Below are 55056 nucleotides of genomic sequence, written 5' to 3'. Positions count from 1 at the left end.
GTACTGGGCGCGCAGCTCGGCGAGCACGAGCTCGCGCTCGTCGTCGCCGATCCGGACGGAGGAGGCCGCCATGGCGCGCCAGCCGCTCACCCCTCCAGGGTACCGCCGGCCGGGAACGCGAACGGCCGCCCGGAGGCGGCCGTTCGGCGAGGCGGGTGCTCGGAGGCTCAGACGAGCTCGATGAGGACCATCTCGGTCGCGTCGCTCTTGCGCGGCCCGAGCTTCAGGATCCGGGTGTAGCCGCCCGGACGCTCCGCGTACCGCGGGGCGATGTCCTCGAAGAGCTTGTACGTGGCGAACTTGTCCTGGCCGAGGGCCGAGAGCGCCTGGCGCCGCGCGTGCAGGTCACCGCGCTTGGCGAGCGTGATGAGCTTCTCGATCTCCGGCTTCAGCGCCTTGGCCTTCGCCTCGGTCGTCGTGATCCGCTCGTGCTCGATGACCTCCTTGGAGAGGTTGCGGAGCAGCGCCTTGCGATGGGCGCTCGAGCGAGAGAGCTTGTGGCGGGTCTTCTGGTGACGCATCGTCAGTCCTTCTGGGCGGCAGGTTCCGGTGCCGGTCCTACTCGTCGCGGAGGCTGTAGCCCCGCGCGGCGAGGGTCTCGACGACCTCGTCGATCGACTTCTTGCCGAAGTTCGGGATGGCGGCGAGCTCGGCCTCGGTCTTCGAGGTGAGGTCGCCGACGGTCTGGATGCCGGCGCGCTTCAGGCAGTTGTACGAGCGGACGCCGAGCTCGAGCTCCTCGATCATCATCTCGTCGGTCGGGTCGCCGAAGGCGCCCTCGACCCCGAGGCCGTCCTCGAGCTCGCCACCGACGGAGGCGCGGAGCTCCTCGACCCGGTCCGGGTCGGTGAAGACGGCGAGCTGCTGGATGAGGATCTCGGCGGCCTCGCGGAGCGCCTCGCCCGGCTCGATCGAGCCGTCGGTCTCGATGTCGAGCTGCAGCTGGTCGAAGTCCGTGCGCTGACCGACGCGGGCCGGCTCGACCCGGTAGGCGACGCGACGGATCGGCGAGAAGATCGAGTCGATCGGGATGACGCCGATCGGCTGGTCCGCCGTCTTGTTGTCGTCGGCGGTGCGGTAGCCGCGACCCTGGCCGATCGTGAGGTAGACCTCGAGCTTCGTCCCGGCCTCGAGGGTCGCGATGTGCGCCTCGGGGTTGAGGATCTCCACGCCGGCGGGCAGGTCGATGTCCTTCGCGGTGACCTCGCCCGGGCCCTCGGCGACGAGCGGCGCCTCGACCTCGCTGGCGTCGGAGTGCATGCGGCAGACGAGCGCCTTGAGGTTCAGGACGATGTCCGTCACGTCCTCGGTGACGCCGTCGAGCGTCGTGAACTCGTGGGCGACGCCCTCGATCCGGACGTTCGTGACGGCGGCGCCGGAGAGGAAGCTCAGCAGGACGCGGCGCAGCGAGTTCCCGAACGTGTAGCCGAAGCCGCGCTCGAGGGGCTCGATCGTGAACGTGCCGCGGTTGTCCTCCACGGACTCGCTGGTGATCCGGGGGGTCTGGTAGTCGAGCATCAGGGTCCTTGCGTCGTCGAAAGACGGGTGGCCGCGGGTGGGCGCTGCGGCCAGGCGTGCGGACGAAGGGGAGCGCTGGTCCCCCCGCCGCCCGCGACGGGGGTCCTGGAAGCGCGGTGGCTCAGACGCGGCGCCGCTTCTTGGGGCGGCAGCCGTTGTGCGCCTGCGGCGTCACGTCGCGGACGGTCGTGACCTCGAGGCCGGCGGCCTGGAGGGAGCGGATCGCGGTGTCGCGCCCGGAGCCGGGGCCCTTGACGAAGACCTCGACCTTCTCGAGGCCCTGCTCGATGCCCTTGCGGGCGGCGGAGTCGGCCGTGACCTGCGCCGCGAACGGCGTCGACTTGCGGGAGCCCTTGAACCCGGCACCGCCGGCGGACTCCCAGGCGATCACGTTGCCCTCCTTGTCGGTGAGCGACACGATCGTGTTGTTGAAGCTCGTCTTGATGTGGGCCTGGCCGACGGGGATGTTCTTCTTCGGCTTGCGGCGGCCGCGAGCGGGGCGCTTCGGAGCGGGCATGTGGGTCCCTTACTTCTTGCCGGGCTTCTTCTTGCCCGCGGTGGGCATGCGCTTCGGGCCCTTGCGGGTGCGCGCGTTCGTCTTCGTCTTCTGACCGCGCACCGGGAGGTTCCGGCGATGACGGATCCCGCGGTAGCAGCCGATCTCCATCAGGCGCTTGACCGCCTGGTTGCGCTCGCGGCGCAGATCGCCCTCGACCACGACGTGGCGGTCGATGTGCTCGCGGAGGGCGGCGACCTGGTCCTCGGTCAGGTCACGGACCTTCGTGTCCTGATCGATGCCCGTCGCCTTCAGGATCTCGTTCGAGCCCGAGCGGCCGATCCCGTAGATGTAGGTGAGACCGATCTCGATCCGCTTGTTCAGCGGGATGTTGATGCCGGCGATACGTGCCATGAGGTCAGCCCTGCCGCTGCTTGTGCCGCGGGTTCTGACAGATCACCAGGACCGCACCGTTGCGGCGGATGACCTTGCACTTCTCGCACATCGGCTTGACCGACGGTCGTACCTTCATGGTTCCCTTCTCGGCTCGATGACCAGCAGCGTGGCTCTGACGGCGCGGAGGCCCGTCGCTACCAGCCGCTGAAGCGTGCGCGTCCAGGGGAGGACGTGACACGCGCAGATTCGGAACGGTACCAGACGGATCGGCGGTGACGCGTTGCGGCCCGCAGCGACCCTCGCGGGCCGCGTCGCGCGCCGTGCTGCGTCCCCGCCCCGCGGGGGACGGAGGACCCTAGCAACCGGCGTGCGCGGCGGAGCGCCGCCGGGCAAGTCCCTGCAAAGCGGCCGGTCGACCGCCCGCCGTCGCGCCGTCTCCGCCGGGTTCGGGGTCAGACGGCCCAGCGACCGTCGCCGCCCCACGGGGTCAGGACCCGCGCGCCGTCGTCGGTGATCGCCACGGTCACCTCGGCGTGGGTGGCGCGCGCGCCGTCGACGGTGAAGACCGACCAGCCGTCGTCCGCCATGCGGATGGCCGCGCGGCCGAGGGTCACCATCGGCTCGATCGCGATCACGAGCCCCGGCTCGAGCGGGCGGCCGGTGCCGGGCTTGCCGATGTTGGGCACCTGCGGGTCCTCGTGCAGGGCGAACCCCACCCCGTGCCCGATGAGCGTCGGGAAGACCTGCAGGCCGGCCGTGGCGCAGCGGCTCGCGACCGCGTGGCCGATGTCGCCGATCCGGTTCCCCGGCCGGCAGACGGACACGGCGTCGGCGAGCGCGGCCTCGGCGGTCTCCACGAGGTGGCCGTCGGCCGCCCCGAGCGCGCCGACCGGAACCGTGCGCGCGGCGTCGGCCACGAGCCCGTCGAGCGTCACGCCGACGTCGAGGGACAGCAGGTCCCCGTCGCGCAGGGGCGTCGCGTTCGGGATCCCGTGGACGACGAGGTCGTTCGGCGAGGCGCAGATCGCGCCCTTGAACCCGCGGTAGCCGAGGAACGACGGGCGGCCGCCCGCGGCCGCGATCCGCTCGCGGGCCACCGCGTCGAGGTCGGCGGTCGACGTCCCGGGGACGGCGAGCGTCGCCAGCTCGTCGAGGACGTCGGCGAGGATCCGCCCGGCGGCGGCGATGCCGTCGACCTGGGCGGGGCGCTTCAGGCGGATCCCCATGCCGCGTCCGGGTCGCTCAGACGGCGTCCTCGAGACGCAGCGTCGAGACGGTCTTGCGCAGGTGCGCTGCGACCTCGTCGACGCCCTGCGTCCCGTCGAAGCGGTGCAGCAGGCCCCGCTCCTCGTAGTACGAGACGAGCGGCTCGGTCTGCGCGTGGTACACGGACAGGCGCTTGCGGATCGTCTCCGGCTTGTCGTCGTCTCGCTGGATGAGGTCCGAGCCGTCGACGTCGTCCTTGCCCTCGACCTTCGGCGGGTCGAACTCGACGTGGTACACGCGGCCGGACTGCGACACGCGACGGCCCGAGAGCCGGCGGACGATCTCCTCGTCCGGCACGTCGATGAGCAGCGCGCCGTTGAGGTCGCGCCCGAGCTCCTTCAGCGCGGCGTCGAGCTCCTCGGCCTGGGCGATGTTCCGCGGGAACCCGTCCAGCACGAAGCCGTCGGAGGCCGCCTCCGAGCGCACGCGCTCGAGGATCAGGCCGATGACGAGCTCGTCGGGCACGAGCTCGCCGGCGTCCATGAAGCCCTTCGCCTTCAGCCCGAGCTCGGTGCCCTCGCGGACGGCCTCGCGCAGGATCTGGCCGGTGACGACGTACTCCAGCGGCTCGCTGGAGGTCAGCCGCTCGCCCTGGGTGCCCTTCCCGGCACCGGGCGGGCCCAGCAGGATCAGGTTCAACTCGCTCATCGATCGGTGCTCCGTCCGCGTCGGCTGCAGCGTGCGGGGCTCATCGCAGGAACCCCTCGTAGTTGCGCATCATCAGCTGGGCCTCGACCTGCTTGACGGTGTCGAGCGCGACGCCGACGACGATCAGCAGCGAGGTGCCGCCGAACGCGAAGCCCTGCGTGGTCTGGTTGAAGAGGAGGGTCGGCAGCGCGGCGACCGCGGCGAGGTACAGCGCGCCGGGGAAGGTCAGTCGCGCGAGGATGCGGTCGAGGAACTCGGCCGTGGGTCGTCCCGGTCGCACCCCGGGGATGAACCCGCCGTACTTCTTCAGGTTGTCCGCCTGCTCCACCGGGTTGAACGTCACCGCGGTGTAGAAGTAGGTGAACAGGATGATGAAGATCGTCTCGCCGGCGACGTAGGCCCAGCTGCCGTAGCGGAGGAACTCCTGGACGCCGTTGGCCGGATCGTGCGTGATGAACTGCGCGATCGTCGGCGGGATCGACATGATCGACGCGGCGAAGATCACCGGGATGACGTTCGCCATGTTGACCTTCAGCGGCAGGTAGGTCTGCCCGCCCCCGCTCATCCGCCGTCCGATGACGCGCTTGGCGTACTGGATGGGGATCCGGCGCTGGCCCTCCTGGATGAAGACCACCGCGGCGATGACCGCGAGGACGAGGAACGGCAGCAGGACCTTGAAGACCTGATCGCCGCTCTGCCACCAGTTGCTGACGCCGCCCGGGAGGCCCGAGACGATCGACGCGAAGATCATCAGCGACATGCCGTTGCCGACGCCGCGCTGCGTGATGAGCTCGCCCATCCACATGACGATCATCGCGCCCGCGGTGAGCGAGACGGCGATCATGAAGACCGTCCCGAAGTTGAACGGGTCGATCAGCGGCTCGCCGGCCTGGTCGGAGAAGGTCCGGAAGAGGAAGACGTAGGCGATCGACTGGCCGGCCGCCAGCGCCACCGTGAGGTAGCGGGTGTACTGCGTGATCCGCTGCTGGCCCTGCTCGCCCTCCTGCTTGAGCTTCTCGAGCGAGGGCACCACGACCTGCAGGAGCTGCAGGACGATCGACGCGGTGATGTACGGCATGATGCCGAGCGCGAAGATCGCGATCTGGCTCAGCGCGCCGCCCGAGAAGACGTTCAGCAGCTGGAGCGCCGAGCCGGAGCCGAAGCTCTCCTGGATGGCGCGGACGCCCTCCTCGGAGACCCCCGGGACGGGGATCTGCGCCCCGATGCGGTAGAGCGCGAGCAAGGCGAGCGTGAACCCGATCTTCTTGCGGATCTCGGGAACCGTGAGCGCGCCGGTGAGGATGCGGATCATCGTGCTGGCTCTGATGCGGGAACGGGACGGCCGGACGAGCCGGCGGAGGACCGGTGCGCGCCACGGGGCGAGCGACCGGGATCAGGCATGGTACGCGGACGCGGCCCCGGGCGCAGTCGCCCGGGGCCGCGGAGCCGCGAAGGGTGAGGCGGTGATCAGGCCTCGACGACGACGGCCGTGCCGCCGGCGGACTCGATCGCCTCGCGCGCCGAGCTGCTGAAGCGGTGCGCGTGCACCGTCAGCGGGCCCTGCAGCTCGCCGCGGCCCAGCACCTTGACCGGGACGCCGTTGTCGCGGACGAGGCCCTTGGCCTGCAGCGCCTCGAGCGTCACGTCGGCGCCGGACTCGAAGCGGTCCGCGAGCGTGTCGAGGTTCACGGCCTGGGTGGCCGTGCGGAAGCGCTCGAAGGGCATCGAGGTCTTCTTGTTCGGACCGCGCAGCTTGCGCATCCGGCTCTGGAGCGGGTTCTGGCCGCCCTCGAAACCGGTCCGGTCCTTGGCGCCCGAGCGCGAGCCCGCGCCCTTGTGCCCGCGACCGGAGGTCTTGCCGTGCCCGGAGCCGTGACCGCGGCCGACGCGCTTGCGCGACTTGCGGCTGCCCTCGGCCGGGCTCAGGCTGTGGAGCCCGATCTGGTCGAGCTGCTGCTCGTTGCTCATCACGCCTCCTCGACGCGGACCAGGTGCCGCACGGCGTGCAGCTGGCCCCGCTGCTGCGGGGTGTCCTGGACTTCGACGGTGTGGCCGATCCGACGCAGGCCCAGGGAGCGCAGCGTCTCGCGCTGCGCCTGGTTGCTGCCGATGGCCGACTTGAACTGGGTGGCCTTCAGCGTGCTCATGCCGTGACCTCCTCGGTCTCCTCGACGGCCTCGTCCTCGCGCTGCGAGAGGCCGAGCACGTCGGCGACGCTGATCCCGCGGAGGTCGGCGACCTCCTTCGGGGTGCGCAACGTCTGCAGACCGTCGACCGTCGCCTTCACGAGGTTGATCGGGTTCTGCGAGCCGAGGCTCTTGCTCAGGATGTCCTGGATGCCGGCGAGCTCGAGCACGGCGCGGACGCCGCCGCCGGCGATGACGCCGGTACCCGGCGAGGCCGGCTTGAGGAGGACCTGGCCGGACCCGAAGCGCCCGATCACCGGATGGGTGATCGTCGAGCCGTGACGCGGGACCTTGAACAGGTCCTTCTTCGCGCGCTCGACGGCCTTCTGGATGGCGGTCGGGACCTCGTTGGCCTTGCCGTAGCCGACGCCGACGACGGTGGACTCGTCGCCCACGACCACGAGGGCGGTGAACGAGAAGCGACGGCCGCCCTTGACGACCTTCGCGACGCGGTTGATCTCGACGACCCGCTCCTGCAGGTCGTACCCGACGGGACTGACGGTGCGATCGATAGCCATGGTTCAGCGGCCTCCTAGACCTGCAGCCCGCCCTCGCGGACGGCCTCGGCGAACGCCTGCACGCGCCCGTGGTACTGGTACCCGCCGCGGTCGAAGACCGCGACCTCGACCCCGGCGGCCTTCGCGCGCTCGGCCAGCAGCTGACCGGCCTTCGAGGCCTGCTCCTTCTTGGACAGCTCCCGCAGCTCGGGCTCGGTCCACTGCACCGAGGTGATCGTGTGACCGGCCTCGTCGTCGATGAGCTGGGCGAAGATGCCCCGGTTGCTGCGGAAGACCGCGATGCGCGGCCGCTCGGCGGTGCCGGTGACCTTCGCCCGCACGCGGCGGCGCCGCTTGAGACGGCGCGCTTCCTTGGTGACGATGCTCATGCGCGCTTGCCCACCTTCCGGGCGACGTACTCGCCCTCGTAGCGGACGCCCTTGCCCTTGTAGGGCTCCGGCGGACGCTTCTTGCGGATGTTCGCCGCGATCTCGCCGACGAGCTGCTTGTTGGAGCCCTTGACGATGACGCGGGTCGGCTGCGGCACCTCGAACTCGATGCCCTCGGGGGCCTCGACGACGACGGGGTGCGAGTAGCCGAGCGCGAGCTCGAGGTCCTTGCCCTTGAGCGCGGCGCGGTAGCCGACGCCCTGGATCTCGAGCGTCTTGGCGAAGCCGGCGGTGACGCCCTCGACCATGTTCGCGATGAGGCTGCGGCTCAGGCCGTGCAGCGCTCGGTGCGGACCGCGGTCGGTGGGACGCGTGACGACGATCTCCGCACCCTCCTGGGTGACGGTGATGTCGCGGTGGATCGCCTCCGACAGGGCGCCCTTGGGGCCCTTGACCGAGACGACGCCCGGCTCGATGGTGACGTCGACCCCGGTCGGGACCGGGATCGGCTTGCGACCGATGCGGCTCATGGGGTCACCAGACCTCGGCCCAGACCTCGCCGCCGACGCCCGCTGCGCGCGCGTCGTGGCCGGTCATGATGCCGCTCGAGGTGGACATGATCACGGTGCCCAGGCCGCCGAGCGACTTGGGGACCTCGCCGGCGCCGACGTAGAGGCGCTGGCCCGGACGCGACACGCGGCGCAGGCCGGTGATCGCGGAGCTCCGGTTCTTCGTGTACTTCAGCGTGATGTGGAGCAGCTCGCCGGGCGTGTCCGTGGACGGACGGACCTCGACGTCGGAGATGTAGCCCTGCTCCTTGAGGATGCGGGCGATCTCGACCTTCGCCTTGGAGGCGGGGACGTCGACGGTGCGGTGCGCGGCGGTGATCGCGTTGCGGATGCGGGTGAGCAGGTCCGCGATCGGGTCGGTCGTGGACATGCTTACCAGCTGCTCTTCGTCATGCCGGGGATGTAGCCCCGATGGGCGAGCTCGCGCAGGCAGATCCGGCAGACGCCGAACTTGCGGTAGACCGAGCGCGACCGGCCGCAGGAGCGGCAGCGCGTGTACTCGCGGGACTGGTACTTCGAGGGGCGCGCCTGGCGGACGCGCTGAGAGGTCTTCGCCATGGGTCAGCTCCCCTTGGTGGTCGTCGTCGGCTCCGGCGCACCGGCAGGACGCTTGCCCTCGCGCGAGAAGGGGAAGCCGAGCTCCTGCAGCAGCGAGAAGGCCTCGCCGTCGGTCTGGGCCGAGGTCGTGAAGATGATGTCGAGGCCACGCACCTGGTCGATGGCGTCGTAGTCGATCTCCGGGAAGATGATCTGCTCGCGCACGCCGATGGCGTAGTTGCCACGGCCGTCGAAGCTCGTCGTCTTCAGGCCGCGGAAGTCGCGCACCCGCGGGAGCGCGATCGACAGCAGCCGGTCCAGGAACTCGTACATCCGCTCGCCGCGCAGCGTCACCGCCGCGCCGACCGGCATGCCCTCGCGCAGCTTGAAGCCGGCGATCGACTTGCGGGCCCGGCGGACGTTCGGCTGCTGGCCGGCGATCGCGGCGAGCTGCTCGACGGCCTGGGCGAACGTCTTGTTGTCCTGCTTGGCCTCGCCGAGGCCCATGTTCAGCGTGATCTTCTCCAGGCGCGGGACCTGCATGATCGAGCTGTACCCGTGGCGCTCGAACAGGACCGGCCGGATCTCGTCGAGGTAGCGCGTCTTCAGTCGCGCGGTCGTGGTCGCACTCATCGCGGCTACCTCAGTCGATCTGCTGACCCGAGCGACGCGCGACGCGCACGCGGCGGCCGTCGTCGGTCCGGGTCACGCCCACGCGGGTGGGCTTGTTGGTCTTGGGATCTACGAGCATGACGTTCGAGACGTGGATCGCCCCCTCGCGCTCGATCACGCCGCCCTGGGCAGCCGGGCTGCCGGGCGCCGCCATCGGGTTCGGGCGCTGGTGACGCTTGACGAGGTTGACGCCCTGGACGGTGACGCGCTCCCCGGCGGGATCGACGTGGATGACCGTTCCGGTCTTGCCACGGTCCTTGCCGCTGATCACGACGACCTCGTCGTCGCGACGGATGCGAAGGCCCATTTTAGAGCACCTCCGGCGCCAGCGACACGATCTTCATGAACGACCGCTCGCGCAGCTCGCGAGCGACCGGCCCGAAGATGCGGGTGCCGCGCGGGTTGTTGTTCGCGTCGATGATGACGGCCGCGTTCTCGTCGAAGGCGATGTACGTGCCGTCCTCGCGCCCGAACTCCTTGCGGGTCCGGACGACGACGGCCTTCACGACCTCGCCCTTCTTGACCGAGCCGTTCGGCGTCGCCGACTTCACCGTCGCGGTGATGGTGTCCCCCACGCGGGCGTAGCGCCGGCGGGAACCGCCGTGCACCCGGATGGTCAGGATCTCGCGGGCGCCGGTGTTGTCGGCGACCTTCAGACGGGACTCGTTCTGGATCACTTCGCGCGCTCCACGATCTCGGCGAGCCGCCAGCGCTTCGTCTTCGAGAGCGGACGCGACGAGTTCACGCGGACGACGTCGCCGACGCCGGCCTCGTTGCTCTCGTCGTGCGCCTGCAGCTTCGAGGACGAGCGGACGATCTTCTTGTACTTGCGGTGGCGCTTCTGGGCGTCGATCCGCACGATGATCGTCTTGTCGCCGGTGGCGGACGTGACGATGCCCTGGCGGACCTGGACGCGGCCGGGCTCGCGCTCGGCGGGCGGGGTGCCCTGCTTGGGACCCTCCGCCTCGCGCTTGGCGACCTTGCGCTCGCGCTCCTGCAGCCGACGGCGGCGACGCGCCACGGCCTTCTTCTTGCGCTCCTCGGCGCGCTCGCGGGCGCGCTCCTCGGGCGTGCGCTGCGGCTTGGCGGTGGTGCCCTGCCGCTGGCGGTGCCAGGCGCGCTTCTGCACGGGCGACAGCGAGGGGTCGGGACCCTCCGGAGCCTGGGGCTCGGGGGTCGCCTCCTCCTCGGTGGTCGCAGCGGCGTCGACGGCCTCGGGGTTCTCGGTGTTCTCGGTGTTCTCGTCAGCCATCGGTTCAGCCGATCCGGTCGACATCGATGCCGCGCTGACGAGCGATCGTCAGCACGCGGGCCAGCTCGCGGCGGGCGGTGCGCAGCGCCGTGGTGTTCTCCAGCTCGCCGGTGGCCTGCTGGAAGCGGAGACCGAAGATCTCCTTGCGGGCGGTGGCGACCTGCTCGGCGAGCTTGGCGTCGTCGAGGTCGCGCAGCTCCTGGGGACGCGTCATGCCTCGTCCTCCGCGGTCACGAACTTGGTCTTCACGGGCAGCTTGTGGCCGGCGAGGCGGATCGCCTCGCGGGCCAGGGGCTCCGGCACGCCGGCGAGCTCGAACATCACGCGGCCCGGCTTCACGACGGCGACCCAGCCCTCGGGCGAGCCCTTGCCGGAGCCCATGCGGGTCTCGGCCGGCTTCTTCGTGTAGCTCTTGTCCGGGAAGACGTTGATCCAGACCTTGCCGCCGCGCTTGATCTTGCGGGTCATGGCGATACGCGCCGCCTCGATCTGGCGGTTCGTGATCCAGCCGGCCTCGAGCGACTTCAGGCCGTACTCACCGAACTGCACCGAGTTCTGGCCACGCGAGAGACCGCGCTTGCGGCCGCGGTGGACCTTGCGGTGCTTGACGCGCTTCGGGGACAGCATCAGCGCCCACCTCCCTGGGGTCCACGACCACCGCGGGGGCCACCCGGCCCACCGGGACCGCGGCCACCGGGCCCACCCGGGCCCCGGCCACCACGGTCGCCGCCGCGGCCGCCGCGATCGCCGCCGCGGAAGCCTCCGCGGTCGTCGCGCCGGCCACCGCCGCGACGACGGTCGCGATCGTTCGTGCTCGGGCCGTCGACGTCGGTCAGGTCGGAGGCGCCGTAGCCCTCCGGCATGATCTCGCCCTTGTTGACCCAGACCTTCACGCCGATCCGGCCGAAGGTCGTCTTGGCCTCGTAGAAGCCGTAGTCGATGTCTGCGCGCATCGTGTGCAGCGGCACGCGACCGTCCTGGTAGGACTCGGTGCGGGACATCTCGGCGCCGCCGAGGCGACCGCCGACCTGGATCCGGCAGCCCTTCGCCCCCGAGCGCATGGCGCTCGTCAGGGCGCGCTTCATCGCGCGGCGGAACGCCACGCGGTTCTGCAGCTGCTCGGCGACCGACTGCGCGACGAGCTTCGCGTCGAGCTCCGGACGGCGGACCTCGAGGATGTTCACCTTGACCTGCTTGCCGGTGATCCGGTGCAGGTCCTTGCGCAGCGCGTCGACCTCGACGCCGGACTTCCCGATCACGACGCCCGGGCGGGCGGTGCGGATCGAGACCTCGACCTCGTTCTTGTTCTTGCGGATCGCGATGTCCGACAGGCCGGCGTGCGCCAGCTTGTTCTGGATGTGCTCGCGGATCTGCCGATCCTCGTCGAGGAAGTCAGCGGTGTTCTGCGCGCTGAACCAATGGCTCTTCCAGTCGTGGATGTAGCCCACGCGCATCGACTCGGGATGGACCTTCTGTCCCATGTCAGACCTCGTCCTTCGGCGTCAGCTGGATGGCCAGGTGGCTCGTGCGCTTGTTGATGCGATACGCACGACCCTGGGCGCGGGGCTGGAAGCGCTTGAGCGTCGGGCCGTCGTCGGCCGTCACGCTCTTGACCTTCAGCTCGTCGCCGATCAGCTCGTGGTTGTTCTCGGCGTTCGCGACCGCGGACTCGAGCACCTTGCTCCAGTCCTGGGCGGCCGAGCGCGTGCTGTGGGCGAGGATGGCGCGGGCCTCCTCGACGTCCTTGCCGCGGATGAGGTCCGCGATCAGGCGCGCCTTGCGGGGCGTCGTGCGGACGTACTTCGCGGTCGCGCGGACGACCGGGACCTCACCGGCCGCCTGGCGGCGCCGGGCCCGGCGGGCGTCGGCGCGCGCGCCACCACGGACCTGCTGCACCGGAGCCGGCGCGTGGTCGTGATCGTGATCGTGGTCGTGCGCGTGATCGTGCGCATCGGCCTCGTCGGAGTCCGCAGCCTCCGCGACCGTCTCGGTCGCAGCAGCCTCCTCGACCTTCGGCTCCTCGGCGGGGCTCTCGGCCTCCGTCGGGGTCACCTCGGCCTGCGGCTCCTCCTGGACGTCGTCCTTGGGGGTCTCGTCAGCCATGGATCAGCGCCTCTTCGCGGTGTCGCCGTGGCCGCGGTAGGTCCGCGTGGGCGCGAACTCGCCCAGCTTGTGGCCGACCATCGACTCGGACACGAACACGGGGACGTGCTTGCGGCCGTCGTGGACGGCGATCGTGTGCCCGACCATCTCCGGGAAGATCGTCGAAGCGCGCGACCAGGTCTTGATCAGCTTCTTCTCGTTGGCGGAGTTCATGGACTCGATGCGCGACATCAGTCGCTCCTCGATCCACGGCCCCTTCTTGCTCGAACGGCTCATTGGGGCCTACTTCCTCTTGCCCTTGCCGCGGCGGCGACCGCGCACGATGTAGCGGTCGGACGGCTTGTTCTTCTTGCGGGTGCGGTACCCCAGCGTGGGCTTGCCCCACGGGGTGACCGGATGGCGGCCCGGCGTGGTGGAGCCCTCGCCGCCGCCGTGCGGGTGGTCGACCGGGTTCATCGCCGTGCCGCGCGTCTGCGGGCGGACGCCCATGTGACGCTTGCGGCCGGCGTTGCCGATCTTCACGTTCTGGTGGTCGGCGTTGCCGACGCTGCCGATGGTGGCGCGGCACGACTCGCGAACGAGGCGCATCTCGCCGGACGGCAGGCGCAGCGTCGCCATGCCCTGGTCCTTGGCCATCAGCTGGATCGACGACCCGGCGGACCGGCCGAGCTGGCCCCCCTTGCCGGGCTGCAGCTCGACGTTGTGCACGACCGTGCCGGCCGGGATGTCCTTCAGCTGCAGCGCGTTGCCGACCTTGATGTCGGCGTCGCTGCCGCTCTGCACGGTCGTGCCGACCTGCAGGTTGCGGGGAGCGATGATGTAGCGCTTCTCGCCGTCGGCGTAGTGCAGCAGCGCGATGTACGACGTCCGGTTGGGGTCGTACTCGATGGCGGCGACCTTCGCGGGCACGCCGTCCTTGTCGCGCTTGAAGTCGATCCGGCGGTACAGGCGCTTCGCGCCGCCGCCGCGATGGCGGGACGTCTTGCGCCCGTAGCTGTTGCGGCCACCGGACTTCGTGAGGCCCTCGACGAGCGAGCGCTCCGGCTCGGTCTTCGTGATCTCGGCGAAGTCCGCGTAGGTCGCGAACCGCTGGGCGGGGGTGGTGGGCTTCGGCTTGCGGATACCCATGGTTACTCCTGCGGGCTCGCGTCGAGCGACTGGAAGATCGGGATCTCCTCGCCCTCGCGCACCTGCACGATGGCCTTCTTCCAGGCGCGGGTGCGGCCACTGGTGGTGCCGCGCCGCTTCGGCTTGCTCTTCACGCTCGACGTGCGGACCTCCTCGACGTGGACGTCGAAGAGCGACTCCACCGCCTGGCGGATCTGCGTCTTGTGCGCGTCCGGGTGCACCCGGAACGTGTACTTGCCGACCGTCGAGAGGACGTAGCTCTTCTCGGAGACGACCGGGCGGATGATGACCTGCGTCGGATCCATGATCAGGCCTCCGCGGACGTGGTGGAGGTGGTCCCGTTGACGCGGGCCACGAGCTCGTCGACGGCCGCGGCCGAGACGAGCAGGCGACCGGCGCCGATGAGGTCGGCCACGCCGACCGCCTCGGCCGGCAGCACGGTGACCTTCTCGAGGTTCCGGAAGGACAGCGCGACCTGCGCCTCGCTCTCGGCGAGGACGAGCAGCGTCGTCCCGGACGCGGTCGTCCAGGTCTGCAGCAGGGCCGCGGCGGACTTCGTCGACGGCTCCGAGAAGCCGGTGGCGTCGACGCCCGCGACGGAGCCGCGCAGGCCGTGCAGCGACAGCGCGCTGCGCAGCGCGGCGCGCTTCTCCTTGCGGTTCACCTTGAAGGTGTAGCTGCGCGGGGACGGGCCGAAGATCGTGCCGCCGCCGGTCCAGATCGGGGACCGGGACGAGCCGGCGCGGGCGCGGCCGGTGCCCTTCTGGCGCCACGGCTTCGCGCCGCCGCCGGAGACCTCGCCGCGCGTCTTCGCCTTGGCGGTGCCCTGCCGGCGAGCGTTCAGCTCGTGACGGACGTTCTGGTGGACGAGCGGGCCGTTGAACGACGCGCCGAAGACGGCGTCGTCCAGCGAGATGGTCCCGCCGCCGAGGATCGGTGCCTCAGGCATCGGTGCGGACCTCCACGAGGCCGTTGCGCGGTCCCGGGACCGAGCCGCGCAGGATCAGCAGGTTCTCGTCGGCGTCGATGCGCACGATCTCCAGCCCGGGCTGGGTCACGCGCTCGCCGCCCATGCGGCCGGGGCCGCGCAGGCCCTTGAAGACGCGCGCCGGGTAGGCGGCGGCGCCGATCGAGCCCGGGGCGCGGGTGTTGTGCGAGCCGTGGGTCACCGGACCGCGGCCGAAGCCGTGGCGCTTGACGGTGCCCTGGAAGCCCTTGCCCTTCGAGGTGCCGGCGACCTTGACCTTCTGGCCGGCCTCGAACGCCTCGACGGTGACCGACTGGCCGACCTCGGCCTCGACGGCCACGTCGCGGAACTCCACGAGGTGGCGGTGGGGCCCGACGCCGGCCTTCTTCAGGTGACCGAGCTCCGGCTTGGAGAGGTGCTTCTCCTTCGTGGCACCGAACGCGAGCTGGACGGCGTCGTAGCCGTCGCGGTCGGCGGTGCGCTTGGCCGTGACCGGGCACGGGCCGGCCTCCAGCACGGTGACGCGCTCGACGCGGCCGTCCTCCAGGAACAGCTGGGTCATGCCGAGCTTCTTGGCGAGGATCGCGGCCATGGGTCAGCCCGCCAGCCGGATCTCGATGTCGACGCCCGCCGGGAGGTGGTCGAGCCGCTGGAGCGAGTCGACGGTCTTCGGCGTCGGCTGATGGATGTCGATCAGCCGCTTGTGGGTGCGGATCTCGAAGTGCTCGCGCGAGTCCTTGTCCTTGAACGGCGAGCGGATCACGCAGTAGACGTTCTTCTCCGTCGGCAGGGGCACGGGACCGGAGACGGTGGCGCCGGTGCGCTGCGCCGTCTCGACGATCTCCTTCGCCGCCGACTCGATGGCCGACGTGTCGTAGGCCTTGAGCCGGATGCGGATCTTGTTCTGTGTGGCTGCGGCCATCGGGGGCTCTCGTACTTCCGGTTCCGTCTGCTGTCTGGCAGAAACTCTGTGCTGGTGCTCTGCGCGCCGGTTCGCCGGTTCGCACCGGCCCGAGGCGTGAGGCGCGACGGGTCCGGACCAGCGGGGGCGTCCCGACGGGCCGCACGCGGCGACCCGGACCGGGACCGAGGGCCGGGCACCCGCCCGCCCCCGCGCCGACCGGCGCGGCCGGATCCCCGAGGGGACGGCGCGGTCGGCGGGCGGGGACGGGCGGGCGGGCCCGGATTCTCAGGTGATGCTTCGGGGTGCTACTCGATGATCTCCGCGACGACGCCGGAGCCGACCGTGCGGCCACCCTCGCGGATGGCGAAGCGCAGGCCCTGGTCCATGGCGATCGGCTGGATGAGCTCGATCTCCATCTGGACGTTGTCGCCCGGCATGACCATCTCCGTGCCCTCGGGCAGGTTGGCCACGCCCGTCACGTCCGTGGTGCGGAAGTAGAACTGCGGGCGGTACCCGGAGAAGAACGGCGTGTGACGGCCACCCTCCTCCTTCTTCAGGACGTAGACCTCGGCCTTGAACTTCGTGTGCGGGGTGATCGACCCCGGCTTGCACAGGACCTGGCCGCGCTCGATGTCCTCGCGCTTCGTGCCGCGGAGGAGGGCGCCGATGTTGTCGCCGGCCTCACCGCGGTCGAGCAGCTTGCGGAACATCTCGACGCCCGTGACGACCGTCTTCGAGGGCTCGCGGATGCCGACGATCTCGACCTCGTCGCCGACGTTGATGACGCCCTGCTCGACGCGGCCCGTCGCGACGGTGCCGCGACCCGTGATCGAGAAGACGTCCTCGACCGGCATGAGGAACGGCTTGTCCAGCGCGCGGACCGGCTCCGGGATGTAGGTGTCGAGCTGCTCGGCGAGCTCGAGGATCTTCGCCTCGTACTCCGCGTCGCCCTCGAGCGCCTTCAGCGCCGACCCGACGACGAACGGGATGTCGTCGCCCGGGAAGTCGTACTCGGACAGCAGGTCGCGGACCTCGACCTCGACGAGCTCGAGGAGCTCCTCGTCGTCGACCATGTCCGCCTTGTTCAGGAAGACGACGATGTACGGGACGCCGACCTGCTTGGCGAGCAGGATGTGCTCGCGCGTCTGCGGCATCGGGCCGTCGGCGGCCGACACGACCAGGATCGCGCCGTCCATCTGCGCGGCGCCCGTGATCATGTTCTTCACGTAGTCGGCGTGCCCCGGGCAGTCGACGTGCGCGTAGTGCCGGTTCTCGGTCTCGTACTCGACGTGCGAGGTGGAGATCGTGATGCCGCGCTCCTTCTCCTCCGGAGCGTTGTCGATCTCCGCGAACGACCGGGCCTCACCGCCGCCGGCCTTGGCCAGCACGGTGGTGATCGCCGCCGTCAGCGTCGTCTTGCCATGGTCGATGTGACCGATGGTGCCCACGTTGACGTGGGGCTTGCCGCGCTCGAACTTCTCCTTGGCCACTGCTCGCTCCTGAGTCTCTGCGTCTTGTGAAAGGTCGGTGCTGGGGGGTGTTCAGCTCCGGGAGTGGGCGAACCCGCGAAAGGTAGCCCAGCCCCGGCGCTTCGTGCGTTCCGGTTAGGCGGCCGCTCCGGTTCGAGCCGCGACGATCTCCTCGGACACGTTGCCCGGGACCTCGTCGTAGCGCTCGAACTGCATCGTGTAGGTCGCGCGGCCCTGCGTGGCCGAGCGGAGGTCGGTCGAATAGCCGAACATCTCGCTGAGCGGGACGAACGCGTTGACGACCTGCGCGTTGCCGCGCGCCTCCATGCCCTCGATCCGCCCGCGGCGCCGGTTGAGGTCGCCGATGACGTCGCCCATGAACTCCTCGGGCGTGACGACCTCGACCTTGAAGATCGGCTCCAGCAGCGTCGGCTTCGCGCGCTTGGCGGCCTCGGAGAACGCCATGTTCGCGGCGATCTTGAACGCGACCTCGGAGGAGTCGACCTCGTGGTACTTGCCGTCGATGACGGTGACCTTGACGTCGACCATCGGGTAGCCGGCCTTCGGGCCGTTGATCATGCCCTCCGACAGGCCCTGCTCGACCGCGCGGTGGTAGTCCACCGGGATCGCGCCGCCCTTGATCTGGTTCTCGAAGACGAAGCCCTCGCCGGGCGCCGGCTCCATGTTGATGACGACGACGCCGAACTGGCCCGAGCCGCCGGTCTGGCGGACGAACTTGCCCTCGACCTTCTCGACCTTCGAGCGGACGGTCTCGCGGTAGGAGACCTGCGGCGTGCCGACGTTCGCCTCGACGTTGAACTCGCGCCGCATGCGGTCGACGAGGATCTCGAGGTGGAGCTCGCCCATGCCGGAGATCTCGGTCTGACCGGTCTCCTCGTTCGTCTCGACCTGGAAGGTCGGGTCCTCCTCGGCCAGGCGCTGGAGGGCGACGCCCATCTTCTCCTGGTCGGCCTTCGTCTTCGGCTCGACGGCCACCTTGATGACCGGCTCCGGGAAGTCCATCGCCTCGAGGACGATCGGCCGGCTCGGGTCGCAGAGCGTGTCGCCCGTGTAGACCTGCTTGATGCCGACGGCCGCGGCGATGTCGCCGGAGTAGACCTTCTCGATGTCCTCGCGCGAGTTGGCGTGCATCTCGAGGATGCGGCCGATGCGCTCGGTCTTGCCGGTGTTCGTGTTGAGGACCTTCGAGCCCGCGTCGAGCGTGCCCGAGTAGACCCGGAAGAACGTGAGCTTGCCGACGTAGGGGTCGGTCGCGATCTTGAACGCGAGCGCGGCGAACGGCGCGGTGTCGTCCGACGGGCGCTCCTCCGTCGTCTCCTCGCCGTCCTTCGCGGTGACGACGCCGGTGATCTGCGGGACCTCGAGCGGCGAGGGCAGGTAGGCGACGACCGCGTCGAGCAGCGGCTGGACGCCCTTGTTCTTGAACGACGAGCCGCAGAGGACCGGGTTGATCGAGAGGTCGAGCGTCGCCTGGCGGATCGCGGCCTTCAGGCGCTCGACCGGGACCTCCTCGTCCTCGAGGACGAGCTCCATGAGCTCCTCGTCGTGGTCGGCGACCGCGTCGATGAGCTTCTCGCGCGCGGCGGCCGCGGCGTCGGCGTACTCGGCGGGGATGTCGATGACGTCGATCTCCTTGCCGATGTCGTCCTTGTAGAGCGTCGCCTGCATCTCGACGAGATCGATGATCCCGGCGAACTCGGCCTCGGCCCCGATCGGCAGCTGGATCGGGATCGCGTTGGCGCCGAGGCGATCGATCATCGTCTCGACGGCGCGGTCGAAGTTCGCCCCGATGCGGTCCATCTTGTTGACGTACGCGATCCGGGGGACGCGGTAGTCGTTCGCCTGACGCCAGACGGTCTCGGACTGCGGCTCGACGCCGGCGACCGAGTCGAAGACGGCGACGGAGCCGTCGAGGACGCGCAGGGAGCGCTGGACCTCGACGGTGAAGTCGACGTGGCCCGGCGTGTCGATGATGTTGATGCGGTGCCCGAGCCACTCGGCCGTCGTGGCGGCCGACGTGATCGTGATGCCGCGCTCCTGCTCCTGCTCCATCCAGTCCATCGTGGCGGCGCCGTCGTGGACCTCACCGATCTTGTACGTCCGGCCGGTGTAGAAGAGGATGCGCTCGGTCGTCGTCGTCTTGCCGGCGTCGACGTGCGCCATGATCCCGATGTTCCGGGTCTTCTCGAGCGAGTACTTGCGAGACATGAAGAGCTTTCGAGGTACGCAGACGACTTGGGAAGGCAAGGACCGACTCCCCCGGGCGCGGACAGCACGAGGCGAGCGACCTGCTCACCTCCCGCTCGTCCCCATCGGGGGCGCGACGAAGCGCGAGGAGCTTCCCGCCGGGGGGCGCGCATGAGCGGCAGCACCGGACGGGCAGCGGCGGAGGACTATAGCAGAGGTTCCCGGGGCGCCGAGGGTCGTTCGCGCGGCCCCGGATCGGGGTCCCGGAGCGGCATCGCGCTGGCGCTCCTGGGCGTGCTCGGCGCGCTCGCGCTCCTGGCCGCCACGGCCCTCCCCGTCGTCTCCTACGCGCTCCCGCCGGGGGTCGACGGGTTCGACGACGCGGTCAGCGGCTGGCAGCGCAGCGGACCGCTCTTGCCGGCCGCCGGCCTCGCCGCGCTGGTGCTCGCGCCGCGCGCCTGGCGCGGGCGCGACGTGCGTGCGGTCGCCGCCGGCTGGCTGCTGGCCGGCGTCGTCGTGCTCGCCGTCGCCCTGAGCCGCGACGCGGGACGGCTCGACGAGGTCGTCACGATCGGGATCGGCAGCACGGCGGGCGAGTCGAGCGCGGTCGCCGGGGCCGGTGCCGGCTGGTACGCCGAGACGGGCGGGGCGGTCGCGCTGCTGCTCGCCGGCGGCCTGCTCCTCATCCTCGCGCGCGGCCGACGCGGGCGGTCCGCGGCCGCGCCGGCGCGCGGGACGAGGGCGGGCGCGTGACCGGGTCCCGGGACCCGATCGTCGTCGTCGGCGCGGGGATCGCGGGCGCGGCCGCCGCCGCGGCGCTCCGCGCCGCCGGGGCCGACGCCGTCGTGCTCGAGCGCCGCCGGGAGCCCGGATCGGGCTCGGCCATCTCGCTCTGGCCGAACGCGCTCGCGGCGCTCGACCGGATCGGTCGGGGCGACGCCGTCCGCGCGGCGGGCCGGCCCTCCCCCACCGGCGGGACGCGGCGCGAGGACGGCCGCTGGCTCATGCGCCCCGGCGCAGCACGGGTGGACCGCGCGCTCGGCGAGCAGGCCCTCGGCATCCGCCGCGCCGATCTCGTCGCCGCGATCGCCGGGCCCGACGGCGCCGTCGCGACGCGGCACGGCGCGACGGTGGAGGCCGTCGCGCGCCGCGCCGGCGGTGCCGCCGTGCGCCTCGCCGACGGCGAGGAGCTCGCCGCGCGGGCCGTCGTGATCGCCGACGGCAGCGGGTCGACCACGATCTCGGGCATCGCGCCCGTGCCCGCCGCGCGCTACGCGGGCTACGTCGGCTGGCGGGGCATCGCGCGCCTGCGCGTCGACGAGCCGGCCACCCAGTTCTGGGGGCCGTCGATGGAGGCCGGGTTCCTCGCCCTCCCGGACGCGGAGACGTACTGGTTCCTCACGGAGCGGCTGCCCGAGGACGCCCCGGCACCGGCCGACGACGGCGCGCACGTCCGGCGCGTCCTGGCCGACTGGCCGGCGCCGATGGCCGCGCTCGCCGCCGCCACGCCCGCCGCCGAGCTCCTGCGCCACCCGGTCCGCGACCGGCGATCGCTGCGGCGCTGGTCCCGCGGCCCGGTCGTGGCGATCGGCGACGCGGCGCACCCGATGCGGCCCCATCTGGCCCAGGGCGGCTGCCAGGCGATCGAGGACGGCGTCCTGCTCGGCCTGCTGCTCGCGCGCGAGCCCGACGCGGCCGCCGCCGCGGCCCGCTTCGCCGCGGCCCGGCGGCGGCACGTCGCCGGGGTCGTGCGCAACGCCCGGCTCATCGGGACCGCGCTGCACGCGCCTCGCCCGGTGAACGCGGCGTTCCATGCGGGCAACGCCCTCGCGCCGAGCGTCGCGATGGTCGCGCAGCTGCGCGCGGTCGCGAGCCGCCGGGCGTTCGAGCGCCAGGCGCGGCGGCTCGGCCTCTGAGCCGCGCGCCGGGTCTCGGCGCCGCGGCGGCCAGGACGCAGAACGGCCACCCGGAGGTGGCCGTCGAACGTCGCCGCAGGTCCGGGGCGGCCGGTCCCGGCCGCCGGCGACTACCAGCGGTAGTGGGCGTAGGCCTTGTTGGCCTGCGCCATGCGGAAGATGTCGTCCTTCTTCTTGTACGCGCCACCCTGCTGCTTCTGGGCGTCGAGGAGCTCGTTGGCCAGGCGGGAGGCCATCGAGCGCTCGCGACGGTTGCGCGACGCCTCGACGAGCCAGCGCAGCGCGAGCGTGCGGGCGCGGCCGGCCGGGACCTCGACGGGCACCTGGTAGGTGGCGCCGCCGACGCGGCGGGAGCGGACCTCGAGCTGCGGCGTGAGCGCCTTGATCGAGAGCTCGAGCTGCTCGACGGCCTCGCCGCCGGTCTTCTCGGCGAGGATCGCGAGCGCGTCGTAGACGATCCCCTCGGCCGTCGACTTCTTGCCGTCGAGGAGGATCTTGTTGATGAGCTGGTGGACCAGACGCGAGCGGTGGACGGCGTCCGGCTCGAGCGTGCGGGTCTGCGCGGAGGCGCGGCGGGCCATGAGCGTTTACTTCCCCTTCTTGACGCCGTACCGCGAGCGGGCCTGCTTGCGGTCGCTGACGCCGGCGGCGTCGTGGGAGCCGCGGACGACCTTGTAGCGCACGCCCGGGAGGTCCTTCACGCGGCCACCACGGACCAGCACGACGGAGTGCTCCTGGAGGTTGTGCCCCTCGCCCGGGATGTAGGCCGTGACCTCGATGCCGGAGCTGATCCGGACGCGTGCGACCTTGCGCAGCGCCGAGTTCGGCTTCTTCGGCGTCGTGGTGTAGACGCGGGTGCAGACGCCGCGACGCTGGGGCGCGGCGACCTTCTTCTTGCGCCCCTTCCCGGACTTGAGACCCGGGGTGGAGAGCTTCTTCGCCTTGGCCTTACGGCCCTTGCGGACGAGCTGGCTGGTCGTGGGCATGCGACGGGCGATGCTAGCAGCGATCGCCGTGGGGGCGCGCTCCGCCGTCGCGGGCGCGAAGGCCCCTCCTCGGTGGCGCTCCCGGCCGGTGAGGATTTGCAGGGGGTTCGACGCGGTACGTGCCGTCCCGCGCGGGCGACGGAGGCCAGGAGGTAGGGTCGCCACATGCTGGCACACGACCAGGTCGGCTCCGGCCCGCCGCTCGTCCTGCTGCACTTCCTCGGCGGACATCGGCAGGTCTGGCGCCCGGTCCTGCCGCGCCTGAGCGCCGAGCGCACGGTGATCGCCGTCGACCTGCCCGGGTTCGGGGACAGCCGGCCGCTGCCCGGATCCCCGACCCTGCCGCGGCTCGCCGAGGCCGTGCGGCAGACGATCGAGGAGCTCGGGATCGAGCGCCCGGCGGTCGCGGGCATCGCGGTGGGCGGGGGGATCGCGGTGGAGCTCGCGCTCTCGCAGGCGGTGTCGGCGGCGGTGGCGATCAATCCGATCGGGTTCGCGTCGCGCGCGGAGGCCGCGTTCGCCAAGGCCTCCATGCGCGCGACCCACGCCGCGTGCCGCGCGCTCGGGGGCCAGGCCGACTTCCTCGCGAGCCCCAAGCCCCTGCGGGCCGCGCTCGGGGCCCAGATGTTCGCCAAGCCGTGGGACGTCCCCGCCGAGGATCTCGCCGGCCTCGCCCGCAGCGTCGCGCAGAGCCCCGGCACGGTCCCGGTCATGCGCGCGACGTTCGGCGCGGAGATCGCCGGCGGGGCCAGCGCGGCGCCGCTCACGGTGGCGTGGGGCCAGCGCGACGCGCTCCTGCTCCCCCGCCAGGGTCGCCGGGTCATCGAGCGCCTGCCGTTCGCCCGGCTCGTGCCGCTGCCGGGCTGCGGGCACGTCCCGCTGTGGGACGACCCCAACCGCGTCGCCGACGTGATGCTGGAGGGCACGCGGATCCCCTGACGTTGCACGAGGCCTTGCGGCCGCCACGAGGCGCGCCCGACCCTCCATCGTTCGTCCAGGCGGTGCCTCGTCGAACGATCGAGAGCTGGGGTCCCCCGCTCGGGTAGCCCGCAGCCATGCCGAGGACACGAAGGTCATCCGCCCCTACGCGTCCCGGATCCCCGTGCCTCACTCCCCGCTCCGCTCCGTCCGTCCGCGCCGCTCCCTCGGCGCGCTCACCCTGCTCGCCGTCGCCGCCATCGCCGTGCCGGCGTCCGCCTCCGCCGCCGACGACGGCGAGTGGCACGTCCTCGACCGCCCCGTCGCGCCCACGCAGCAGACCGCGCTGGCCTTCGGCGACCGCTCCCACTGGCTGCAGCCATGGCGGGCCTACCAGGACACGCGCCCGGCCTCCTCGCTGGCCGACGCGGCCGCGATCAACCTGAACGTCGCGCCGGCGGAGATCGCGCGCACCGCCGAGACGCTGGCCGCGGCGGGCGTGCGACGGGTGCGGGTCGAGATCGGCTGGGACCAGATGTCCTACGACGACCCGTCGACGCTCGCGACCTCCGCGCACGTGGAGGAGGGGCTCCAGGCGCTGAAGGACGCCGGCATCCGCCCGCTGATCCTCCTCAACGCCTCGGAGAGCGGCCCGACCGCCAACCGGCGCGGCCGCCTCACCGTCACGAAGGTCGCCTGGCTCGGCGCCCGCCAGGTGACCCTCGACGCGACCAGCGCGGCGAAGGTCGTCCCGGGCCGCACCGGGTTCGACGCCGGCACGCTCGCCGGCGGGCTCATCATCACGAAGCTCGACGGGACGACCGCGACGCTCTCCCAGCCGCTGCCGCTGGCCGTCATCCTCCCCGGCTCCTACGGGGCCTCGACGCTGCGCTACCGCCCGTTCGCCGCGCCGCGGACGACGTCCGGCGCACCGAACCCGCTCTTCGAGGAGACGATGGAGGGCTGGCTGCGGTACGTCCGCGCCGTCACGCGCACCGCCGCGAGCGTCCTCGGCGGCAGCGGCTTCGACGTCGAGGTGTGGAACGAGCTCTCGACCCGCTCGGGCTTCCTCGACGCCTCGCGGTACTTCAACCCGCTCCCGGCGGAGTGGCGCGGCACCGGCGACGTCCCCGAGCAGCTGCTCGCCCGGACGGCGGCGGCGATCCGCGATCCCGCCAACGGCACGCCCGGTGTCGGGATCGGGAACGGCTTCGCGAACCAGACGCCGTTCGCCTCGCCCGCGGACCTGCCGCCCGGGGTCACGGCGCTCGACAAGCACCCATACAAGGGCCTGCTGCGCTTCCCCGGCCAGCTGCCGACCACCGACCGCAACATCCGGACGCTCGGCGCGGACGGCTCGCCGCTCGGCAAGCGCGCCACCAACGGCCAGTGGCAGACGTCGTTCAACCCGACCTACGACGCGTTCCTGCCCGAGTACTACCTCACCGGGATCCAGACCGAGCACCTCGTCCGGGACCTCTCGCCGATCACCACGTCGATCAGCGGCCGGCCCCACGGGCGAACGGTCCGGACCCAGGACGGCCGCCTGCCGCAGGTCTGGATCACGGAGACCGGCATGGACCCGGCGGGGACCGGCCTGACCGGCGACGCGGTCACGCGCATGCAGGCGAAGGCGACCCTGCGGGGCCTCGTCGCCTACGTCGGCGCCGGTGCCGACCTCGTGTCGTTCTACACCGCGAAGGCCGACCGCACCTGGGGCCTCATCTCCGACGCGTTCTTCACCTCCGCGAGCCGCACCGGGCGGGCCGCCGCCGACGACCCGTCGCTCGTCGGCCCGATGCTGCCGGCGCTCGGGCGCCTCCTGCGGACGGTCGGCCGCGGTACGACGGCCGACCGGCGCCTCGAGCTGCGATCGATCGCCGACCAGCACGACCGGATCCAGTTCGCGGGCAACGGGACCCCGCAGGCGCCGGACCTCCACGATCGCGACGTGGTGACGTTCTTCCCCTTCCAGCAGAGCGCGCACCGGTTCTCGATCGCCACGTACGTCATGACGCGGAGCCTCGCCAAGGTCCAGCAGCCCGACCTGCCCGAGGACGACGCGCGCCGCTACGACCTCGCGCCGGAGACGTTCCGCCTGCGCATCGGCGGCGTCGACGCCGCCCGGACGCGGGTCTCGCTGTACGACCCGCTCACGGACGAGTCCGCCCCGGCGTCGATCGTCGAGCGCTCCGACGACGAGGTCGTCGTCGAGCTGTCCCTGACCGACGCTCCGCGCCTGCTCCAGGTCGACGACGGGCCGACGGGCGACTGAGCGACACGTCCGCGGCCGGTCCGCGGCGCGCCCTCAGCGGTGGCGTCGCCGCAGCGCCCCGCGCATCCAGCCGAAGACCTGGGGTCGGTGCGGCGCGGCGACCGTCGGGGACGGCGCGCGGATCTCGAGCAGGCGGGGCGTGTCGGTGAGCGCGAGCTCGACGACGATCTCCCCCGCGCTGCGCGAGACGATCCGGGCACCGACGCGGGCGTCGGTCACCGGGTCGTAGAGGCTCACCGACGCCGCGCTGCCCCGCAGGCCGCCGATCCGCAGGCGGAAGATCCCCTCCGGCGCCTCGTAGCGCCGGACGTCGTCGGCGGGCCGGTCGGGCTGCCGGACCCGCGCCACGTCCCGCGACATGACGTAGACCGGCACCGAGAAGCGGTCGCGGCCGGACTGGAACGGCAGGAACGCGACGACGTCGCGGTCGTGGAGGTCGGGGTACCGCGCCGTGCCGTTCCCGGCGAACTGGATCCGGTCGTGCTGGTCGGCGACCTCGCGCAGCTCGAGCTGGCGCGGGGCCGAGCGGTAGCGCGGGATCCGCTTCATGAGCCGCGAGACGAGGTCGAGCGTCGCCCCGCCGGCGGCGCGGTCCCCGTGGGGTCGCGACGCGCCGATGCTGCGGAAGAACGCCGGGTCCACGAGCCCCCAGGGCTGGTGGTCGCCGGCGCCGTAGAGCACGACGGTATCGGCGCCCTTGTTCGCGTAGGCGACGATCGAGCGCAGGGCCGCGCGCGCCTGGACGGGCCGCCGCGCCACGTCGTCGAGCCCCATCCCCGCGGTCCCCATCCCCGTCTCGGAGATCCAGACCCCGACGGGCGCGCCGCCGGGCGGGGCGGCCGACCGGCCGTGCCGCACGCCCGAGATCGTCGTGGTGATCGGCGAGAGGTCGCGCACGAGCGTCTCGGTCTGCAGGCCGCTCAGGTACCACTCGGGGAAGAAGCCCACGAACCGCGGGACGAACGCGTCGGCCCAGCGCCGGTCCGCCGCGCGGCTCCCGGCCGGCGCGCCGTCGGCGTCGAGCGCGCGCTGCTGCAGGTCGGTCGTCGGCCGGTCGCCGGGGAAGCGGGCCACGCCGCGGTAGGGGTGCTTGCTCAGGGCGGTCAGGCCCGGCGGCGACGTCGAGCCGGCCGGGAACGGCGACTGGTTGGCGAACCCGTCGCCGAGGCCCACGTGGCCGAGGCCCAGCGCCGGGCGCCGCAGGTCGGCGACGGTCCGGCGGAGGATCTCGTCCGTGACGCTGCCCGTGCCCGTGAGGGACCGCGGCACCGGGTCGAAGTAGTGCTTCGGATCGAGGAACTCGGATCCGAAGCTCAGCTCGTTCCAGATCTCGAGGTCGAAGCGGTCGCCGCCGGTCGCCTCGCGTGCCGCGTCGGCGACCGCCCGCGCGTAGGCGAGCCAGCCCTCGAGCGTCCGCTCGAACTGCGGATTGCGCCCCCCGCCCGCGCGGGGCGGCGCGAACGGCAGGTAGCGCAGCGTCGTCGAGCGGTGGGAGCCCGCGCCGACGAGCGTCGGCAGCGGCTGGGAGAGCGTCGCGGTCGTCCCGTCGAGCTTCGTGATGAGCAGCCGCGCGGCGACCGAGCCCGCGTTGAAGCCGGTGCGCCCCACGACGACCTTGCGTGCGCTCGCGACGTCGAGCTGGACCGTGCGGGCCCCGGGCAGCGCGGCCTGCGTGAGGCTGAGCTGCCCGGCCTGCAGCGGCCCCGGGGCGGTCGAGTTCGCGTTCAGGAGGATCAGCGGCCGCAGCCCGTTGGCGTGCAGCGCGCGGATCCGCTCGACGACCGCGCGCCGATCCCGCAGGCGCGTCGGATCGTCGTAGTCCATCTGGTCCCAGCCGATCTCGATCCGCCCGCGGGCGAAGCCGTGGTCGCCGAGGAGCTTCGCGGTGGCCGGCAGCTGGGCCGCGGGGACGTTGAGCGTCATCCCCGGCGCATCGCGCAGCACCGACGAGGGCCGCGTCTCGAGGTAGCCGCGCCACGGCTGCAGCCAGTACGAGCGATCGCCCCACTCCAGGGCCGTCTGCTGCCGCGGATCGATCGGGGTCGTCAGCGCGTGCCAGGGTGATTCGTCGGCCCGAGCGGCGGGCGCGAGGAGCGCCGCGACGAGGAGCGGCAGGAGGAGCGTCGTGACGACGGCGCGGGGCTGGGACATGCGACCGGGGGACGGGAGCGGCGAGCCGCGGACGCTAGCGCGCCCGCCGCGTCGTCGCCACCGGCATCCCCGCGGGCCGCCGCCGGAGCGGGCGGCGGCGCGGACCGGCGGCTTAGGCGGCGCCGGTGGCCGGCGCCCCGACCCCCGGGCCCGACGCGGTGCGCGGGGCCGGCAGGAGCGCGGCGGCGAGGACGACCATCGCGAAGGCGACGGTCTGCAGGATGATGCCGACGGTGTTCGTCGCGATCGGATCGCCGAACACGATCAGACCGCCGAGGATGCCGACGACGTTGGCGGCGGTCGCCGTGATCGCGATGACCTCGACCGCGCCGCCCTCCTGGAGCGAGCGGGCCGAGATGAAGTACGCGAGGACGGAGGCGCAGACCGCCAGCAGGACCCAGGGCGTGAGGATCGAGCCGCCCGCGTCCAGGACGCCGGTGGTCGCCTTCACCGCGACGTTGCAGACGCCGAAGAGCAGGCCCGCCGCCGCGCCGAGCAGCGGCCCGCGCAGGTGCGCGCCGCGCTCGTGCTGGCCGCCGAGGATGCAGAGGAGGCCGAGGGCGAGGAGGCCGCCCTCGAACGCCGCCAGCGCGGTGACGCGGAACGCCGAGTGGGCGCTCGTGGCCGCGGGCATCGCGACGACGAGCAGCGCCAGGCCGACGCCGGTGAGGATGAGGCCGGCCCACTGGCGACGCCCGACGGTGATCCCGAAGACGCGGTCGGCGAGCACCGCCACGAGGACGATCCCGCCGGCGAGCACGACCTGGACCACCGACATCGGGGCGATCCACATCGCGAGCGTGTGGAAGACCCACCCGAGCGCGCCGACGAGCATGCCCGCGGCGAACCACTTCGACTTCCAGAGGGCGAGGCCCGTCTGGATCGGGTGGCGGGCGTCCACGGTCGGCGCCTCGTTGGCGCCCCGGTGCTTGTAGAGGAAGCCGAGGTTGGCCGCGAGGGCGCTGAGGAGGGCGAAGGCGATGCCGAGCTGGATCATGGGTATGCGAGGTCGCCGGGCGGTACGGAGCGCTGTGACTCGTGCCGTCCGGTGGCCGGGTGCAGTCCCAGACGGTAGCGAGAATCGAGCCGTTGATGTTCCGGTCACACGGGTCTTCGGCCGGACCGGTGCAGATCCTGTACACACGTCCTCTGCCCGTGGACGGACGTTGGCCGTCCGTCGAAGGCCCGCAACCACGCTGCGCGACAGGATCCAGCGCGGATCGACGGGGGCCGGGACGGCCACCGCAGCGCCTCCGGCGATGCGACGGTCGTCCACGCGTGCCGGCGGGCCCTCCTCGGGGACCCGCCGGCACGTGGCCCATCTCCCGGGCCACGACGCCAGCGCGCACCCGAGCGGCCACGCGCCCCGGAACGCCGAACGGCCGGCACCGCGAGCGATGCCGGCCGTCGAGGACCGTCGGGGCGGGCCGCCGCGTGCGCGGCGGCCCGGTGGCGCTACCGGCCGTCGAGGTCCGTCGGCACGTCGAGCTCGATCAGCTCGTCGGCGAGGTCGCCCCCACCGAGCTGCTCGAGGTCGCGCAGGTCCTGGCTGAGGTGGTCGCCGTAGGGCTGACCCGCCTCGAGGTCCAGGTCGCCGAGGAGCTCGTCGCCCTCCAGCAGGGCCACGTCGCCGGCGTGCGGCAGCGGCTCCGTCGGCTCGATCTCGATCCGGCGGTAGTGCTTCAGCCCGGTGGCGGCCGGGATGAGCTTGCCGATGATGACGTTCTCCTTCAGCCCGAGGAGGTCGTCCCGCTTGCCCTCGAGGGCGGCGTCGGTGAGGACCTTCGTCGTCTCCTGGAAGGAGGCGGCCGAGAGGAACGAGTCCGTGTTCAGCGACGCCTTGGTGATGCCGAGGATGACCTCCTCGAACGTCGCCTTCTCGCCGCCGGCGGCCTCGATCTCGTCGTTCGCGCGCAGGAGCTCCTGGCGGTCCACGAACTGGCCGGGCAGGAAGTCCGTGTCGCCCTTCTGCTCCACGCGGACGCGCTTGAGCATCTGGCGCACGATCAGCTCGATGTGCTTGTCGTTGATGTCGACGCCCTGCGACTTGTAGACCGCCTGGACCTCCTTGACGAGGTACTGCTCGGTCGCGGTGCGACCGCGCAGCGCCAGGAGCTCGTGCGGGTACAGGGAGCCCTCGTTGAGCTGCTCGCCGGCCTTCACGCGCTGGCCCTCCTCGACGAAGAGGCGGGTGCGGCGCGGGAACGTGTAGCGGTGCTCGTCGCCGGCGGCGTCCGTGAGGACGACCGTCAGCGCCTTGTCGGTGGACTCGATCGCGACCGTGCCGTCGTGCTCGGCGATCTTCGCCAGGCCCTTCGGCTTGCGGGCCTCGAAGAGCTCCACGACGCGCGGGAGGCCGTGCGTGATGTCCGCGCCGGCGACGCCGCCGGTGTGGAACGTCCGCATGGTCAGCTGCGTGCCGGGCTCGCCGATCGACTGCGCGGCGATGATGCCGACCGCGTCACCGATCTCGGCGACCTTGCCGGACGCCATCGAGCGGCCGTAGCACGCCTGGCAGATGCCGACGAGCGACTGGCACTTGTGGACCGACCGCACGTGGACCGTGGGGCGCTCCGACTCGTCCAGGGCGCTGAGCGAGTCCGCGCTGGCGTTGTCGATCTCGACCCCGGCCTCGACGCGGACCTCGCCGTTCACGACGATGTCCTCGGCCGCGACGCGACCCGCGAGGTTCGGGTTGACCTCACCGGTCTCGGTGAAGACCGGCAGGTGGATGCCCTCCGTCACGCCGCAGTCGGGCTCGCGGATGATGACGTCCTGCGAGACGTCGACGAGACGCCGCGTCAGGTAGCCGGAGTCCGCGGTCCGCAGCGCCGTGTCGGCGAGGCCCTTGCGGGCGCCGTGGGTGGAGATGAAGTACTCGAGGACGTCGAGCCCCTCCATGAAGTTCGCCTTGATCGGCCGCTCGATGATCTCGCCCTTCGGGTTCGACATCAGGCCGCGCATGCCGGCCAGCTGGCGGATCTGCTTCAGCGAGCCACGAGCACCCGAGTTGGCCATCATGTAGATGGGGTTCCGGGAGTCGAAGTGCTGCTCCATGGCGTCGGCGACGACCTCCGTCGCCTCGTTCCACTTGTTCACGACGAGCTCGTGCCGCTCCTGATCGGTGATCAGGCCGTCGTCGTACTGCTCCTGGATGCCGGAGACCTCGCCCTCGTACTTCTTGAGGATCTCGCCCTTGCTCGGCGGGATGACGACGTCGTTCTTCGACACCGTGACGCCGGCGCGGGTGGCGAACTCGAAGCCCAGGTCCTTGAACGCGTCGAGGACCAGGGAGATCGTCGACGGGCCGTAGATCTGCACGAGCTGGTCGATGAAGCGCTGGGTGTCCTTCTTGCGCATCGACTGGTTGATGAAGACGTACGAGGCCGGGTCGAAGTGCTCGCCCAGGGTCTCCTGGAGCGCGCGCTCGATCCGCTCGTTGTAGATCACGCGACCGAGCGTCGTGAGGACCGGCGGGCGGCCCGCGGCGCGGTACTCGACCACGTCGTGGAGCTTCGCGACGCCGTGCTGGTCCGCGAGCGTCGCCTCGGCCGCCGTGCGGAACACGCGCGGCTTCGGCTCGTCGGCCGGCCACTGCCCGGCGTAGAGGCGCTCGTGCTTCTCGGCGAGCTCCTCGGGGCTCGGGCCGAGGGTCACGTAGTACCCGCCGATGACCATGTCCTGCGACGGCGTCGCGAGCGGCTGCCCGTTGGACGGCGACAGGATGTTGTTCGACGACAGCATGAGCAGCCGCGCCTCCGCCTGGGCCTCGGCCGAGAGCGGGACGTGGACGGCCATCTGGTCGCCGTCGAAGTCGGCGTTGAACGCCGAGCAGACGAGCGGGTGGACCTGGATCGCCTTGCCCTCGACGAGCTTCGGCTCGAAGGCCTGGATGCCGAGGCGGTGCAGCGTCGGCGCGCGGTTCAGGAGCACCGGGTGCTCCTGGATGACCTGCTCCAGGACGTCCCAGACCTCCTCGCGCGACTCGTCGACGAGGCGCTTGGCGGCCTTGATGTTCTGCGCGTCCTTGCGCTCGACGAGCTGGGCCATGATGAACGGCTTGAACAGCTCGAGCGCCATGAGCTTCGGCAGGCCGCACTGGTGCAGGCGCAACGACGGGCCCGACACGATCACGGAACGGCCGGAGTAGTCGACGCGCTTGCCGAGCAGGTTCTGGCGGAACCGGCCCTGCTTGCCCTTGAGCATGTCGGAGAGCGACTTCAGCGGACGGTTGCCGGGGCCCGTGACCGGGCGGCCGCGACGGCCGTTGTCGAAGAGCGCGTCGACCGACTCCTGAAGCATGCGCTTCTCGTTGTTCACGATGATCTCGGGCGCGCCGAGATCGAGGAGCCGCTTGAGGCGGTTGTTGCGGTTGATGACGCGGCGGTACAGGTCGTTGAGGTCCGACGTCGCGAAGCGACCGCCGTCGAGCTGCACCATCGGGCGCAGGTCGGGCGGGATGACCGGGACCGCGTCCAGGATCATCATCTCGGGCTTGTTGACCTGCGAGTAGTACGGCGCGTTCTCGGGGTCGTAGAACGCCGAGAGGACCTTCAGGCGCTTCACGGCGCGCTGCTGCTTCTGGCCCTTGCCGTTCTTGACGAGGTCCTCGAGGTCCTCGCGCTCGTGCTTCAGGCAGATGCCCGGCTGATCGCGGACGTCCAGGTCGGTGCCCGCGAGGCGCTCGGCGTCGGGGTCGCGACGGGGAGCCTCGCGGTCGTACTCCGGCTTGAGCAGCATGAGCTCGCGGATGTGCTCCGCGCCCATGCCGCCCCCGAAGTACTCGCCGTAGCCGTACGGCGAGCCGAAGCGCATCTTCAGCTCGCGGAAGAACGTCTCGTCGGCGATGACGGTCTTCGGGACGAAGTCGTCCTTCTCGATCGCCTTGTCGGTGAACGCCTTCAGCGGCCAGTCCTCGCCCTCGGCGGGCGGATCGTCGGACGGCTCCTCCTTGTTGGCGAAGAGCTTCCAGACCTCGCGCAGACGGGCACGCGACTCCTCGTAGTGCGCGCGGAGGTCGTCGATCTCCGCGGTCAGCTGCTTCTTGAGGTCGTTCGTGTGCTTCTTGCGCTCGTCGTCGGTGAGCTTCGCCACGACGAGGTCCAGCGACTCGGCCCAGAGGTGGTCCTCGTCGTCGAAGTCGGCCTGCGAGCCGTCCTGCAGGTACCGCGTGCGGACCTCGAGGGCGCGCTCGAGCGTGGAGAGCTCGTCGCGCTCCATCTCGGCGGCCTGGTCGAGGTCCTCCTGGACCTGCGCCTCGAGCTCGGCGAGGTCGCGCCAGCGGGCCTCCTGGTCGACCCAGGTGATGATCGACGCCGCGAAGTAGAGGATCTTCTCCAGCTCCTTCGGGGCCATGTCCAGCAGGTAGCCGATGCGGCTCGGGACGCCCTTGAAGAACCAGATGTGCGAGACCGGCGCGGCCAGGTCGATGTGCCCCATCCGCTCGCGGCGGACCTTGGAGCGCGTCACCTCGACGCCGCACTTCTCGCAGATGATGCCCTTGTAGCGGACGCGCTTGTACTTGCCGCAGTAGCACTCCCAGTCCTTGGTCGGACCGAAGATGCGCTCGCAGAACAGGCCGTCGCGCTCCGGACGCAGGGTCCGGTAGTTGATGGTCTCCGGCTTCAGGACCTCCCCGGAGCTCCAGGAGCGGATCTGCTTGGAGGAGGCGAGGCCGATCTCGATGGCGTCGAACGTGTTGATGTCGTGCACTGGATTCCGTTTCCAGTCGTGTTCTTGGCGGGGCGTTCGGGGGCGGCACGCGGTCCGTCGGCGGAGCGGTCCGTCGCCGGGCCCGGAGCCCGCCCGCGGTCAGCGGGCGGGGCGGATCCGGCGACGGGCGCCGACGGGGTGCCGCCGTCCTACGCCTCGTCCTCCTGCGCCGGCTGCTCGCCCGCGCTCTCCTCGGTGCCGGTCTCGGTGGCCACCGCCACCGCGCCGTCACCGTCGCCCTCGGTCTCGTCCGCCGGGGGCTCGTCGCCCAGGTCGGCGCGCACGCCGCCCAGGTCGATGCCGAGCTCCTCGGCCGCACGCAGCAGCTCGTCCTCGTCGTCGGCCGCCGCGGTGGCGCCCTCGTCGTGGATCTCGCGCACGTCGAGCGAGAGGGCCTGCATCTCCTTCAGCAGGACCTTGAAGGACTCCGGGACGCTCGGCTCGGCGATGTTCTCGCCCTTGACGATCGCCTCGTAGGCCTTCACGCGCCCGACCGTGTCGTCGGACTTGATCGTGAGCATCTCCTGCAGGGTGTAGGCGGCGCCGTACGCCTCCAACGCCCACACCTCCATCTCGCCGAAGCGCTGGCCGCCGAACTGGGCCTTGCCGCCCAGGGGCTGCTGCGTCACCAGCGAGTACGGGCCCGTCGCCCGCGCGTGGATCTTGTCGTCCACGAGGTGGTGGAGCTTCAGGATGTACATGTACCCGACGGTCACCTGCTCGTCGAACGGCTCGCCGGTGCGGCCGTTGAAGAGCGTGACCTTGCCCGAGGCGCGGCGGCCCGCGGGGCGGGACTCGTCGACGTCCATGCGGATCGGGCCGCCGGCGGCCTTGTGGGCCTCCTGCCACTTCACCAGCGCGGTGTCGACGTCCTCGACCGAGGCGCCGTCGAACACGGGGGTGGAGACGTAGACGCCGCCGCCCTTGTTGCGGTCGCGCTGCTCGTAGGCCTCGGTGCCGTCCGGGTACCAGCCCTGCGCGGCCGCCCACCCGAGGTGGACCTCCAGCACCTGGCCGACGTTCATCCGGGACGGGACGCCGAGCGGGTTGAGGATGACGTCGACGGGCGTGCCGTCCTCGAGGAACGGCATGTCCTCGATGTCGACGATCTTCGAGATGACGCCCTTGTTGCCGTGCCGGCCGGCGAGCTTGTCGCCCTCGGAGATCTTGCGCTTCTTCGCGACGAAGACGCGCACGAGCTCGTTGACGCCGGGCGGCAGGTCGTCGCCGTCGTCCTTGTGGAAGGTCTTGACGTCGATGACGACGCCGCCCTCGCCGTGCGGGACCTTCAGGGAGGTGTCGCGGACCTCGCGCGCCTTCTCCTTGAAGATCGCGCGGATGAGCTTCTCCTCCGCCGTGAGCTCGGTCTCGCCCTTCGGCGTGACCTTGCCGACGAGCAGGTCGCCCGAGCCGACCTCGGCGCCGATGCGGACGATGCCGCGGTCGTCGAGGTTGCGCAGCGACTCCTCCGCGCGGTTCGGGATGTCGCGCGTGATCTCCTCGTCGCCGAGCTTCGTCTGGCGGGCGTCGATCTCGTACTCCTCGATGTGGATCGAGGTGAGCTCGTCGTCCTGGACCAGGCGGCGGCTGAGGATGATGGCGTCCTCGAAGTTGTAGCCCTCCCAGGACATGAAGGCGACCATCAGGTTCTTGCCGAGGGCCATCTCGCCCTGCGACGTCGAGGAGCCGTCGGCCAGGACCTGACCGGCGCCGACCTCCTGCCCGCGCTTCACCAGCGGGCGCTGGTGGATGAGCGTGCCCTGGTTGGAGCGCTCGAACTTCTCGAGGTGGTGCTCGTCCCGGCCCTCGGCGTGCTCGACGACGATGCGCCGCGCGTCGACGTAGGCGACCGTGCCGTCGTGGCGCGCCAGGACGACGTCGCCGGAGTCCTGCGCGGCGCGCGCCTCCATGCCGGTGCCCACGCGCGGGGCGTCGGTCTTCAGCAGCGGCACCGCCTGCCGCTGCATGTTCGAGCCCATGAGCGCGCGGTTGGCGTCGTCGTGCTCGAGGAACGGGATCATCGCGGTGGCGACGGACCAGATCTGCTGCGGCGAGACGTCCATCAGCGTGACCTCGTCACGCGGGATGACGACGTACTTGCCCGCCTGCGTCCGGCAGAGGACCTCGTCCTCCTGCAGGTTGCCGTCGGCGTCCAGCGGCGCGTCGGCCTGCGCGGCGAGGTGCTCCTCCTCCTGGGTCGCGTCGAGGTGGACGATCTCGCCCGTGACGCGACCGTTCTCGACCACGCGGTACGGGGTCGTGACGAAGCCGTGCTCGGAGACCTGCGCGAACGCCGACAGCGAGCCGATCAGGCCGATGTTCGGGCCCTCCGGCGTCTCGATCGGGCACATCCGGCCGTAGTGGGTCGGGTGGACGTCGCGGACCTCGATCGGCGCGCGCTCGCGGGTCAGGCCGCCGGCGCCGAGCGCCGACAGGCGACGACGGTGCGTCAGGCCCGCCAGCGAGTTGTTCTGGTCCATGAACTGCGACAGCTGCGAGGAGCCGAAGAACTCCTTCAGCGCCGCGGAGACCGGGCGGATGTTCACGATCGACTGCGGCGTGATCGTGTCCTCGTCCTCCGTCGTGAGGCGCTCGCGGACGACGCGCTCCATGCGGTAGAGGCCGACGCGGAACGCGTCCTGGATCAGCTCGCCGACCGTGCGCAGGCGGCGGTTGCCGAAGTGCTCGTACTCGTCGAGGAGGTCCGCGACGGGCTCGCGCGGCATCGCCGCGGCCTCGGCCGCGTAGTCCTTGATCTCGACCTCGCCGTCCTCCGGGATGCCGAGCTCGCGCGGGAGCCGGATGAGCTCGGAGATCAGCGCGTAGATGTCCTCGGGCGTGAGGTGGCGCGTCTCGAGGTCGATGTCGAGGTGCAGCCGCGAGTTGAGCTTGTAGCGCCCGACGCGGGTGAGGTCGTAGCGCTTCGGGTCGAAGAACAGCGTCTGCAGGAGCGCGTACGCGGCGTCGACCGTCGGCGGCTCGCCGGGGCGCTGCTTCTTGAAGAGCTCGACGAGCGCGCCCTTCTTCGTGCGGGTCTGCTCGGTGTCCGCGTCGAGCGTGTTCTTCAGGTACGCGGAGCCGCCGAAGCGCTCGAGGAGCGCCGCGTCGAGGGCATCGACGTCGGCGTCGGTCTCCTCGTGGTCGGCGTCGAGCTCCGGGTTGTACTCCATCGCCCGCAGGAGCACGGTGACCGGCAGCTTGCGCTTGCGGTCGATCCGGACGAAGACCTTGCCCTTCTTGTCGATCTCGAGCTCGAGCCACGAGCCGCGAGCCGGCATGAGGTTCGCGACGAAGACCTGCTTCTCGCGGTCCTTCGGCTCCATGAGGTACGCGCCCGGCGAGCGGACGAGCTGCGTCACGACGACGCGCTCGGTGCCGTTGACGATGAACGTGCCCCGCTCGGTCATCCACGGGAAGTCGCCCATGAAGACGGACTGCTCGCGGATCTCGCCCGTCTCCCGGTTGACGAACGCCACCTCGACCGACAGCGGCCGGGAGTACGTCTGCCCCTTCTCGCGGCACTCGGCCAGCGAGTGGGTCTCCTCGCCGAACTCGAGCTCCCCGAACTCGACCGCGAGGTTGCCGGTGTAGTCCTCGATCGGCGAGATGTCGTCGATCGTCTCGCGGAGGCCTCCCTTCTCCGCATCCACGAGCCAGTCGAACGACCGGCGCTGGATGTCGATGAGGTTGGGGACGTCGAGGACCTGATCGAGGCTCGCGAACGAGCGTCGAGTGCGCAGGGCGTTGACCGTGGACAAGGCTGGCGACTCCTCGGAGGGTCGAGAGTGTCTGGGCGAGGATCGCGCTCGGCGGGCACACGAGCGCGAACAGCAAAACTAGCACACGGGATCAGAACCCCATGGGCGAGGGCGGTCGACGCTCACGGACCCCGTCCGCGGACCCGCGTATGTGGCGCGGGATCCGTACGAGAGGACGGCTGCGACTATCGGTCGACGACGCCGATTGTAGGGCACCGGCCCGGCGGGCGCACGGCGGCCCGGACGGGCGTCGCGCGCCCCGCGGCACGCGGGCCCGGGGCCCCGCCGTCGCGGGGACGCGGAGGCGCGACCCGCCGGGTGCGAGCGCTCGAGGCGGCTGCCGGTCCCGTGGCCGGTCGCGCCGGTCGACCGGTGCGGCCCGGCCAGCGGCGCGCGCCGGTCAGCGAAGCGCGCCGGGTCACCGGTGCGCGATCCCCGCCCCCGGGACGCCAGGGGGTCAGTCCGCGGAGGCGTCGAGCCCGCCGTGGCGCGCGATGTACGCGCGCGCGGCGGCCTCGTCGGCGCCCGTGAGCTCGCGGTAGCGGCGCATCGCCGCCATCGGCCGTCCCGACGCCAGCAGCTCCTGCACCTCGGTGGCGGGATCGACGCCCGTGGACCGGGCGTCGGTCGCCCGGACGCCGGCGGGCTCGTCGCCGATCTCCTCCAGCCGCGCCTCGAGGGCACGGATCCGGCGCAGGAGGCTGCGCCGGGAAGGCTGGGCCGTGGTCTTCGGGATCGCCATGCTGCTCCTCGCGGCGCCCGGTGAGGGGTGAGGGATGGCGGGCACCGTCGCTCCGACCGTATCCGCGGGTCGGCCGGCGGCGCAAGCGGGGTCCGCACCGATCCGGCCTGCGGGACTCCCCGGTCCCGGAGGGCCCGAGGGACCGTCCGGCGGGCGGCGAATGCGAAGCTCGGGCCGATCGCGACCCGCCCCGGGCCGCAGGTCAGCTCGATCCGCCCCCCCCGATCGTCCGCGGCGAACGGGAACGAGAACGGGCCGCCCCGAGGGGCGGCCCGTGCGACTCGCCGGTCCCGCGCGGCGGGACCGATGGGGGCGACTGGCGTCGCGTCCCGCTACTTGAGCGTGACGGTGGCGCCGGCCTCCTCGAGCTCGGCCTTCAGCTTCTCGGCCTCGTCCTTCTCGACGCCCTCCTTGACGGGCTTCGGGGCCTCGTCGACGAGCGCCTTGGCCTCCTTCAGGCCCAGGCCGGTCGCGGCGCGCACGACCTTGATGACGCCGATCTTCTTGTCGCCGGCGGCCTCGAGGACGACGTCGAACGCGGACTGCTCCTCGGCGGCGGCGGCCTCGCCGCCACCACCACCGGCGGCCGGGGCGGCCGCGGCGACGGCGGTCGCCGACACGCCGAACTCCTCCTCGAGCGCCTTGATGCGCTCGGCCAGCTCGAGCACCGAGATGCTCTTGAGCTCGTCGATCCACTCCTGCGTGGTAGCCATGTCGTTTCTCCTGTGTGCGATTCGGGTGGGTCTAGCGGGCTGCGGGCGGCTTACGCCTCCGACGCACCCGACTCGTCTGCTGCTGCAGGTGCTTCGGCCTCCGCGGCAGGGGCCTCCTCGGCCTCCGCGGCAGGGGCGTCCTCGGTCGCGGCATCGGCCGCGGGAGTCTCGTCGGCGGCCGGAGCGGGAGCGTCGCCCGAGGGGATCTCCCCGGACTGCTTCTTCTCCTGGACCTGGCCGAGCGCGATCGCCAGGCCGCCCAGCAGGCCGCCGAGGCCGCGGGCGAGACCGGTGAGCGGGGCGGCGACGACGCCGACCAGCTGGCCGTACAGGACGTCGCGCGACGGGAGCTTGGCGATCGCCTGGATCTCGTCGACGTTCAGGCCCTTGCCGTCCATGACGCCGCCCTTGAAGGCGGGCAGGTCGCCGTTGTCCTTGGCGAACGTCGTGATCGCCTTGGCGGCGGCGGCCACGTCGCCCTTGACGTAGGTCAGGGCGGTCGGACCGGCGAGGAACTCCCGGAGCGGCTCGGCCGTCTCGCCGACCTCGTCGATCGCGCGACCGGTCAGCGTGTTCTTGGCGACGGTGAGCTGGGCGTCGGCGTCGCGGAGACGACCGCGCAGCTCGCCCGCCTGGGTGACGGTGAGGCCGCGGTAGTCGACGACGAGGACCGCCTCGGACTCCTGGATGTGCTCGGCGATCTCGGCGACCGCCGCTGTCTTCTGTTCCCGGTTCATGGGCCTCCTGTTCCGGGCTTGCGGCCGTCGGTCGACGGCCTGCCGGAGGTCTTCGGGGGCGCGAGGGGGCTGTGTCTACCGGCCTCAGGCGGCGGCGGGCACGGCCTCCTCGGCGCCTTCACGGATGCGCGACTGATCGACCTTCACGCCGGGGCCCATCGTCGAGGCGATGGTCACCGAGCGGAGGTAGCGGCCCTTGGCGGCCGAGGGCTTCGCGCGGTTGATCTCGTCGATCACGGCGGCGAGGTTCTCGACGAGCTGCTCGGGCGGGAAGGACGTCTTGCCGATCGTCAGGTGGACGATCGCCGTGCGGTCGGTGCGGTACTCGACCTTGCCGGCCTTCGACTCCTCGACGGCCTTCGCGACGTCCATCGTCACGGTGCCGACCTTCGGGTTCGGCATCTTGCCCTGCGGGCCGAGGACGCGGCCGAGGCGACCGACGAGCGGCATCTGGTCCGGCGTCGCGATGACGACGTCGAAGTCCGAGAAGCCCTCCTCGATGCGCTTCGCGAGATCGTCGGTGCCGACGATGTCCGCGCCGGCGGCCGTGGCCTCGTCGGCCTTCGGGCCGGCGGCGAAGACCGCGACCGTCACCGACTTGCCCAGGCCGTGGGGCAGGGCGATCGTGCCGCGCAGCTGCTCGTCCGCGTGGCGGACGTTCAGGCCGGTGCGGATGTGGACCTCGACGGACTCGTCGAAGCTCGCGCGAGCGAGCTGCTTGACGAGCGCGACGGCGTCCGTGCCGGAGTACTCGCGCGTCCGGTCGACCTTCGTGCGGGCCGCGAGGAACTTGCGTCCGTGACGAGACATCAGGCCTCCACCTCCACGCCCATCGAGCGGGCGGTGCCGCTGATGATCTTGATCGCGCCGTCGATGTCGTTGGCGTTCAGGTCGGGCAGCTTCTTCTCGGCGATCTGCCGGACCTGGTCGGCGGTCAGGCTGCCGACCTTCGTCTTGTGGGGCTCGCCCGAGCCGCTCTTCAGGTTCAGCGCCTGCTTGATCAGGATCGCCGCGGGCGGCGTCTTGACGACGAACGTGAAGGAGCGGTCCTCGTAGACCGTGATCACCACGGGCAGCAGGGTCCCGTTGTCCTGCTGCGTCTGGGCGTTGAACGCCTTGGTGAACTCCATGATGTTCAACCCGTGCTGACCGAGCGCAGGACCGACGGGCGGAGCCGGAGAGGCCTGGCCGCCGATGGCCTGCAGCTTGATCTGGGTCAGGACCTTCTTCGCCATCTCAGATCTTCTTCACCTGATCGAAGCCGACCTCGACGGGAGTCTCCCGCCCGAAGATCGACACGAGAACCTTGAGCTTGCCGGCATCGGGGGAGACCTCGGCGATCTCGCCCGAGAAGTCCGACAGGGGGCCGGCGACGACCTTGACGGACTCGCCGACGGAGAACTGCGCGCGCCGCTGCGCCTTGGTGGGCTGCTGGGCGCGCTTGAGGAGACGATCGATCTCCTCCTGGGTGAGCGGGATCGGCTCGTCGCCGGCCCCGACGAACCCGGTGACGCCGGGCGTGCCCTTCACGAGCTGCCACGAGTCGTCGTTGAGGTCCATCTGCACGAGCACGTACCCGGGCATCGTGCGCTTCTCGGACGTGACCTGCTGGTTGTCCTTGACCTCGGTGACCGTCTCGGTCGGCACCACGATCTGGCGCACGGCACGCCGCTGCCCGAGGGACACCAGACGGTGCTCGAGCTTCTGCTTCACCTTGGCCTCGTGGCCCGAGAAGGTGTTGACGACGTACCAGCGATACATGGAAGTGGGGAAACCGGGGTCCGGAGGACGGGACGAACGAGCGCGGCGCTCAGATGATCAGGTCGACGAGCTCGGACGCGAGCGAGTCGACGCCGCCCAGGAACAGGCCCGCGATGGCGCAGAACACGAGCACGACGCCGGTGCCCTGCGCGACCTGCGTGCGGTCGGGCCAGCGGACGCGCTGGAGCTCGGCCCACGAGGCGCGCAGGAACCCGGGGAACCGGGCGAGGCCCTTGCGGGGGACCGGCGCACCGGCCGCGGCTGCGGCGGGGGTGCCGGGCGCCAGGCCGCCACCGCCACCCGGAGGGGTGGCGCTCAGGCGGGGGCGCTCCTCGTCATGTTCCTCAGCGGCCATGCTCGCGTCGAACCGGGGCGGTGAGGCCTACCGGGTCTCCTTGTGGGAGGTGTGACTCCGGCACCAGCGGCAGTACTTGCTGATGGTCAGCCGGTCGGGCGTGTTGCGCTTGTTCTTCTTCGTCTGGTAGTTGCGGCGCTTGCACTCCTCACAGGCGAGGGTGACTGCGACGCGGACATCTCCGCGGGCCATCTGGGCTCCCGTACGTCGATGCGGTCAAGTTCTGCTGGCCGGTCCGCGGAGAGGCGACCCGACAAGAGAGACCCACCAGGCGGCAGGTCCGGCGAGGGAGCGTAGCGGATGGCCCCCGTCCGGCGCCGTGCGCCCGGGTTCGCCCTGCATCCGCGGCGGTTCCGCCGCCTAGGATCGCACGGCACGCGGACGGCTGGGGAGGGCCGGCCCCGGTCAGGCCCGCGCGCTCGTCTGCGGATCCAGGCGCGTCATGGTGACGCGCACCTCCGGGTCGGCCTTGGCCGGGCGGGGGGGCCGCCGTCTCGTGGACCGCGACCAGGCCCCGGTCAGGCCCGCGCGCTCGTCTGCGGATCCAGGCGCGTCATGGTGACGCGCACCTCCGGGTCCGCCTTGGCCGGGCGGGGGGGCCGCCGTCTCGTGGACCGCGGCCAGGCCCGGTCAGGCCCGCGCGCTCGTCTGCGGATCCAGGCGCGTCATGGTGACGCGCACCTCCGGGTCCGCCTTGGCCTGGCCGCGGTACACCCCGCGGATCGGCGGGACGTCCTGGTAGTGGCGGCCGTGGCCGATCTTCACGTGCGTCGCGCCGGCGAGCACGCCGTTCGTCGGGTCCGATCCGACCCAGACCGGCTCGTCGCGGGCGCCGAGGCCGGGGAGCAGCGCCTCGACCCACGCGTGGGTGGCGACCTCCATCGAGTCGTCGCCCCCGTCGGGGTCGCGGGCCCAGAGGTACCCGGAGACGTAGCGGGCGGCGATCCCGTGGGCCCGCAGGAGGACCACCGCGAGGTGGGCGAAGTCCTGGCAGACGCCGGCGCCGGTGTCGAGGAACTGCTCGACGGTCGATCCCACGAACGTCGCGCCCGGCTGGTAGAGGAACCGGTCGCGCAGCATCTCCGTCGTCAGGCGGACGGTGGCCAGCGGCGTCGTGGCGCGGGTGAGGTCCACGAGCTCGGCGAGGCGCTCGGGTGGCGGCTCCATGCCCGTCGGCAGCAGGAACTCCCCGGCGGCGATGTCGTAGGCCGTGGAGCGCAGCGCGTCCCACCCGGCCTCGGGCGGCTCGTCGGGCTCGGTCGTCGTCACGCGGGCGCGGACGTCGATCGTCAGGTGGTCGTGCGGCCGGTCGACGCCGAACTCGACGACCTCCGCGCCGAAGTAGTCGACGTAGCGGTGCAGGCGCGTCTCGGGGTCGGTCCGCACGTGGAACTCGTCGCAGCGCTGCAGCGACGTGGTCGCCGGGCGGGCCCGGAGCGCGTTGAGGTTGTCGACGACCTCGCCGTCGTAGCGGTACTGGGTGACGTACTCGATGCCGAAGTGCACGGTGAGGAGAGGGTGACGGAGCGGGCGGTCAGGAGACGGAGAAGGCGACCGGGCGCAGCGCGCCGGAGAAGTACCGGTCCGAGATGTCGCGGTCGACGGCGTCCAGCTCGTCCTGCAGGACGACCGCGCGCTCCAGGAGCACGCCGCGGTCGGCGGCCTCGAGCCGGCGCCGGTGGAAGTCGAGGTCCGCCGAGAGCCGCGAGAGCCGCAGGACCGGGGCGCTCGAGCGCAGGTCGGGGTCCGCGCGCTCGACGGCGCCCTGGATGCCGGCGACGTGGGCGGCCACGGAGTTCGGGTAGTCCCGCTCGAAGAGGAGGAAGCGCGCGACGTGCGGCGTGTCGGGCGGGCCGGAGGGCGAGCGCCGGAACGCCTGCTCGCCGCCGACCGCCCGCAGCAGCGCGCCGGCCTGGCCGTCGAGCTCGCCCGCCTCGACGGCCGCCGCCGTCCCGCTGACGACCGGCAGGGCCACGCGGAGCATCCGCAGGAGGACGCTGGCGCCCTCGAGGCGCTCGCCGGCCGCGAGGAACGCGCTGGCCTCGTCGCGCAGCATCGTCGAGCCCATGAGGCCGAGGAAGAGCGTCGAGCGCTCCCGCACGATCCGGAACGCCTGGGAGGGGTCCTGGAGCAGCCCGTCCGGCGTGACCGAGAGGAGCTCGAGCGAGAGGGTGTTGATCGCCTCCCACATGTCCTGCGGCACGACGTCGCGGAGCGTCCGGGCGCTCTCGCGCGCCCGGCGGACGCACGCCACGACCGAGGCGTCGCGGTCGGCGTCGAGCATGAGGCCCTGGAGCGCGACGTCGGCGTTCACCGGGCCGCCGTCCCAGCCGGCGCCCATGATCGCCATCGCCGGGCCCCACGAGAGGTTCACCCCGACGGGGTCGTCCGGGCGACCCTGCAGGTCCGCCGCGAAGACGCCCTCGAGCATCCGCGCGGTGTGGTGCGCCCGGGCGACGTAGCGCCCGAGCCAGTAGAGCTCGTGCCCGATCCGGGCGAGCATCAGGACCCCTCCCCCGTCTGCTGCTGCTGCTGGGCCTGGCCGGACCACGCGCCGCCCCAGCGGACCTCCGGCAGCGCCGGCAGCAGCCGCTCGCCCTGGCTCGCCGCGCTCTCGGTGTCGACCGGCTCCTCGGGACGATCGCCCTCGAGGACCCACGTGTCCTTCGAACCGCCGCCGCGCGAGCTGTTGACGAGCATCGAGCCCTCCTCCATCGCGACCCGCGTGAGGCCGCCCGGGATGACCCGGATCGACTCGCCGAAGACCGCGAACGGCCGCAGGTCGACGTGGCGCGGCGAGAGGCTCCCGTCGCCGAGCACCGTCGGCACGGTCGAGAGCTGGACGACCTCCTGGGCGATGTAGCCGCCGGGGTCGGCGAGGACCGCCCGGCGAGCCGCCTCGAGCTCGGCCTTCGACGCGTGCGGTCCGATCACGACGCCCTTGCCGCCGGACTCGCCGGTCGGCTTCACGACGACCTCGTCGATCCGGCCGAGGATGTCGTCGCGCTGGTCGGGGTCGCTCATCCGGTATGTCGGGACGTTCTGAAGGATCGGTTCCTCGCCGAGGTAGAACCGGATCATGTCCGGGACGTAGGGGTACACCGCCTTGTCGTCGGCGACGCCGGTCCCGAACGCGTTGGCGATCGCGACGGTGCCCGACCGGTAGGCCCGCAGGAGCCCCGGGACGCCGATGACCGAGTCCGGCCGGAAGTCCAGCGGGTCGCAGAAGTCGTCGTCGAGCCGGCGGTAGATGGCGTGGACGCGCTCTAGCCCGCGGGTCGTCCGCATGTAGCAGACGTCCCCGCGCACGACGAGATCGGACGCCTGGACGAGCTCGACGCCCATCTGGTGCGCGAGGAACGCGTGCTCGAAGTACGCCGGGTTGAGGGGACCGGGGGTCCAGACGACGACCGTCGCCTCGTCGTCGTCGGCCGGCGCGACGGCGCGCAGGGCCTCGAGCAGGATCTGCGGGTAGTGGTCGACGGGCCGGACGCGGTAGCCGTTGAAGAGCCGCGGCGCCAGGCGCGTCATCGCGTTGCGGTTCGCCAGGACGTACGAGATCCCGGAGGGCGTGCGGACGTTGTCCTCCAGCACCCGCCAGGAGCCGTCGGCGTCGCGGACGAGGTCCAGGCCCGCGACGTGGGCGTAGACGCCGCCCGGGGGCCGGACCCCGACCACCGGCCGCGCGAAGTGGCTGCGGGACACCACGAGGCGCCACGGGACGAGGCCCTCGCGGACGATCTCGCGCCCGTGGTAGACGTCGTCGATGAACTGGTTCAGCGCCCGCACGCGCTGCGCCAGCCCCCGCTTGATCGTCGCCCACTCCTCCGCCGGGATGATCCGCGGGACGAGGTCCAGCGGGAACGGGCGATCGACCGCCTGGCCGTCCGGCCCGATCGTGTCGAAGGTGATGCCCGCCTGCAGGAACGTGCGGTCGCGCCGACGCCCGAGCGCGGCGAGCTGCTCGGGCTCCAGGGCGCCGACCGCGCTCATCAGGCGGTCGGCGTGGTCGCGCGGCGTGCCGTCGGCGGTGACGGCCTCGTCGTAGATCCCCTGCGGCGACTCGTAGGGCAGCGTGGCGGGGTGGGGCATCTCGGTCGACACTATCCAGGGGCGCCGCGCGGGTCGGTTGCGCCGCGGGGACAGGGGACCAGGTTCCCGATACGCCGCGACGGCGAACCCCCGATCGCGCGATCGGCGGGCGCGCCCCGCCGGGCGGGGGGCGGTCAGGTCGCGACCGGCGCCATGACCTCGGTCTCCGCGTCCCGACCGCGGAGGGTGCGGCGGTGGTCCAGGACCCAGCGCGCGCGCTCCTGCTCGCCGGCGCGGGCGACGAGCCGCCCGGCGGCCGCCACGCCGCCGTCGACCTCCTTGGCCACCTCGGTGAGCCGCGCAGCCTCGTTGATCGGGTCGCCGATGACCGTGTACTCCAGCCGCGTCTCGGCGCCGAGGTAGCCGGCCACCGCGCGACCGCCGCTGACGCCGATGCCGGCGCGCAGCTCGCCCACCTCCTCGCGCAGCCGGCGGCCGAGCTCGCGGGCCGCGGCGAGCGCCCGGTCGGGGGCGTCGGCCTGATCGACCGGGGCCCCGAAGACGACGAGCGCCGCGTCGCCCTCGAACTTGTTCACCCAGCCGCCGTGGCGCTCGACCGTCGAGACGACGACGGCGAAGAAGCGGTTCAGCAGGACGACCACCTCGTCCGGCTCGCGCTCGGCGGCCAGCGCGGTCGAGCCGACGATGTCGACGAACAGCGCGCAGACCTCGCGGACCTCGCCGCCGAGGCGGACGTCGCTCTCGAGCGCGACGCGGGCGACGTCCTCCCCCACGTGCCGGCCGAAGAGGTCGTGCAGCCGCTCGCGCTCGCGCAGCCCGACGACCATCCGGTTGAAGCCCTCCTGGAGGCGGCCGATCTCCGACGCGTCGTAGACCGGCACGCGTCCCTCGAGGTCGCCGCGCCCGACGCGGTCCAGCGCCTTGCGCACGGTCCGGATGGGATCCGCGACGGCGCGCGCGGCGACGAGCTCGACGACGAGGCCGAAGACGAGCACCGTCGCGCCGAGCACGACCATCGTCAGGCCCAGCCGCGCCGGGGTCGTGCCCTCGACGCCCGCGAGGGCCAGGATCCCGACGGCGACGATCCCCAGGGTCGGGGCGCCGGTCGCCGTCGTCCAGCCGAGGAGCTGCCGGCGCACGACGCCGGCGGCGACGGCGCGGTCGATCGGGCCACCGCGCTCGATCGCCTCGATCGCGGCCGAGCGCAGCAGCCGCTCCGTGAAGAGGAACGCCCACGCGGCCATGACGGTGCCGGTCAGGAGCACCGTGATGCCCACCCGGATCGCCAGGGGCATCGAGTACTGCGTGTTGAACCCGAAGAAGATCAGGGTCGCGACGAGCCAGCCGGCGCCGACGACGCGCATGACCCGCCACGGCGCGCGCAGGAGCGCCAGGCGCTCGCTCTCCGTCGGCTCGCGGTCCTCGCGCAGCCAGGCGAGGGTGCGGGCCGTCGTCCGCGACGCCCAGACGAGGATGGTGGGCAGCGTCACGAGCGCGAAGCCGCCGAGCACGATCATGTTCGCGCCGACCGACGCGCGCTCCTCCCCCGAGCCCGGGATGACGAGCGCGATGAGCAGCAGCGTGATGCCCGCCGCGATCGTGTTCGCGATCAGCAGCAGGACGGTGAGCGCGACGTGCGACGCCTCGATCGCGAACCGGCGGCTCAGGCGCCGCCGGGCCCGTGAGCGCCTCATCCTTCGCCGTCCAGCAGCTCCGGGCCCTCGTTGTCGACCTTGTTCGCGCGCGTCGACGCGGGGCGCACCGCGAGCCGGGCGTCCTCCAGCGGCCGCAGCAGCTCGAGCGCGTCGCGCCCGTCGACGGCGGGGTCGAGCCAGGCGGCCTCCTCCTCGGGACCGGCCAGGACGACGGGCATCCGGTCGTGGAGGCGCGCGGCGACGGCGTTCGCGGCGCAGGTCACGATCGTGACGGTCCGCAAGCCGATCCGCCCGTCGTCCTCGCGATCCTCGCGCGGAGGCAGACGCAGCCGCCCCTCGAGCTCCTCGAACCCCTTCGGCCCCGGCTCGTCGGCGACGCGCACCGACCGTGCCAGGCCGGCGAAGGCGAACGGCGCACCGTCGTCGACGACGTGGTGGAACGGCGCCGCGACGGTCGCGCCCTGCTTGCGCTTGGCGCCGTCCTCGGCGCGCAGCCACTCGTACCAGCCGTCGGCGGGCACGAGCACGCGGTGGCGGGCGTCGGCCAGCAGCGGCGCGAAGAGCCGCTTCTCCGGCAGGTCCTCGGCGCGGGCGTTGATCGGCTTCAGGCGGTCCTTCCGGCTGCGGGCCCACGGGGGCAGCAGGCCCCACGAGGCGAGCCGCGCCGAGCGCTCCGACGGCGCGGGGCCGCCGCTGAGGATCGGCACCGGCTGCGTCGGCGCGACGTTGTAGCGACCCAGCGCCGCGGCGTCGATCGTGCCCCCGAAGCGGTCGTCGAACGCCGAGGGATCGGTCCTCCCGAGCGTGTAGCGGCCGCACATCGCGGGAACGCTACTGCGGCCCTCGGCGCCCGCGCGGGGGCCGACGGCGCGGATCAGGCGGCGCCCGGCCCGGCCCCGACCGGCGCCTGCGCGTGCACGCCGCCGTCGACGTGCAGCACCTCGGCCGTGATCCCGCGCGAGAGCGGCGAGAGGAGGAACAGGATCGCGTCGGCGGTCGGCGTCGGGTCGGTCGTGTCCCAGCCCAGGGGCGCTCCCTGGTCCCAGCCGTCGGCGAGCTGCTCGAAGCCCGGGATGCCGCGCGCGGCGATCGTCTGCAGCGGCCCGGCGGAGACGAGGTTCGAGCGCACGCCCTGCGGACCGGCGTAGCGGGCGAAGTAGCGGCTCGTCGCCTCGAGCGCCGCCTTCGCCACGCCCATCCAGTCGTAGATCGGCCAGGCGACCTGGCCGTCGAAGTCCAGCCCGACGAGCGAGCCGCCGTGCTCGGCCTTCGCGAGCGCGGGCAGCAGCGCGGCGCCGAGCGCCTTGAGGCTGAACGCGCTCGTCTCGAACGCCGTCTTCGCCGCCTCGGCGGGCGTGTCGAGGAAGCGCCCGCCGAGCGCCTCCTCCGGCGCGAACGCGATCGCGTGCACGACGCCGTCCAGCCGGCCGTCCCAGCGCGCGTCGATCTCCGCGGCGACGGCGGCGAGGTCCTCCGGCCGGTTCACGTCGAGCTCGAGCACGTCGACCGGCGTGGGCAGCTGCTTGGCCGCGCGCTCCGTGAGCCGCTTGGGCCGGCCGAACCCCGTGAGCAGCACCTCCGCCCCTGCCTCCTGGGCCCGGGCGGCCACGTGCCACGCGATCGAGTCGCGCGTGATGACGCCGGTGATGAGGAAGCGCTGGCCGGTCAGCAGGCCGGCGGGCACGGGCACGGTCATTCGAACCTCGGGGAGCGGGAGGGGCGGGACGGGGCGGCGATCAGAGCGGGACGTTGCGGGCCCGGTGCTCGCCGCGCGTGGGGCGCCGCAGCATCGAGAGCGCCCACACGAGCCGGTCGCGCGTCGTGGCCGGATCGATGACCTCGTCGACGACGCCGATCTGGGCCGCGCCGGCGGCCGACAGGTGCTCGGCCGCGTACTCCGCGGCGAGCTCGGCCTTGCGGGCGACCGGGTCCTCGGCAGCGGCGATCTCGCGCCGGCCGGTGATCCCGACGGCCTGCTCGGCGCCCATGACGCCGATCTGCGCGCTCGGCCAGGCGAGCACGAGGGTCGCCCCGAGCGCCTTGCTGTTCATCGCGATCTGCGCGCCGCCGAACGCCTTGCGCAGGACGACGGTGATCTTCGGCACCTCGGCCTCGGCGAAGGCGTGGACGAGCTTCGCGCCGTGGCGGATGACCGCCCCGGACTCCTGCTCGCTGCCGGGCATGAACCCCGGCGTGTCGACGAGCACGACGAGCGGCACGCCGAAGAGATGGCACCAGCGGACGAAGCGCGCCGACTTCTGCGCGGACTCGGCGTCCAGCGTGCCGGCCATCCACTTCGGCTGGTTGGCCACGATGCCGACGGAGCGGCCGTCGATCCGCGCGAACGCGCACACGACGCTCGGCGCCCACTTCGGCGCGATCTCCAGCAGGTGCCCGCCGTCGACGATCGCCGCGGCGACGTCGCGCACGTCGTAGGGCTTGCGCGGGACGTCCGGCACGAAGGCGGACGGATCGAACGCGGGGGGCGGCACGGGGCGCGCCCGCGGCGGCTCCTCGCCGCTGTTGGACGGCAGGATCGCGAGCAGCTGCTGCGCGAGGTCGATCGCGCCGGCGTCGTCCTCGGCGACCATGTGGCAGACGCCGTTGCGCTCCTGGACGTCGACCCCGCCGAGGTCCTGGGCGTCCACGTCCTCGCCGGTGACGTCGCGCACGACGCCGGGGCCGGTGAGGAACATCGCCGAGCCGCGGGTCATGATCGTCACGTCGGTCAGCGCGGGCGCATAGGCGCCGCCGCCGGCGGACGTGCCGCAGAGGACCGAGATGAGCGGCACCTGCCCCGAGAGGTGGGTCAGCGCCGCGAAGATCCGGCCGTAGCCGGCGAGGGCCTCGAGGCCCTCCTGGAGCCGCGCGCCGGCCGAGGCGACGAACCCGACGACCGGGATCCGCGCGTCGCCGGCCATCTCCAGCAGCCGGACGATCGAGTCGGCATGGCGCTGGCCGAGGCTGCCGCCGAGGAGCTTCTGGTCCTCGGCGAAGCACGCCACCGGACGGCCGTCGACGCTGCCCAGGCCGGCGACCACGCCGTCGCCCGGCGCCGCCTTCGGCCCGAGCGCGGGCGACAGGACCTGGCTGCGGATGACGCGCAGCGACCCGGGGTCGCAGAGCGCCTCGAGCCGCTGCAGCGGCGTGAGGTCGGTGCCGGTCGGGACCCGGCGCGGCGCCGGCGGCGCCTCCGCAGGGGCCGTCCCGTCACCGAGTCGGTGGCCGAGGAACTCGGCGACGTTGGCTCCGCGTCCGGGTCGTCCGCTCATGGTCTCAGGCTCCTCCGAGCACGATGCAGGCGTTGTGGCCGCCGAACCCGAACGACGTCGAGAGCGCGATCGGCGGGCGGCCGCTCGTGTCCCGCAGCGGGAGCGGCTCGCCCTGCACGTGCAGCAGGTCGAGCTCGGGGTCCGGCTTGTCGAGGTTCAGGGTCGGCGGGGCGACGCGCTCCTGCAGGGCGCGCACCGTGGCGACGGCCTCGATGGCGCCGGCGGCGCCGAGGGTGTGGCCGATCGCGGACTTCAGGCTGGAGATCGGGATCGTCCGCAGGTGGTCGCCGAGGGCGTGGGCCATCGCCCCCGCCTCCGAGCGGTCGTTCAGCGGGGTGCCGGTCCCGTGGGCGTTGACGTAGTCGACGTCCGTCGGCGCGACGCCCGCGTCGGCGAGCGCCTGCGTGACGGCCCGGGCGGCGCCCGAGCCGTCGGGCGTCGGGGCGGTCAGGTGATGGGCGTCCTGCGACGAGCCGACGCCCAGCAGGCGGCCGAGGACGGTCGCGCCGCGCGCGGCCGCCTTCGCCTCGTCCTCGATGACGAGGACGGCGGCGCCCTCCGCGAGGACGAAGCCGTTGCGGTCGGCGTGGAACGGCCGCGACTGGCCGGTCGGCGACAGGGCCTCCATCGCGCTGAAGCCCGCGCGAGCGAGCTCGACGAGCGCCGACTCCGTCCCGCCGACGACGACCGCGTCGACGGTGCCGGCGCGCAGCTCGCGCAGGCCCGCGGCGATCGCGTGGGCGCCGGCGGCGCAGGCCGACACCGTGCCGTAGCTCGGGCCCTTCAGCCCGTGACGGAGCGCGACCTGGCCCGTGGGGCCGTTGGCCATGAGCAGCGGGATCGCCAGCGGGGAGACCGGCTTGCCCTCGAGCAGCGCCTGGTGGTTCTCCGTCAGCGTGATGAAGCCGCCGATGCCGGACCCGATGATCGAGCCGATCCGCTCGGCCGGGTAGGGCAGCTGATCGCTCTCGCCCGGCTGACCCCAGCCCGCCTGGGCCAGCGCCTCCTGGGCGGCGCCCAGGAGCAGCTGGCTCGTGCGGTCGGCCCGGCGGGCCTCCTTGCGGGACATGAACGCCGTCGGATCGAAGTCCGAGCAGGCGCCCTCGCCGTCCGCGATGCCGCTGCGACCACCGGTCCAGCCGGTGAACAGCTCCTCGGCGCCGACCCCGAGCGGGGTGATGGCGCCGATCCCGGTGATCGCCGCGGCGGTCACTGCGCGGCGCGCTCGACGATCAGGTCGACGGCGTCGGCGACCGACTGGAGCTTCGCGACGTCCTCGCCCTGGAGCTTGACGCCGTACTTCTCCTCGACGATCTGCGAGAGCTCGGCGAGGTCGAGCGAGTCGACGTCGAGCTCCTCGAAGGTCGCCGTGGGGCTCAGCGCGTCGGCCTCGGCGCCCAGCTCCTCGAGGGAGCTGATGACGAGGGCCTCGACATCCTCACGGGTGACGGTGGACACGATGTGGTTCTCCTGCTGTCGATGGGTGGAGCGTGGACTCGGAAGCGACGCGCTACGAGAAGGGGTACACGGCCCCTCCCCGCGCGGGACGGGCCTCCGCGCGGTCGTCCGCCATCCGGGGGGTGCTGCCCCGACGGTCGGGGGACGCGCGGAGGCTATAGAAGGAACCGGGCCCCGCCCCGGGCGTCGGCCACCACGACCGCCGCAGCCACCGGCATCGCCGCGGCCCGGGGCACCCGGAGAGCGCCGGGCCCCGCCCCGGGCGTCGGCGAGGCGACCGCCCCGGCCACCGGCATCGCCCCGGCCCGGGGCACCCGGAGAGCGCCGGGTCCCGCCCCGGGCGTCGGCCACCACGACCGCCGCAGCCACCGGCATCGCCGCGGCCCGGGGCACCCGGAGAGGGCCGGGTCCCGCGCCGGGCGTCGGCGGGCGGGACCGGGGCGTCAGCCGCCGAGGCCGCCGTCGATCTTCAGCGTGCTGCCGGTGATGTACGACGCCTCGGGCGAGGCGAGGAAGGCGATCGCGGCGGCGACCTCCTCCGGCTGGCCCGAGCGGCGCATCGGGATGAACTGCTTGATCTCGTCGAGGCCCTCGGTCATCTCGCTCTCGATGTAGCCGGGGGCGACCGCGTTGACCGTGATGTTGCGGCGCGCGACCTCGGCGGCGACCGAGCGGGTCATGCCGAGCAGGCCGGCCTTCGCCGCGGCGTAGTTCGCCTGACCGGGGCTGTTGCGCAGCGCGTTGAGCGACGAGACGTTCACGATCCGGCCCCAGCGGGCGCGAACCATCGGCTTCAGCGCGGCGCGCAGCAGCCGGAAGGCGGCGCTCAGGTCGACGTCGATGACGTCCTGCCAGTCCTCGTCGCTGATCTGCAGCGCGAGGTTGTCGCGCGTGATCCCCGCGTTGTTCACGAGCACGCGGACGGGGCCCAGGGCCTCGGTCGCCTCGTCGAGCAGCGCCTGCGCCGCGGCCGGGTCGGCCAGGTCCGCGCCGACGAGCGCCCCGGTGCCGCCGGCGGCCTCGATCGCGTCGAGGACGACCTGGGCGCGCTCGCGCCGTCCGCCGTAGTGGACGGCCACCGGCCAGCCCTGCGCGGCGAGCGCCTGCGCGGTCGCGGCGCCGATCGCGCCCGACGCGCCGGTCACGAGCGCGCAGCCGTCCTCCGGCCGCGCGGGCGGCCAGGGGCGCTCCTTCGGGCTCATCGGCCCCCCTCCCAGGTCAGGGACATGCCCGCCCAGGCGAGGCCGCTGCCGAACGCGGCGAGGACGACGCGGGTCCCGTGCTGCAGGCGCCCCTGCGCGTGGAGGTCCGCCAGCGCGATGACGACGGTCGCCGCGGAGGTGTTGCCCCGCTGGCCGATGAGGTTCACGAGCCGGTCGGGCTCGAGGCCCAGCCGCTTGCGGACCGCCTCGAGGATCCGGCCGTTGGCCTGGTGCAGGACGAAGAGGTCGATGTCGTCGAGCGTCGCGCCGTCGGCGGCGACCGTGTCCAGCACGAGCTGCTCGTGGTGCCGCACGGCGGTGAGGTACGTCTCGTGGCCGTTCATGACCACGGTGTTGTCCTTGCCGCGCGTGTAGCGCTCGTCGTAGACCGACGGGCGGTCGGTCGGGACCCAGACCGTGCCGCCGAGGCCGCCGTCCGAGCCGAAGACGGACGGGCCGATCCGCCCCACGCCCTCGTCGTAGGCGCCCCGGATCACGACGGCGCCGGCGCCGTCGGCCAGCAGGCCCGCCGTGGCGCGGTCCTCGTGGTTCGTGATCCGGCTCATCGCCTCGGCCGCCACGACGAGCACGGTGCGCGCGCGGCCGGCCTCGACCATCGCGGTGGCGGTCGCCAGCGCGGTGACGAAGCCGCTGCAGCCGGAGTGGATGTCGTAGCCGCCCGCGCGGTGGGCCTCGAGCTGCGCGGCGACGATCACCGCGAGCGCCGGGGTGATCTCGTCCGGCGTGATCGTCGCCGCGATGACGAGGTCGACCTCGTCCGCCTCGACGCCCGCGTCGGCCAGCGCCTGGCGGCCGGCGTCGGTGGCGAGGTCGGCGAGCTTCGCGTCGGGCGCGAGCCACCGCCGCTCCTCGATGTGGGTGCGCGCCTGGATCCAGCCGGCGTCGAGCCCGAGCCGACGCTCGATCTCGGTCGAGCTGACGACGCCCGCCGGGACGGCCAGGCCGATCCCCAGCGGGGCGACGCGGGTCGGTCGTCCCCGCTCGCCGGCGGTCGCCGGCGCGCTGACGGGGAGGGGGGCGTCGCCGCCGTTCGTGGTGCTCATCGTGCCTCCTCGGCGACGGCCGGGAGCTGCGGGACGTCGACCTCGACGTCCGCGTGCTCCTCGGCGGGGAAGGTGCGGCGCGCGAGCCCGGCGACGACGTCGCCCGGACCCACGTCGACGAACCGCCGGAACCCGGCGGCGTGGAGGGCCAGGAGCCCCGGGCGGAAGAGCACCGGGTGCGTCAGGCCGTCGATCAGGTGCTTCGCCGGGTCGGTCGCGGGCGCGGCGGTGACCGCGGACCAGACCGTCGTGTGCGGCTCCTGGAAGGCGATGCCGTCGATCGCGGCCTGGAGCCCCGGCGTCGCGGGGACCATCAGCGGCGAGTGGAACGCCCCCGCGACATCGAGCCGGCGGACGCGGTTGCCCGCCGCCTTCGCCGTCTCGGCGGCGGCGTCGAGGTCGCTGATCCGGCCCGCGAGGATCACCTGCCCGGGCGCGTTGTCGCAGGCGACGACGAGGTCGTGGGCGGCGGCGAGCTCCTCGGCGGCCTCGATGCCGCCCTTGCGCAGCGCCGCCATCGAGCCCAGCCCGTCGGGATCGGCGTCGGCCATCGCCGCGCCGCGGGCCGCGGCGAGGCGCAGGGCCTCGAGCTCGGTGATCGCGCCGCCGAGCGCCAGCGCGACGATCTCGCCGAGCGAGTGGCCGAAGAACGCGTCGGGCCGCGGGAGGTCCAGCGCGGAGTGGCGCGCGAGCGACGAGCAGACGATCGCCGGCTGCGCGAAGCGCGTGCTCGCCTGGACGCCGGGGAAGGGGTCCTCGCCGACGGCGTCGACCACCGCGTCGAGCAGGTCGGGGCGCAGGCGGGCGACCTCGTCGCGGGCCCCCTCCATCGGGGTGCCCTGTCCGGGAAGCAGGATGGCCGTGGTCACGGCGCGAAGCCTTTCAGGTCGGGCAGCGCGCTCCGTGACGCGTGCACGGGGCGGGCCCCCGGACCGGGGGGCGGCGCCGTCCCGGTGCCCGGCCGATCAGGGGGTGCGACGGGGCGCCGCCCCCGCGGCTCGCCGCGCCGACGGCGCGCCCGCACGTCCGGGCGCCTTCCTCGGACCCCGCCTGTCCCGCCGCGCGGCGCCGGCGTCGAGGTCCCGCCGCGCGACGCCGCCCCGACGTCCCGCCGTGCCCCCCC

At 72.6% G+C, this 55056-nt stretch carries 61 protein-coding genes and 1 pseudogene (1 of these 62 only partly in view); 4 read left to right on the top strand and 58 right to left on the bottom strand.

Annotated elements, in window-relative coordinates; genetic code table 11:
- The 32 genes and pseudogenes from SK069_RS15075 to fusA all read right to left on the bottom strand — a co-directional run.
- Positions 1-90, bottom strand: the 5' portion of a protein-coding gene (locus SK069_RS15075) for a DUF1707 SHOCT-like domain-containing protein (RefSeq protein ID WP_319955069.1). 372 nt of this gene lie to the left of the window's left edge; only the first 90 of its 462 coding nucleotides appear in the window; it begins with the start codon at positions 88-90; its stop codon lies beyond the left edge, outside the window.
- Between the two features lie 77 nt (positions 91-167).
- Entirely contained in the window at positions 168-521 is a 354-nt protein-coding gene (rplQ, locus tag SK069_RS15070; RefSeq protein WP_319955068.1) for a 50S ribosomal protein L17, read from the bottom strand.
- A 37-nt stretch (positions 522-558) separates the two neighbouring features.
- Complete coding sequence (locus tag SK069_RS15065) at positions 559-1518, bottom strand: DNA-directed RNA polymerase subunit alpha (protein ID WP_319955067.1); 960 nt, start codon at positions 1516-1518, stop codon at positions 559-561.
- 121 nt (positions 1519-1639) lie between these two features.
- A complete protein-coding gene (rpsK, locus tag SK069_RS15060; RefSeq protein WP_319955066.1) occupies positions 1640-2035 on the bottom strand; it encodes a 30S ribosomal protein S11 in 396 nt (131 codons plus the stop codon).
- A 9-nt stretch (positions 2036-2044) separates the two neighbouring features.
- Positions 2045-2428 carry a 30S ribosomal protein S13 gene (rpsM, locus tag SK069_RS15055; protein ID WP_319955065.1) on the bottom strand — a complete coding sequence of 128 codons (384 nt, stop codon included), beginning with the start codon at positions 2426-2428 and terminating at the stop codon, positions 2045-2047.
- A gap of 4 nt (positions 2429-2432) precedes the next feature.
- Positions 2433-2546 (bottom strand): 50S ribosomal protein L36, encoded by a 114-nt coding sequence (gene rpmJ / locus SK069_RS15050; RefSeq protein WP_084629688.1) that lies wholly within the window; start codon positions 2544-2546, stop codon positions 2433-2435.
- A gap of 316 nt (positions 2547-2862) precedes the next feature.
- Positions 2863-3636 (bottom strand): type I methionyl aminopeptidase, encoded by a 774-nt coding sequence (gene map, locus SK069_RS15045; protein ID WP_319955064.1) that lies wholly within the window; start codon positions 3634-3636, stop codon positions 2863-2865.
- Positions 3637-3652: 16 nt separating this feature from the next.
- Entirely contained in the window at positions 3653-4324 is a 672-nt protein-coding gene (locus SK069_RS15040) for an adenylate kinase (RefSeq protein WP_319955063.1), read from the bottom strand.
- A gap of 40 nt (positions 4325-4364) precedes the next feature.
- The gene (secY, locus tag SK069_RS15035) at positions 4365-5636 is read right to left on the bottom strand and encodes a preprotein translocase subunit SecY (protein ID WP_319955062.1); all 1272 of its coding nucleotides are present in this window, start codon (positions 5634-5636) and stop codon (positions 4365-4367) included.
- A gap of 155 nt (positions 5637-5791) precedes the next feature.
- Positions 5792-6265, bottom strand: coding sequence for a 50S ribosomal protein L15 (gene rplO / locus SK069_RS15030; RefSeq protein ID WP_319955145.1), 474 nt, complete (start codon positions 6263-6265; stop codon positions 5792-5794).
- A gap of 26 nt (positions 6266-6291) precedes the next feature.
- Entirely contained in the window at positions 6292-6471 is a 180-nt protein-coding gene (rpmD, locus tag SK069_RS15025) for a 50S ribosomal protein L30 (RefSeq protein ID WP_319955061.1), read from the bottom strand.
- Positions 6468-7028: a 30S ribosomal protein S5 gene (gene rpsE, locus SK069_RS15020; protein ID WP_319955060.1), complete on the bottom strand. Its 561-nt coding sequence runs from the start codon at positions 7026-7028 to the stop codon at positions 6468-6470. The genes rpmD and rpsE overlap by 4 nt, the downstream gene beginning before the upstream one ends.
- Positions 7029-7042: 14 nt before the next feature.
- Entirely contained in the window at positions 7043-7396 is a 354-nt protein-coding gene (gene rplR / locus SK069_RS15015) for a 50S ribosomal protein L18 (RefSeq protein WP_319955059.1), read from the bottom strand.
- Positions 7393-7926 carry a 50S ribosomal protein L6 gene (gene rplF / locus SK069_RS15010; RefSeq protein ID WP_319955058.1) on the bottom strand — a complete coding sequence of 178 codons (534 nt, stop codon included), beginning with the start codon at positions 7924-7926 and terminating at the stop codon, positions 7393-7395. The genes rplR and rplF overlap by 4 nt, the downstream gene beginning before the upstream one ends.
- Positions 7927-7930: 4 nt before the next feature.
- Positions 7931-8335 carry a 30S ribosomal protein S8 gene (gene rpsH, locus SK069_RS15005; RefSeq protein WP_319955057.1) on the bottom strand — a complete coding sequence of 135 codons (405 nt, stop codon included), beginning with the start codon at positions 8333-8335 and terminating at the stop codon, positions 7931-7933.
- Positions 8336-8337: 2 nt separating this feature from the next.
- Positions 8338-8523, bottom strand: coding sequence for a type Z 30S ribosomal protein S14 (locus SK069_RS15000; protein WP_319955056.1), 186 nt, complete (start codon positions 8521-8523; stop codon positions 8338-8340).
- 3 nt (positions 8524-8526) lie between these two features.
- Entirely contained in the window at positions 8527-9135 is a 609-nt protein-coding gene (rplE, locus tag SK069_RS14995; protein WP_319955055.1) for a 50S ribosomal protein L5, read from the bottom strand.
- A gap of 10 nt (positions 9136-9145) precedes the next feature.
- Positions 9146-9481, bottom strand: a complete 336-nt coding sequence (gene rplX / locus SK069_RS14990) for a 50S ribosomal protein L24 (protein WP_319955054.1) — start codon at positions 9479-9481, stop codon at positions 9146-9148.
- Between the two features lies 1 nt (position 9482).
- Positions 9483-9851: a 50S ribosomal protein L14 gene (gene rplN / locus SK069_RS14985; protein WP_319955053.1), complete on the bottom strand. Its 369-nt coding sequence runs from the start codon at positions 9849-9851 to the stop codon at positions 9483-9485.
- Positions 9848-10174 (bottom strand): 30S ribosomal protein S17, encoded by a 327-nt coding sequence (gene rpsQ / locus SK069_RS14980; protein ID WP_406628302.1) that lies wholly within the window; start codon positions 10172-10174, stop codon positions 9848-9850. Before rpsQ ends, rplN begins: the two co-directional genes overlap by 4 nt.
- A gap of 256 nt (positions 10175-10430) precedes the next feature.
- Positions 10431-10640, bottom strand: a complete 210-nt coding sequence (gene rpmC, locus SK069_RS14975) for a 50S ribosomal protein L29 (RefSeq protein WP_319955052.1) — start codon at positions 10638-10640, stop codon at positions 10431-10433.
- Complete coding sequence (rplP, locus tag SK069_RS14970) at positions 10637-11053, bottom strand: 50S ribosomal protein L16 (protein ID WP_319955051.1); 417 nt, start codon at positions 11051-11053, stop codon at positions 10637-10639. Before rplP ends, rpmC begins: the two co-directional genes overlap by 4 nt.
- Positions 11053-11907 (bottom strand): 30S ribosomal protein S3, encoded by an 855-nt coding sequence (gene rpsC / locus SK069_RS14965; RefSeq protein ID WP_406628300.1) that lies wholly within the window; start codon positions 11905-11907, stop codon positions 11053-11055. The genes rplP and rpsC overlap by 1 nt, the downstream gene beginning before the upstream one ends.
- A gap of 1 nt (position 11908) precedes the next feature.
- Positions 11909-12244 (bottom strand): annotated as a pseudogene (gene rplV, locus SK069_RS14960) (50S ribosomal protein L22); the annotation flags it as partial.
- A gap of 288 nt (positions 12245-12532) precedes the next feature.
- Positions 12533-12805 carry a 30S ribosomal protein S19 gene (gene rpsS, locus SK069_RS14955; RefSeq protein ID WP_319955050.1) on the bottom strand — a complete coding sequence of 91 codons (273 nt, stop codon included), beginning with the start codon at positions 12803-12805 and terminating at the stop codon, positions 12533-12535.
- Between the two features lie 6 nt (positions 12806-12811).
- Positions 12812-13657, bottom strand: a complete 846-nt coding sequence (gene rplB / locus SK069_RS14950; RefSeq protein WP_319955049.1) for a 50S ribosomal protein L2 — start codon at positions 13655-13657, stop codon at positions 12812-12814.
- A gap of 2 nt (positions 13658-13659) precedes the next feature.
- Positions 13660-13962: a 50S ribosomal protein L23 gene (gene rplW, locus SK069_RS14945; RefSeq protein WP_319955048.1), complete on the bottom strand. Its 303-nt coding sequence runs from the start codon at positions 13960-13962 to the stop codon at positions 13660-13662.
- A gap of 2 nt (positions 13963-13964) precedes the next feature.
- Entirely contained in the window at positions 13965-14606 is a 642-nt protein-coding gene (gene rplD / locus SK069_RS14940) for a 50S ribosomal protein L4 (RefSeq protein ID WP_319955047.1), read from the bottom strand.
- The gene (gene rplC / locus SK069_RS14935) at positions 14599-15216 is read right to left on the bottom strand and encodes a 50S ribosomal protein L3 (RefSeq protein ID WP_319955046.1); all 618 of its coding nucleotides are present in this window, start codon (positions 15214-15216) and stop codon (positions 14599-14601) included. Before rplC ends, rplD begins: the two co-directional genes overlap by 8 nt.
- A gap of 3 nt (positions 15217-15219) precedes the next feature.
- Positions 15220-15546 (bottom strand): 30S ribosomal protein S10, encoded by a 327-nt coding sequence (gene rpsJ / locus SK069_RS14930; RefSeq protein WP_007577043.1) that lies wholly within the window; start codon positions 15544-15546, stop codon positions 15220-15222.
- 287 nt (positions 15547-15833) lie between these two features.
- Positions 15834-17018, bottom strand: a complete 1185-nt coding sequence (tuf, locus tag SK069_RS14925; protein ID WP_319955045.1) for an elongation factor Tu — start codon at positions 17016-17018, stop codon at positions 15834-15836.
- A gap of 114 nt (positions 17019-17132) precedes the next feature.
- Complete coding sequence (fusA, locus tag SK069_RS14920; protein WP_319955044.1) at positions 17133-19226, bottom strand: elongation factor G; 2094 nt, start codon at positions 19224-19226, stop codon at positions 17133-17135.
- A 273-nt stretch (positions 19227-19499) separates the two neighbouring features.
- Here fusA and SK069_RS14915 point away from each other — a divergent pair, with 273 nt between their 5' ends.
- Together SK069_RS14915 and SK069_RS14910 are read left to right on the top strand one after the other, a co-directional pair.
- A complete protein-coding gene (locus SK069_RS14915) occupies positions 19500-19958 on the top strand; it encodes a hypothetical protein (RefSeq protein WP_319955043.1) in 459 nt (152 codons plus the stop codon).
- Complete coding sequence (locus SK069_RS14910) at positions 19955-21121, top strand: FAD-dependent monooxygenase (RefSeq protein ID WP_319955042.1); 1167 nt, start codon at positions 19955-19957, stop codon at positions 21119-21121. Before SK069_RS14915 ends, SK069_RS14910 begins: the two co-directional genes overlap by 4 nt.
- A gap of 110 nt (positions 21122-21231) precedes the next feature.
- On the opposite strand, the gene rpsG is transcribed toward SK069_RS14910, so the two are convergent.
- Entirely contained in the window at positions 21232-21702 is a 471-nt protein-coding gene (rpsG, locus tag SK069_RS14905) for a 30S ribosomal protein S7 (protein WP_319955041.1), read from the bottom strand.
- Positions 21703-21708: 6 nt separating this feature from the next.
- Positions 21709-22107, bottom strand: a complete 399-nt coding sequence (gene rpsL / locus SK069_RS14900) for a 30S ribosomal protein S12 (RefSeq protein ID WP_007579392.1) — start codon at positions 22105-22107, stop codon at positions 21709-21711.
- A 165-nt stretch (positions 22108-22272) separates the two neighbouring features.
- Here rpsL and SK069_RS14895 point away from each other — a divergent pair, with 165 nt between their 5' ends.
- Together SK069_RS14895 and SK069_RS14890 are read left to right on the top strand one after the other, a co-directional pair.
- Complete coding sequence (locus SK069_RS14895; protein ID WP_319955040.1) at positions 22273-23046, top strand: alpha/beta fold hydrolase; 774 nt, start codon at positions 22273-22275, stop codon at positions 23044-23046.
- A gap of 163 nt (positions 23047-23209) precedes the next feature.
- Positions 23210-25300: a hypothetical protein gene (locus SK069_RS14890; protein WP_319955039.1), complete on the top strand. Its 2091-nt coding sequence runs from the start codon at positions 23210-23212 to the stop codon at positions 25298-25300.
- A 33-nt stretch (positions 25301-25333) separates the two neighbouring features.
- Here SK069_RS14890 and SK069_RS14885 read toward each other — a convergent pair whose 3' ends face one another.
- The 24 genes from SK069_RS14885 to SK069_RS14770 all read right to left on the bottom strand — a co-directional run bounded on the left by SK069_RS14885 (position 25334) and on the right by SK069_RS14770 (position 54802).
- A complete protein-coding gene (locus SK069_RS14885; protein ID WP_319955038.1) occupies positions 25334-27451 on the bottom strand; it encodes a hypothetical protein in 2118 nt (705 codons plus the stop codon).
- A 112-nt stretch (positions 27452-27563) separates the two neighbouring features.
- Positions 27564-28448: a DMT family transporter gene (locus SK069_RS14880; protein ID WP_319955037.1), complete on the bottom strand. Its 885-nt coding sequence runs from the start codon at positions 28446-28448 to the stop codon at positions 27564-27566.
- A 458-nt stretch (positions 28449-28906) separates the two neighbouring features.
- Complete coding sequence (rpoC, locus tag SK069_RS14875) at positions 28907-33163, bottom strand: DNA-directed RNA polymerase subunit beta' (protein WP_319955036.1); 4257 nt, start codon at positions 33161-33163, stop codon at positions 28907-28909.
- Positions 33164-33312: 149 nt separating this feature from the next.
- Entirely contained in the window at positions 33313-36921 is a 3609-nt protein-coding gene (gene rpoB / locus SK069_RS14870; protein WP_319955035.1) for a DNA-directed RNA polymerase subunit beta, read from the bottom strand.
- Between the two features lie 457 nt (positions 36922-37378).
- The gene (locus tag SK069_RS14865; protein WP_319955034.1) at positions 37379-37663 is read right to left on the bottom strand and encodes a hypothetical protein; all 285 of its coding nucleotides are present in this window, start codon (positions 37661-37663) and stop codon (positions 37379-37381) included.
- Positions 37664-37995: 332 nt separating this feature from the next.
- The gene (rplL, locus tag SK069_RS14860) at positions 37996-38376 is read right to left on the bottom strand and encodes a 50S ribosomal protein L7/L12 (RefSeq protein WP_319955033.1); all 381 of its coding nucleotides are present in this window, start codon (positions 38374-38376) and stop codon (positions 37996-37998) included.
- A 50-nt stretch (positions 38377-38426) separates the two neighbouring features.
- The gene (gene rplJ / locus SK069_RS14855; RefSeq protein WP_319955032.1) at positions 38427-39113 is read right to left on the bottom strand and encodes a 50S ribosomal protein L10; all 687 of its coding nucleotides are present in this window, start codon (positions 39111-39113) and stop codon (positions 38427-38429) included.
- A gap of 84 nt (positions 39114-39197) precedes the next feature.
- Positions 39198-39923: a 50S ribosomal protein L1 gene (rplA, locus tag SK069_RS14850; RefSeq protein ID WP_319955031.1), complete on the bottom strand. Its 726-nt coding sequence runs from the start codon at positions 39921-39923 to the stop codon at positions 39198-39200.
- Positions 39923-40348, bottom strand: a complete 426-nt coding sequence (gene rplK / locus SK069_RS14845; protein WP_319955030.1) for a 50S ribosomal protein L11 — start codon at positions 40346-40348, stop codon at positions 39923-39925. Before rplK ends, rplA begins: the two co-directional genes overlap by 1 nt.
- 1 nt (position 40349) lies before the next feature.
- Positions 40350-40874 carry a transcription termination/antitermination protein NusG gene (nusG, locus tag SK069_RS14840; protein WP_319955029.1) on the bottom strand — a complete coding sequence of 175 codons (525 nt, stop codon included), beginning with the start codon at positions 40872-40874 and terminating at the stop codon, positions 40350-40352.
- Between the two features lie 49 nt (positions 40875-40923).
- Positions 40924-41229: a preprotein translocase subunit SecE gene (secE, locus tag SK069_RS14835; RefSeq protein WP_319955028.1), complete on the bottom strand. Its 306-nt coding sequence runs from the start codon at positions 41227-41229 to the stop codon at positions 40924-40926.
- Between the two features lie 27 nt (positions 41230-41256).
- A complete protein-coding gene (gene rpmG, locus SK069_RS14830) occupies positions 41257-41421 on the bottom strand; it encodes a 50S ribosomal protein L33 (RefSeq protein WP_319955027.1) in 165 nt (54 codons plus the stop codon).
- A 438-nt stretch (positions 41422-41859) separates the two neighbouring features.
- Positions 41860-42735, bottom strand: coding sequence for a transglutaminase family protein (locus SK069_RS14825; RefSeq protein WP_319955026.1), 876 nt, complete (start codon positions 42733-42735; stop codon positions 41860-41862).
- 28 nt (positions 42736-42763) lie between these two features.
- Positions 42764-43732 carry an alpha-E domain-containing protein gene (locus SK069_RS14820; RefSeq protein WP_319955025.1) on the bottom strand — a complete coding sequence of 323 codons (969 nt, stop codon included), beginning with the start codon at positions 43730-43732 and terminating at the stop codon, positions 42764-42766.
- On the bottom strand, positions 43732-45321 hold the full coding sequence (locus SK069_RS14815; protein WP_319955024.1) for a circularly permuted type 2 ATP-grasp protein: 1590 nt from the start codon (positions 45319-45321) through the stop codon (positions 43732-43734). The genes SK069_RS14820 and SK069_RS14815 overlap by 1 nt, the downstream gene beginning before the upstream one ends.
- Positions 45322-45455: 134 nt before the next feature.
- Positions 45456-46976: an adenylate/guanylate cyclase domain-containing protein gene (locus tag SK069_RS14810; protein ID WP_319955023.1), complete on the bottom strand. Its 1521-nt coding sequence runs from the start codon at positions 46974-46976 to the stop codon at positions 45456-45458.
- The gene (locus SK069_RS14805) at positions 46973-47758 is read right to left on the bottom strand and encodes an SOS response-associated peptidase (protein WP_319955022.1); all 786 of its coding nucleotides are present in this window, start codon (positions 47756-47758) and stop codon (positions 46973-46975) included. The genes SK069_RS14810 and SK069_RS14805 overlap by 4 nt, the downstream gene beginning before the upstream one ends.
- Before the next feature lie 53 nt (positions 47759-47811).
- Positions 47812-48621, bottom strand: coding sequence for an enoyl-ACP reductase FabI (fabI, locus tag SK069_RS14800; protein ID WP_406628301.1), 810 nt, complete (start codon positions 48619-48621; stop codon positions 47812-47814).
- A gap of 52 nt (positions 48622-48673) precedes the next feature.
- The gene (locus tag SK069_RS14795; protein ID WP_319955020.1) at positions 48674-50209 is read right to left on the bottom strand and encodes an acyl-CoA carboxylase subunit beta; all 1536 of its coding nucleotides are present in this window, start codon (positions 50207-50209) and stop codon (positions 48674-48676) included.
- Positions 50210-50213: 4 nt separating this feature from the next.
- Entirely contained in the window at positions 50214-51422 is a 1209-nt protein-coding gene (locus SK069_RS14790; RefSeq protein WP_319955019.1) for a beta-ketoacyl-[acyl-carrier-protein] synthase family protein, read from the bottom strand.
- Positions 51419-51667 (bottom strand): phosphopantetheine-binding protein, encoded by a 249-nt coding sequence (locus tag SK069_RS14785; RefSeq protein ID WP_319955018.1) that lies wholly within the window; start codon positions 51665-51667, stop codon positions 51419-51421. Before SK069_RS14785 ends, SK069_RS14790 begins: the two co-directional genes overlap by 4 nt.
- 443 nt (positions 51668-52110) lie before the next feature.
- Complete coding sequence (gene fabG, locus SK069_RS14780; protein ID WP_319955017.1) at positions 52111-52869, bottom strand: 3-oxoacyl-ACP reductase FabG; 759 nt, start codon at positions 52867-52869, stop codon at positions 52111-52113.
- The gene (locus SK069_RS14775; protein WP_319955016.1) at positions 52866-53933 is read right to left on the bottom strand and encodes a 3-oxoacyl-ACP synthase III family protein; all 1068 of its coding nucleotides are present in this window, start codon (positions 53931-53933) and stop codon (positions 52866-52868) included. Before SK069_RS14775 ends, fabG begins: the two co-directional genes overlap by 4 nt.
- Entirely contained in the window at positions 53930-54802 is an 873-nt protein-coding gene (locus SK069_RS14770; protein WP_319955015.1) for an ACP S-malonyltransferase, read from the bottom strand. Before SK069_RS14770 ends, SK069_RS14775 begins: the two co-directional genes overlap by 4 nt.
- Positions 54803-55056: the final 254 nt, after the last annotated feature.

It is taken from the genome of Patulibacter brassicae (assembly GCF_033949425.1).
In the GTDB taxonomy this organism is placed as follows: Bacteria; Actinomycetota; Thermoleophilia; order Solirubrobacterales; family Solirubrobacteraceae; genus Patulibacter; species Patulibacter brassicae.
This window is presented reverse-complemented; position numbering and strand designations above follow the sequence as displayed.

Excerpts from the sequence above, each read along its gene's own strand:
- rplQ (WP_319955068.1), bottom strand. The coding sequence starts at position 521 with ATGCGTCACCAGAAGACCCGCCACAAGCTCTCTCGCTCGAGCGCCCAT.
- SK069_RS15065 (WP_319955067.1), bottom strand. The coding sequence starts at position 1,518 with ATGCTCGACTACCAGACCCCCCGGATCACCAGCGAGTCCGTGGAGGAC.
- rpsK (WP_319955066.1), bottom strand. The coding sequence starts at position 2,035 with ATGCCCGCTCCGAAGCGCCCCGCTCGCGGCCGCCGCAAGCCGAAGAAG.
- rpsM (WP_319955065.1), bottom strand. The coding sequence starts at position 2,428 with ATGGCACGTATCGCCGGCATCAACATCCCGCTGAACAAGCGGATCGAG.
- rpmJ (WP_084629688.1), bottom strand. The coding sequence starts at position 2,546 with ATGAAGGTACGACCGTCGGTCAAGCCGATGTGCGAGAAGTGCAAGGTC.
- map (WP_319955064.1), bottom strand. The coding sequence starts at position 3,636 with ATGGGGATCCGCCTGAAGCGCCCCGCCCAGGTCGACGGCATCGCCGCC.
- SK069_RS15040 (WP_319955063.1), bottom strand. The coding sequence starts at position 4,324 with ATGAGCGAGTTGAACCTGATCCTGCTGGGCCCGCCCGGTGCCGGGAAG.
- secY (WP_319955062.1), bottom strand. The coding sequence starts at position 5,636 with ATGATCCGCATCCTCACCGGCGCGCTCACGGTTCCCGAGATCCGCAAG.
- rpmD (WP_319955061.1), bottom strand. The coding sequence starts at position 6,471 with ATGAGCACGCTGAAGGCCACCCAGTTCAAGTCGGCCATCGGCAGCAAC.
- rpsE (WP_319955060.1), bottom strand. The coding sequence starts at position 7,028 with ATGGCTATCGATCGCACCGTCAGTCCCGTCGGGTACGACCTGCAGGAG.
- rplR (WP_319955059.1), bottom strand. The coding sequence starts at position 7,396 with ATGAGCATCGTCACCAAGGAAGCGCGCCGTCTCAAGCGGCGCCGCCGC.
- rplF (WP_319955058.1), bottom strand. The coding sequence starts at position 7,926 with ATGAGCCGCATCGGTCGCAAGCCGATCCCGGTCCCGACCGGGGTCGAC.
- rpsH (WP_319955057.1), bottom strand. The coding sequence starts at position 8,335 with ATGTCCACGACCGACCCGATCGCGGACCTGCTCACCCGCATCCGCAAC.
- SK069_RS15000 (WP_319955056.1), bottom strand. The coding sequence starts at position 8,523 with ATGGCGAAGACCTCTCAGCGCGTCCGCCAGGCGCGCCCCTCGAAGTAC.
- rplE (WP_319955055.1), bottom strand. The coding sequence starts at position 9,135 with ATGAGTGCGACCACGACCGCGCGACTGAAGACGCGCTACCTCGACGAG.
- rplX (WP_319955054.1), bottom strand. The coding sequence starts at position 9,481 with ATGGGCCTTCGCATCCGTCGCGACGACGAGGTCGTCGTGATCAGCGGC.
- rpmC (WP_319955052.1), bottom strand. The coding sequence starts at position 10,640 with ATGACGCGTCCCCAGGAGCTGCGCGACCTCGACGACGCCAAGCTCGCC.
- rplP (WP_319955051.1), bottom strand. The coding sequence starts at position 11,053 with ATGCTGTCCCCGAAGCGCGTCAAGCACCGCAAGGTCCACCGCGGCCGC.
- rpsC (WP_406628300.1), bottom strand. The coding sequence starts at position 11,907 with ATGGGACAGAAGGTCCATCCCGAGTCGATGCGCGTGGGCTACATCCAC.
- rpsS (WP_319955050.1), bottom strand. The coding sequence starts at position 12,805 with ATGAGCCGTTCGAGCAAGAAGGGGCCGTGGATCGAGGAGCGACTGATG.
- rplB (WP_319955049.1), bottom strand. The coding sequence starts at position 13,657 with ATGGGTATCCGCAAGCCGAAGCCCACCACCCCCGCCCAGCGGTTCGCG.
- rplW (WP_319955048.1), bottom strand. The coding sequence starts at position 13,962 with ATGGATCCGACGCAGGTCATCATCCGCCCGGTCGTCTCCGAGAAGAGC.
- rplD (WP_319955047.1), bottom strand. The coding sequence starts at position 14,606 with ATGCCTGAGGCACCGATCCTCGGCGGCGGGACCATCTCGCTGGACGAC.
- rplC (WP_319955046.1), bottom strand. The coding sequence starts at position 15,216 with ATGGCCGCGATCCTCGCCAAGAAGCTCGGCATGACCCAGCTGTTCCTG.
- rpsJ (WP_007577043.1), bottom strand. The coding sequence starts at position 15,546 with ATGGCCGCAGCCACACAGAACAAGATCCGCATCCGGCTCAAGGCCTAC.
- fusA (WP_319955044.1), bottom strand. The coding sequence starts at position 19,226 with ATGTCTCGCAAGTACTCGCTCGAGAAGACCCGGAACATCGGGATCATG.
- rpsG (WP_319955041.1), bottom strand. The coding sequence starts at position 21,702 with ATGGCCCGCCGCGCCTCCGCGCAGACCCGCACGCTCGAGCCGGACGCC.
- rpsL (WP_007579392.1), bottom strand. The coding sequence starts at position 22,107 with ATGCCCACGACCAGCCAGCTCGTCCGCAAGGGCCGTAAGGCCAAGGCG.
- SK069_RS14895 (WP_319955040.1), top strand. The coding sequence starts at position 22,273 with ATGCTGGCACACGACCAGGTCGGCTCCGGCCCGCCGCTCGTCCTGCTG.
- SK069_RS14885 (WP_319955038.1), bottom strand. The coding sequence starts at position 27,451 with ATGTCCCAGCCCCGCGCCGTCGTCACGACGCTCCTCCTGCCGCTCCTC.
- SK069_RS14880 (WP_319955037.1), bottom strand. The coding sequence starts at position 28,448 with ATGATCCAGCTCGGCATCGCCTTCGCCCTCCTCAGCGCCCTCGCGGCC.
- SK069_RS14865 (WP_319955034.1), bottom strand. The coding sequence starts at position 37,663 with ATGGCGATCCCGAAGACCACGGCCCAGCCTTCCCGGCGCAGCCTCCTG.
- rplL (WP_319955033.1), bottom strand. The coding sequence starts at position 38,376 with ATGGCTACCACGCAGGAGTGGATCGACGAGCTCAAGAGCATCTCGGTG.
- rplJ (WP_319955032.1), bottom strand. The coding sequence starts at position 39,113 with ATGAACCGGGAACAGAAGACAGCGGCGGTCGCCGAGATCGCCGAGCAC.
- rplA (WP_319955031.1), bottom strand. The coding sequence starts at position 39,923 with ATGTCTCGTCACGGACGCAAGTTCCTCGCGGCCCGCACGAAGGTCGAC.
- rplK (WP_319955030.1), bottom strand. The coding sequence starts at position 40,348 with ATGGCGAAGAAGGTCCTGACCCAGATCAAGCTGCAGGCCATCGGCGGC.
- nusG (WP_319955029.1), bottom strand. The coding sequence starts at position 40,874 with ATGTATCGCTGGTACGTCGTCAACACCTTCTCGGGCCACGAGGCCAAG.
- secE (WP_319955028.1), bottom strand. The coding sequence starts at position 41,229 with ATGGCCGCTGAGGAACATGACGAGGAGCGCCCCCGCCTGAGCGCCACC.
- rpmG (WP_319955027.1), bottom strand. The coding sequence starts at position 41,421 with ATGGCCCGCGGAGATGTCCGCGTCGCAGTCACCCTCGCCTGTGAGGAG.
- SK069_RS14820 (WP_319955025.1), bottom strand. The coding sequence starts at position 43,732 with ATGCTCGCCCGGATCGGGCACGAGCTCTACTGGCTCGGGCGCTACGTC.
- SK069_RS14815 (WP_319955024.1), bottom strand. The coding sequence starts at position 45,321 with ATGCCCCACCCCGCCACGCTGCCCTACGAGTCGCCGCAGGGGATCTAC.
- SK069_RS14810 (WP_319955023.1), bottom strand. The coding sequence starts at position 46,976 with ATGAGGCGCTCACGGGCCCGGCGGCGCCTGAGCCGCCGGTTCGCGATC.
- SK069_RS14805 (WP_319955022.1), bottom strand. The coding sequence starts at position 47,758 with ATGTGCGGCCGCTACACGCTCGGGAGGACCGATCCCTCGGCGTTCGAC.
- SK069_RS14795 (WP_319955020.1), bottom strand. The coding sequence starts at position 50,209 with ATGAGCGGACGACCCGGACGCGGAGCCAACGTCGCCGAGTTCCTCGGC.
- fabG (WP_319955017.1), bottom strand. The coding sequence starts at position 52,869 with ATGAGCCCGAAGGAGCGCCCCTGGCCGCCCGCGCGGCCGGAGGACGGC.
- SK069_RS14775 (WP_319955016.1), bottom strand. The coding sequence starts at position 53,933 with ATGAGCACCACGAACGGCGGCGACGCCCCCCTCCCCGTCAGCGCGCCG.